48 protein-coding genes and 1 tRNA gene (1 of these 49 cut by a window edge) are annotated in these 57671 nt (G+C 44.8%); 19 read left to right on the top strand and 30 right to left on the bottom strand.

Annotated elements, in window-relative coordinates; genetic code table 11:
* Nucleotides 1-215 precede the first annotated feature (215 nt).
* Nucleotides 216-1211 carry a porin gene (locus R7D93_RS10975; protein ID WP_017635534.1) on the top strand — a complete coding sequence of 332 codons (996 nt, stop codon included), beginning with the start codon at nt 216-218 and terminating at the stop codon, nt 1209-1211.
* Nucleotides 1212-1429: 218 nt separating this feature from the next.
* On the opposite strand, the gene R7D93_RS10970 is transcribed toward R7D93_RS10975, so the two are convergent.
* The 4 genes from R7D93_RS10970 to speA form a co-directional block, all read right to left on the bottom strand.
* Nucleotides 1430-3595: a S9 family peptidase gene (locus R7D93_RS10970; RefSeq protein ID WP_225496540.1), complete on the bottom strand. Its 2166-nt coding sequence runs from the start codon at nt 3593-3595 to the stop codon at nt 1430-1432.
* 311 nt (nt 3596-3906) lie between these two features.
* On the bottom strand, nt 3907-5112 hold the full coding sequence (gene emrD, locus R7D93_RS10965) for a multidrug efflux MFS transporter EmrD (RefSeq protein ID WP_213867529.1): 1206 nt from the start codon (nt 5110-5112) through the stop codon (nt 3907-3909).
* Between the two features lie 409 nt (nt 5113-5521).
* Nucleotides 5522-6442 (bottom strand): agmatinase, encoded by a 921-nt coding sequence (gene speB, locus R7D93_RS10960; RefSeq protein ID WP_005374233.1) that lies wholly within the window; start codon nt 6440-6442, stop codon nt 5522-5524.
* Between the two features lies 1 nt (nt 6443).
* Nucleotides 6444-8354 (bottom strand): arginine decarboxylase, encoded by a 1911-nt coding sequence (gene speA / locus R7D93_RS10955; protein ID WP_033906546.1) that lies wholly within the window; start codon nt 8352-8354, stop codon nt 6444-6446.
* 323 nt (nt 8355-8677) lie between these two features.
* On the opposite strand from speA, the gene R7D93_RS10950 reads away from it, so the two are divergent.
* The gene (locus R7D93_RS10950; RefSeq protein WP_053304689.1) at nt 8678-9403 is read left to right on the top strand and encodes an MBL fold metallo-hydrolase; all 726 of its coding nucleotides are present in this window, start codon (nt 8678-8680) and stop codon (nt 9401-9403) included.
* Nucleotides 9404-9469: 66 nt separating this feature from the next.
* On the opposite strand, the gene R7D93_RS10945 is transcribed toward R7D93_RS10950, so the two are convergent.
* From R7D93_RS10945 to R7D93_RS10935, 3 genes are all read right to left on the bottom strand, one after another.
* Nucleotides 9470-9898, bottom strand: a complete 429-nt coding sequence (locus R7D93_RS10945; protein WP_005384193.1) for an ATP-dependent zinc protease — start codon at nt 9896-9898, stop codon at nt 9470-9472.
* A gap of 65 nt (nt 9899-9963) precedes the next feature.
* Nucleotides 9964-10869, bottom strand: a complete 906-nt coding sequence (rimK, locus tag R7D93_RS10940) for a 30S ribosomal protein S6--L-glutamate ligase (RefSeq protein ID WP_005374224.1) — start codon at nt 10867-10869, stop codon at nt 9964-9966.
* 329 nt (nt 10870-11198) lie between these two features.
* A complete protein-coding gene (locus tag R7D93_RS10935; protein ID WP_025768062.1) occupies nt 11199-11813 on the bottom strand; it encodes a TetR/AcrR family transcriptional regulator in 615 nt (204 codons plus the stop codon).
* Nucleotides 11814-11968: 155 nt separating this feature from the next.
* On the opposite strand from R7D93_RS10935, the gene R7D93_RS10930 reads away from it, so the two are divergent.
* Both R7D93_RS10930 and R7D93_RS10925 read left to right on the top strand, forming a co-directional pair.
* A complete protein-coding gene (locus R7D93_RS10930; RefSeq protein ID WP_213906714.1) occupies nt 11969-12982 on the top strand; it encodes an MBL fold metallo-hydrolase in 1014 nt (337 codons plus the stop codon).
* An 82-nt stretch (nt 12983-13064) separates the two neighbouring features.
* The gene (locus R7D93_RS10925; RefSeq protein WP_005374212.1) at nt 13065-13409 is read left to right on the top strand and encodes a DUF5329 family protein; all 345 of its coding nucleotides are present in this window, start codon (nt 13065-13067) and stop codon (nt 13407-13409) included.
* Here the strand turns inward: R7D93_RS10925 and R7D93_RS10920 are convergent.
* Entirely contained in the window at nt 13377-14276 is a 900-nt protein-coding gene (locus R7D93_RS10920) for a LysR family transcriptional regulator (protein WP_017635526.1), read from the bottom strand. The genes R7D93_RS10925 and R7D93_RS10920 overlap by 33 nt on opposite strands.
* 1332 nt (nt 14277-15608) lie before the next feature.
* Complete coding sequence (locus tag R7D93_RS10915; protein WP_005374208.1) at nt 15609-15947, bottom strand: YggL family protein; 339 nt, start codon at nt 15945-15947, stop codon at nt 15609-15611.
* Between the two features lie 266 nt (nt 15948-16213).
* Here R7D93_RS10915 and R7D93_RS10910 point away from each other — a divergent pair, with 266 nt between their 5' ends.
* The gene (locus R7D93_RS10910) at nt 16214-18250 is read left to right on the top strand and encodes a PhoX family protein (RefSeq protein WP_085344217.1); all 2037 of its coding nucleotides are present in this window, start codon (nt 16214-16216) and stop codon (nt 18248-18250) included.
* Between the two features lie 99 nt (nt 18251-18349).
* Here R7D93_RS10910 and R7D93_RS10905 read toward each other — a convergent pair whose 3' ends face one another.
* The 3 genes from R7D93_RS10905 to R7D93_RS10895 form a co-directional block, all read right to left on the bottom strand.
* Entirely contained in the window at nt 18350-19741 is a 1392-nt protein-coding gene (locus tag R7D93_RS10905; protein ID WP_225496538.1) for a glycoside hydrolase family 1 protein, read from the bottom strand.
* 191 nt (nt 19742-19932) lie between these two features.
* On the bottom strand, nt 19933-21060 hold the full coding sequence (locus R7D93_RS10900) for a conjugal transfer protein TraF (protein WP_213867530.1): 1128 nt from the start codon (nt 21058-21060) through the stop codon (nt 19933-19935).
* Between the two features lie 213 nt (nt 21061-21273).
* Nucleotides 21274-23346, bottom strand: coding sequence for a sensor histidine kinase (locus tag R7D93_RS10895; protein ID WP_225496536.1), 2073 nt, complete (start codon nt 23344-23346; stop codon nt 21274-21276).
* 178 nt (nt 23347-23524) lie between these two features.
* On the opposite strand from R7D93_RS10895, the gene R7D93_RS10890 reads away from it, so the two are divergent.
* The gene (locus tag R7D93_RS10890) at nt 23525-24874 is read left to right on the top strand and encodes a sigma-54-dependent transcriptional regulator (RefSeq protein WP_005384179.1); all 1350 of its coding nucleotides are present in this window, start codon (nt 23525-23527) and stop codon (nt 24872-24874) included.
* A gap of 43 nt (nt 24875-24917) precedes the next feature.
* On the opposite strand, the gene R7D93_RS10885 is transcribed toward R7D93_RS10890, so the two are convergent.
* Together R7D93_RS10885 and brnQ are read right to left on the bottom strand one after the other, a co-directional pair.
* Complete coding sequence (locus tag R7D93_RS10885) at nt 24918-26126, bottom strand: GGDEF domain-containing protein (RefSeq protein WP_154204156.1); 1209 nt, start codon at nt 26124-26126, stop codon at nt 24918-24920.
* Between the two features lie 103 nt (nt 26127-26229).
* The gene (brnQ, locus tag R7D93_RS10880; RefSeq protein ID WP_213867532.1) at nt 26230-27540 is read right to left on the bottom strand and encodes a branched-chain amino acid transport system II carrier protein; all 1311 of its coding nucleotides are present in this window, start codon (nt 27538-27540) and stop codon (nt 26230-26232) included.
* Between the two features lie 834 nt (nt 27541-28374).
* Here brnQ and R7D93_RS10875 point away from each other — a divergent pair.
* From R7D93_RS10875 to lhgO, 3 genes are all read left to right on the top strand, one after another.
* The gene (locus tag R7D93_RS10875; RefSeq protein WP_005374185.1) at nt 28375-29385 is read left to right on the top strand and encodes a TAXI family TRAP transporter solute-binding subunit; all 1011 of its coding nucleotides are present in this window, start codon (nt 28375-28377) and stop codon (nt 29383-29385) included.
* Nucleotides 29386-29473: 88 nt separating this feature from the next.
* On the top strand, nt 29474-31597 hold the full coding sequence (locus R7D93_RS10870) for a TRAP transporter permease (protein WP_009705104.1): 2124 nt from the start codon (nt 29474-29476) through the stop codon (nt 31595-31597).
* An 8-nt stretch (nt 31598-31605) separates the two neighbouring features.
* Entirely contained in the window at nt 31606-32832 is a 1227-nt protein-coding gene (gene lhgO / locus R7D93_RS10865) for an L-2-hydroxyglutarate oxidase (protein ID WP_054576188.1), read from the top strand.
* A 47-nt stretch (nt 32833-32879) separates the two neighbouring features.
* On the opposite strand, the gene R7D93_RS10860 is transcribed toward lhgO, so the two are convergent.
* From R7D93_RS10860 to R7D93_RS10850, 3 genes are all read right to left on the bottom strand, one after another.
* Nucleotides 32880-33284 carry a hypothetical protein gene (locus R7D93_RS10860; protein WP_047102827.1) on the bottom strand — a complete coding sequence of 135 codons (405 nt, stop codon included), beginning with the start codon at nt 33282-33284 and terminating at the stop codon, nt 32880-32882.
* A 174-nt stretch (nt 33285-33458) separates the two neighbouring features.
* A complete protein-coding gene (gene cydB, locus R7D93_RS10855; protein ID WP_053349384.1) occupies nt 33459-34457 on the bottom strand; it encodes a cytochrome d ubiquinol oxidase subunit II in 999 nt (332 codons plus the stop codon).
* A 10-nt stretch (nt 34458-34467) separates the two neighbouring features.
* On the bottom strand, nt 34468-35856 hold the full coding sequence (locus tag R7D93_RS10850; protein ID WP_225496534.1) for a cytochrome ubiquinol oxidase subunit I: 1389 nt from the start codon (nt 35854-35856) through the stop codon (nt 34468-34470).
* A gap of 159 nt (nt 35857-36015) precedes the next feature.
* Here R7D93_RS10850 and R7D93_RS10845 point away from each other — a divergent pair, with 159 nt between their 5' ends.
* Both R7D93_RS10845 and R7D93_RS10840 read left to right on the top strand, forming a co-directional pair.
* A complete protein-coding gene (locus R7D93_RS10845; RefSeq protein ID WP_225496532.1) occupies nt 36016-37260 on the top strand; it encodes an NADH:ubiquinone reductase (Na(+)-transporting) subunit B in 1245 nt (414 codons plus the stop codon).
* Between the two features lie 298 nt (nt 37261-37558).
* Nucleotides 37559-38959 (top strand): tryptophanase, encoded by a 1401-nt coding sequence (locus tag R7D93_RS10840; RefSeq protein WP_005384172.1) that lies wholly within the window; start codon nt 37559-37561, stop codon nt 38957-38959.
* Between the two features lie 78 nt (nt 38960-39037).
* Here the strand turns inward: R7D93_RS10840 and R7D93_RS10835 are convergent, their stop codons facing one another.
* The 3 genes from R7D93_RS10835 to R7D93_RS10825 form a co-directional block, all read right to left on the bottom strand.
* Complete coding sequence (locus R7D93_RS10835; protein ID WP_005384170.1) at nt 39038-39649, bottom strand: DUF2913 family protein; 612 nt, start codon at nt 39647-39649, stop codon at nt 39038-39040.
* 32 nt (nt 39650-39681) lie between these two features.
* Nucleotides 39682-39765 (bottom strand) — tRNA-Leu (locus R7D93_RS10830).
* The gene (locus tag R7D93_RS10825; RefSeq protein ID WP_021035910.1) at nt 39730-39912 is read right to left on the bottom strand and encodes a hypothetical protein; all 183 of its coding nucleotides are present in this window, start codon (nt 39910-39912) and stop codon (nt 39730-39732) included. The genes R7D93_RS10830 and R7D93_RS10825 overlap by 36 nt, the downstream gene beginning before the upstream one ends.
* Before the next feature lie 412 nt (nt 39913-40324).
* Between R7D93_RS10825 and R7D93_RS10820 the strand changes: the two genes are divergently transcribed.
* Nucleotides 40325-41533, top strand: coding sequence for a NupC/NupG family nucleoside CNT transporter (locus R7D93_RS10820; protein ID WP_225496530.1), 1209 nt, complete (start codon nt 40325-40327; stop codon nt 41531-41533).
* A 54-nt stretch (nt 41534-41587) separates the two neighbouring features.
* On the opposite strand, the gene R7D93_RS10815 is transcribed toward R7D93_RS10820, so the two are convergent.
* Together R7D93_RS10815 and R7D93_RS10810 are read right to left on the bottom strand one after the other, a co-directional pair.
* Nucleotides 41588-42676 carry a DUF3541 domain-containing protein gene (locus R7D93_RS10815; RefSeq protein WP_005384167.1) on the bottom strand — a complete coding sequence of 363 codons (1089 nt, stop codon included), beginning with the start codon at nt 42674-42676 and terminating at the stop codon, nt 41588-41590.
* Between the two features lie 69 nt (nt 42677-42745).
* Nucleotides 42746-43351: an alpha-ketoglutarate-dependent dioxygenase AlkB family protein gene (locus R7D93_RS10810; RefSeq protein WP_005374161.1), complete on the bottom strand. Its 606-nt coding sequence runs from the start codon at nt 43349-43351 to the stop codon at nt 42746-42748.
* 132 nt (nt 43352-43483) lie between these two features.
* Between R7D93_RS10810 and R7D93_RS10805 the strand changes: the two genes are divergently transcribed.
* Nucleotides 43484-44839, top strand: a complete 1356-nt coding sequence (locus R7D93_RS10805) for a diguanylate cyclase (protein WP_225496528.1) — start codon at nt 43484-43486, stop codon at nt 44837-44839.
* Between the two features lie 387 nt (nt 44840-45226).
* Here the strand turns inward: R7D93_RS10805 and R7D93_RS10800 are convergent, their stop codons facing one another.
* Entirely contained in the window at nt 45227-46783 is a 1557-nt protein-coding gene (locus R7D93_RS10800) for a DUF3612 domain-containing protein (protein ID WP_080773721.1), read from the bottom strand.
* 175 nt (nt 46784-46958) lie between these two features.
* Here R7D93_RS10800 and R7D93_RS10795 point away from each other — a divergent pair, with 175 nt between their 5' ends.
* The gene (locus R7D93_RS10795) at nt 46959-47537 is read left to right on the top strand and encodes a hypothetical protein (protein ID WP_170890228.1); all 579 of its coding nucleotides are present in this window, start codon (nt 46959-46961) and stop codon (nt 47535-47537) included.
* A 90-nt stretch (nt 47538-47627) separates the two neighbouring features.
* Here R7D93_RS10795 and R7D93_RS10790 read toward each other — a convergent pair whose 3' ends face one another.
* Nucleotides 47628-48641, bottom strand: coding sequence for a GGDEF domain-containing protein (locus R7D93_RS10790; RefSeq protein ID WP_005374150.1), 1014 nt, complete (start codon nt 48639-48641; stop codon nt 47628-47630).
* 349 nt (nt 48642-48990) lie between these two features.
* Here R7D93_RS10790 and R7D93_RS10785 point away from each other — a divergent pair, with 349 nt between their 5' ends.
* Genes R7D93_RS10785 through R7D93_RS10775 form a run of 3 tightly spaced genes read left to right on the top strand, consistent with a single transcriptional unit; the run spans nt 48991 to nt 52594 of the window.
* On the top strand, nt 48991-50343 hold the full coding sequence (locus tag R7D93_RS10785) for a DASH family cryptochrome (protein ID WP_225496526.1): 1353 nt from the start codon (nt 48991-48993) through the stop codon (nt 50341-50343).
* Nucleotides 50343-51887, top strand: coding sequence for a cryptochrome/photolyase family protein (locus R7D93_RS10780; RefSeq protein WP_225496524.1), 1545 nt, complete (start codon nt 50343-50345; stop codon nt 51885-51887). Before R7D93_RS10785 ends, R7D93_RS10780 begins: the two co-directional genes overlap by 1 nt.
* Nucleotides 51887-52594 (top strand): SDR family oxidoreductase, encoded by a 708-nt coding sequence (locus R7D93_RS10775; protein ID WP_225496522.1) that lies wholly within the window; start codon nt 51887-51889, stop codon nt 52592-52594. Before R7D93_RS10780 ends, R7D93_RS10775 begins: the two co-directional genes overlap by 1 nt.
* Nucleotides 52595-52655: 61 nt before the next feature.
* Here R7D93_RS10775 and R7D93_RS10770 read toward each other — a convergent pair whose 3' ends face one another.
* Together R7D93_RS10770 and msrB are read right to left on the bottom strand one after the other, a co-directional pair.
* A complete protein-coding gene (locus R7D93_RS10770; RefSeq protein WP_005374142.1) occupies nt 52656-52802 on the bottom strand; it encodes a DUF2256 domain-containing protein in 147 nt (48 codons plus the stop codon).
* Between the two features lie 33 nt (nt 52803-52835).
* Complete coding sequence (msrB, locus tag R7D93_RS10765; RefSeq protein WP_005374134.1) at nt 52836-53978, bottom strand: peptide-methionine (R)-S-oxide reductase MsrB; 1143 nt, start codon at nt 53976-53978, stop codon at nt 52836-52838.
* A 202-nt stretch (nt 53979-54180) separates the two neighbouring features.
* Between msrB and R7D93_RS10760 the strand changes: the two genes are divergently transcribed.
* Both R7D93_RS10760 and R7D93_RS10755 read left to right on the top strand, forming a co-directional pair.
* Entirely contained in the window at nt 54181-54579 is a 399-nt protein-coding gene (locus R7D93_RS10760) for an OsmC family protein (protein WP_206954838.1), read from the top strand.
* A gap of 129 nt (nt 54580-54708) precedes the next feature.
* Nucleotides 54709-55263 carry a sugar O-acetyltransferase gene (locus R7D93_RS10755; RefSeq protein WP_206954839.1) on the top strand — a complete coding sequence of 185 codons (555 nt, stop codon included), beginning with the start codon at nt 54709-54711 and terminating at the stop codon, nt 55261-55263.
* 87 nt (nt 55264-55350) lie between these two features.
* Here the strand turns inward: R7D93_RS10755 and R7D93_RS10750 are convergent, their stop codons facing one another.
* The 4 genes from R7D93_RS10750 to R7D93_RS10735 form a co-directional block, all read right to left on the bottom strand.
* On the bottom strand, nt 55351-55731 hold the full coding sequence (locus R7D93_RS10750; RefSeq protein WP_005374128.1) for a hypothetical protein: 381 nt from the start codon (nt 55729-55731) through the stop codon (nt 55351-55353).
* A complete protein-coding gene (locus R7D93_RS10745; RefSeq protein WP_225496520.1) occupies nt 55719-56780 on the bottom strand; it encodes a glycine zipper family protein in 1062 nt (353 codons plus the stop codon). Before R7D93_RS10745 ends, R7D93_RS10750 begins: the two co-directional genes overlap by 13 nt.
* A gap of 514 nt (nt 56781-57294) precedes the next feature.
* Nucleotides 57295-57477 (bottom strand): hypothetical protein, encoded by a 183-nt coding sequence (locus R7D93_RS10740; protein ID WP_021035913.1) that lies wholly within the window; start codon nt 57475-57477, stop codon nt 57295-57297.
* A gap of 164 nt (nt 57478-57641) precedes the next feature.
* On the bottom strand, nt 57642-57671 hold the 3' end of the coding sequence (locus R7D93_RS10735; RefSeq protein ID WP_005497912.1) for a helix-turn-helix transcriptional regulator. The gene runs 657 nt beyond the window's last position; only the last 30 of its 687 coding nucleotides appear in the window; its start codon lies off the right edge, out of view; the stop codon is at nt 57642-57644.

Here is a 57671-nt window from a genome sequence, read left to right as displayed (position 1 = left end):
CACGTAAAAAGCCACAGATTTTATGATGGGGAATGAAAAGTTCCCTATTTTTTTGTGATCCAGTTCAAAATGTGAACATTAATACCACTGGTTGCATAAGAAAGTGTTTGTTTCATTTCTATTTCATTACTACTTTGTTATGTGTTCGTTGCGATTGATTCGGATTTAATCTGTTTCTAAGCGAACCGGTACAAACAACTATACGGATGTTAACAATGAAAATGAAAACTCTAGCCGTTGCAGTGGCGGCACTAGCATGTGGTTCACAGGCCTTCGCAGCAGAAGTTTACAACAGCGATGGTACATCTTTATCGATCGGCGGTCACGTTTCAGTTGGCGTGGGTGAGTATTTCGAAGAAGATGTAAAAGTTCACCAAGTGTCTCCACGTATTAACGTTGCGGGTAAGAAAGACATTGGCAACGGTATTACTATCGACGCTAAAGGTGAATGGGCGCTTAACTACCTAAATGGTGGTGAGCAATCGTTCAAAACTCGTCTAGGTTACATCGGTGCTACTCATGAGCAGTTTGGCCGTTTAGTAGCAGGTACTCAATGGTCACCTTACTACGATGTCGCTGGCGTTGCGGATCTACCAATCGCGTTTGCGAACGACTTTTTGTACGACAACCACGGCAACCTAGGCTCAGCTCGTGCTGATAAAATGCTTAGCTACCGTAAAGGTTTTGAATTTGGTGAAGGTTTTGCTTTCAACCTAGGTCTAGGTTGGCAAGGTGAGCAAACTTCAGATGCAACAACATACGAGCAACGTGGTCAAGTTGCATTGAGCGGTTCTGTAGCTGGCTTTGGTCTAGGCTACGTATACAGCGGTGGTGATGTTAAAAACGCGACTCTAGGTACTAAGAACGCTGAATCACACCTATTCTCTGTAAACTACGGTCAGTACGGTTCAGGTCTATACGCAGCAGTAGTATACGGTATGAACGAGTACTTCTACCAAATGCGTAAAGACACTTCTCAACTTGAAGCTCTTTTGGCATACGGCGTAAACGATTGGACATTCAGCGTTAACTACGAAGGCGTAGAAGACGAAGAAGACAATAAGACAGTTTCAAGCGAAACTGCGCTACAAGCAGAGTACGCTGTAACTCCTGCTTTCGTAACGTTTGCAGCTTACCAGTTTGATCTAGGTAACGACTACAACAATGAAGAGAACGACTACTGGACTCTAGGTGCTCGTTACTACTTCTAATAAATAGGCCAGTTTCTACTGCCTAAACACATTTATTGTGTTAACGCCTACTCGTTGTGAGTAGGCGTTTTTCTTTCTGCTATCCTTTGGCTATAAGAGACGCTAGTCATTCTGTGCTTAGGTAACCCCACTCTTTGTTTAGAGAGTGCGTCTATAAAAAATGCCCGCAACTTGCGGGCATTTTTGTTGTTAGAAGAGATGCAGTTCTATTAATACGCTTATTTTTTATCGAGTAAATCGAGGAAGAAGGCATACTCTAGCGCATCTTCTTTTAAGCGTTTAAATCGACCAGATGCGCCGCCGTGTCCGGCTTCCATATCGGTTTTGAACAACAAGACGTTATCGTCTGTCTTCATTTCACGAAGTTTGGCGACCCACTTCATTGGTTCAAAGTACTGTACTTGAGAGTCGTGCAAGCCAGTCGTTACCAACATGTTCGGGTAGTTTTGCGCCTTGATGTTGTCGTAAGGCGAGTAACTCAACATATAGTCATAGTATGTTTTGTTATTTGGGTTACCCCATTCATCATACTCATTGGTGGTCAATGGAATCGATTCATCGAGCATGGTGGTTACCACGTCCACAAACGGAACATGTGCACCGATACCGCGGTACAGTTCTGGTGCTTGGTTGATGATAGCCCCCATTAAGAGACCTCCTGCAGAGCCACCAACAGCGAAGACTTTATCTTTCGCGCCGTAGCCTTGTTCAACAAAACCTTTAGTCACATCAATAAAGTCGTTGAATGTGTTTTGCTTGGTTAGTTTTTTACCGTCTTCATACCAAGGGCGGCCAAGCATTTCAGATCCACGAATATGAGCAATGGCGTAAACAAAGCCGCGATCCAATAGACTCAAACGTGTCGAGCGGAAAGTTGGCTCAATGGTTGCGCCATAAGATCCATAACCATATTGGTAGAGTGGATTCGTACCATCTTTCTTAAATAAGTCTTTACGATACACCAAAGAAACGGGTACTTCTTTACCGTCACGGGCTGTGACCATGATGCGTTCTGATTGGTAATTGTCAGGATTAAAATCACCAAGTACAGGTGTTTGCTTCATGATTTCTGACCCGCCCGTTTTTAGATCGAAATCGTAGTAGGTTCCTGGAGTGGTTAAACTGCTGTAATAAATACGAACTTTCTCGTTATCCAGCTCTAGGTTACCTGTCAAATAGGCAGCAAACGCATCGTCATTAAATGTGAGGGGGAGTTCTTTTCCTGTTGAAAGCTGACGTACAGTGACGCTTGCTAGGCCGTTAGAGCGCTGCTCATAGACGATGTGATCATCGAATAACTCGAAGTCGACAAGTTGAGTGTTGTCGTCTGCGGCAATCACATCTTGCCATTTAGAGCGGTCATGCATGTCATTTTGATGAACTTTCATCAAACGGAAGTTGACGGCTTGATAGTTAGTATAAATGTAGTACCAATCGCCTAGCTTAGAAATACTGTATTCAATGCCATCTTCACGAGGATAGAACGGTTTCGCCTTTGCTTTAGGGTTGTTCGCATCAATAATAGAGACCCCACTGGTTTCTGTACTCGAATGCCAGATATAAATATCTTCGCCATCTTTGCTTTTGCTTAGTGAGGTGTAATAGGCGCTGTCGGTTTCCTCAAAAATCAGCTCATCGCTGCTTTGTGGTGTGCCCAATACATGACGATAAACTTGGTAGCCCAATAAGGTCTGTGGATCTTTTTTGATGTAGTAAAAGGCGTTGTTATCGTTCTGCCATGCGACAGCGCTTGAGGCCCCTTCGATTTCATCTTGTAGGTAATTGCCTGTTGTCAGGTCTTTGATCTTAAGGGTGTACACGCGGCGGCTTAATGTATCTTCGCCATACGCCAATAAGTTTTCATTCGGACTAACGTATAGGCCGCCGATACTGAAAAATTCATGTTCTTTTGCTAGTTCATTGACATCTAAAATGATTTGTTTGTCTTTGCCTGCAAAGTCTTTAGCTCGCAAATGGACTTCGTACTCGTTATCTCCGGTCACTTCACTTGAGTAGAAGTAGTTTCCTTTACGAACAGGTACTGAGTTGTCGTCTTTTGCGATACGCCCTTTAATTTCTTCAAATAGCGTATCTTGAAATGTTTCAGTGTGCTTTAGAACGGTTTCTGCGTACAGATTTTCTTTCTCTAGGTGCTGTAAAATTTCAGGGTCTTTACGTTCGTCGTCACGCATCCAGTAGTAGTTATCAACGCGGGTATCGCCATGAATAGTCATCGCGTGAGGGACTTTTTTCGCAACCGGAGCTTGAGTTTGTTGAGCAACGATCTGTGCTTGGGAGTATTGAGTCATGCTGGGGATTCCTTGATTGCTGCATCCGGCGACAAGCGCGACCGAGACGGCCAACGTAGTTAAAGTGAAACGCATCTGATTTTATCCTTATTGTACACCCAAGTGGCCTCATCCTGAGGGCTGGGCTTTCATTTTGTTAGTGGTTTTCAGTTGTCCATTCTTTGTTATGGGGTATACCGAAAAAGTGAGAATCCTCAATATTTCCGAGTTGGATACTCAATTTGAAGGAAGCTGAAAACACATTGTGTAAGCAGCTGTTATTTTTAACAAATATCAATTCGAAAGTTAAATCATTCTCATCGGGAAATCGATATAGTGTGATATGAAAAAAGGGACACACTTGTTGAGTGTGTCCCTTTTGGATTTTGAAAGTAAGCTGATAATGATCAGATAACTTGCGGTACTTCGTTTGAGTGATTGTGTGCTCGATTCACCCACATTAACCCAAGCATTGCAATTACCGACATTACCATCATCAAAATGCCCAAAGGCATCTGGTTATGCGCTGGAAATAGTGACGCGAGCAAAGTTGCGACACCTGCCCCCAAGTTTTGCATGCCACCCAATGTCGCGCCTGCTGTTCCTGCATGGTATGGGAATGGCGCAATCGCTCCAGTTGTTGCTGCTGGGAAGAGAATACCCGCACCCAAAAAATACACGGTTGCGCCTCCAACCAGCGTTAATGCCGTGGTTAAACCAAACAAGCCTGGGATGAGCACAATAGCAGAGCCTACAAAAATAGAGACCAAGCCTACATTTAGAGCACGACGCTCAGAGCGATGTCTTGCGATGTAGCTAGATAAGCCTGCACCCACCAAGTAACCTGGGATCGGCAATATAAACAGCAAACTTACCGTTGTTGCTGGTAATTCTAATACCCCACCTAACAACACCCCAGCCGCCGCTTCGAATACACCCACACCAGCGAATGTTGCAACCAGGCAAATCAAAAAGCCTTGAAAGCGACGGTCAGACAAAACGTGTTTGTAGCTTTTGGCTACTGGTTCGAATTTGCGTTTCTCTTTTGGTAGCGTCTCCATCATGCTTGTCATCATGGTGATCACAACCGCGATAGCAAATAGCGCTAAGAACAAGTAGCTCGACCGCCATCCGAAAGCTTCTGTTAGGTAACCGCCTAATACTGGTGCCATTAATGGTGAGAAAATCACACACATGCTAATTAAGCTGTTTGCTCTGTGTAGATCAGAGCCTTCAAAGCAATCGCGAGTCAGAGTGCGTGACATCGCACCGCCGCAGCCAATACCTAAGCCTTGGATAAAGCTACCAATCAAGAACCATTCAAATTGATGTGCAAATAATGCTACCAGTGTACCCGCGATGTAGATAAGCAGCCCGACGATGATGATCGGTTTGCGTCCCAAGCGGTCCGATAGTGTGCCATACGCAAATTGCGACAAGCCATATGGGATTAGGTAACAAGCCATCACAGCTTGAAGTGATGACGCAGATACCAAAAACTCGCCCGCCATATGACCGATTGAAGGCACGTACATTGTCTGGGTCATTTGACCCACGGCAGTCAATATAGCGATTAAAAAGGTAAGTTTCGCTAATGGAAACGAAGCAGACATTTGCGTATCTCTCCAAAAAATTTAAGACGTAAAAACCCTTAGCGCTCTTTTACAGAGTGCCAACTGAATTCTTGTGTTGCGGGGGTATTTGCGCGAGATAATAGTGCTTGCTTGTATAATTAGCAATCGAAAAGTGTGAAGTTGAGCAAGATAAAAATCTATGATTTCAATTAGAAAAACTAATCCGATTTTGTTTTCAAAAAGCGGTGCATTTCTTTGTCTAATTACGTTAAATTTTTTACTTTTCGTGAATAGAATGAGCCTTATAGGTAACTGGTTTTAATGGTTAAAGTGCAAAAATAAAGCGTCTGCTCGGTTGAGCTGAGTTCACGATGAAACGAGTGAATAAAAGGTAGAGGAAAGCATCAGAAAGAAAAGGGAGCCGAAGCTCCCTTAGAAATGATTATGTCTATTCGCGCTCAGATGCATATGCGTAAAGCATTTCTAGTGCGATGGTTGCTCCCGCTAGTGCGGTAACATCACTGTGATCGTATGGAGGCGATACTTCGACAACATCCATACCCACGATATTCATGCCGGCTAAACCACGAATAATTTTCAGCGCTTTGTCTGAGTTCAAGCCACCACAAACTGGTGTACCAGTTCCCGGTGCGAAGGCCGGGTCTAAGCAGTCGATGTCAAAAGTGACATATACTGGCTTGTCTGCGACGGTGCGACGAATTTCTTCTAGGATCTCGTTCACCGACATGTCATTCGCTTGCATCGCATTAATCACATTGAAGCCGTGATCTTGCTGTTTGTACTCCGTACGAATGCCGATTTGTATTGAGTTCTTTGCTGAGATCAAACCTTCTTTCGGCGCATGGTAGAACATCGTACCGTGGTCGTATGAACTGCCATTTGCATAGGTGTCCGTATGAGCATCAAAGTGAATCAACGCCATTTGGCCATGATGCTTCGCATAGGCACGCAGGATAGGTAGCGTAATGAAGTGGTCACCGCCCAATCCCAACATGGTTTTACCACTTTTTAGAATTTCACTGGTTGCCGCTTCAAGGCGGTAAGTAAAATCTTCCGCATCACCGCAATCGAACACGAGATCACCTGCGTCGATCACTTTCAGTTTATCCAATACGTTGAAGCTCCACGGGAACTTCTTACCTTCCCATGCCAAGTTGACTGAGGCACGGCGAATTGCATCTGGACCCATACGCGCACCTGGACGACCAGATGTTGCCATGTCCAGAGGGACTCCCAACACCACAACGTCTGCGTCTGCCGATACCGGGTTACGAATGTACGGCAGACGTAAAAACGACATAGAGTTGGAGTAAAGCGAATAATCAGTTTTAGTAAACAAATCATTCATATCAGAAGTCCTCTAAATAGGTATATCCTGCTAGACCTTGTTCTAGTTCTGCTAGGATTTGTGCTTGTTCATTGGCTTCAACTCGCTGTGAAACCAATTGTTTATAATTGTCACGAATCGCATCCACGTCGATATGAACGTAGCGCATCATGTCTTCTACACTATCACCTTCGTTGATGTAACTGATCTCAAATTGACCATGTTCATCAACATTGACTACAGCACTGTGGGTATCACCAAATAGGTTGTGCATGTCACCAAGGATTTCTTGGTATGCGCCTACTAGGAAAAAGCCCATTAGGTACGGTTTGTCTTTGCTCCAAGCTGGTACAGGTAGCGTGCTCTCGATGCCTTGACCATCAACGTAGTGATCGATCGCGCCATCAGAGTCACATGTGATGTCCAACATCACTGCACGACGTTCTTCCGCCTCGCCAAGACCAGAAAGTGGCAGAACAGGGAACACCTGATCAATACCCCAAGCATCTGGTAGAGATTGGAAGAGAGAGAAGTTCACGAAGAACTTATCTGCAAGACGTTCGCTCAACTCGTCCAGAATCGGACGGTGGAAGCGATTCTTAGTGCTCATCTTTCGGCTTAATTCGAAGTAAATGCGTAGTGACAATTGTTCTGCCCACGCACGTTGTTCCAAGTTAAGCACGCCTGTAGCAAATTGAGAGTGCACTTCTGCCAAATCACTTTGGGTATCATTGTAAATCTCAATTAACGCACGAGCGTCTGTACCATCTTGTAAGTTTTCCCAGTTTCGCCACATGTTTTGTAGCAAAAGCGGAGCGTCATCATCAAGCTCATGTACTTCTTCCGGTAGGTACGACTCGGTACCAATTACGTTAGAAATCAATACAGCGTGGTGCGCTGTTAGCGAGCGACCCGATTCCGAAATGATCACTGGCATTGGTTGTTCGTATTGCAGACACACATCGCCCACTGTGTTCACGATATTACGTGCGTATTCTGCAAGGCCGTAGTTCATCGAATTCGATGATTGGCTGCGTGTGCCGTCATAATCCACTGCCAAGCCGCCGCCCACATCGAAGTACTCGATGTTTGCACCGAGTGCGCGTAGTTCGCAGTAGAAACGTGCAGACTCGTTCACACCATTGCGTACATCACGGATGTTTGCCATCTGTGAACCAAGGTGGAAGTGAACCAGTTGCATCGCGTCTAGGTTGCCTTCGCGTTTAAGACGTTCAATAACGCTAAGCACTTGCGATGCTGATAAACCAAACTTCGATTTTTCACCGCCACTTGCTTGCCATTTCCCTGCGCCTTGAGAGGCGAGGCGAATGCGTAAACCAAGGCGCGGTTTTACGCCCAAACTTTTCGCTTCTTCTAGTACCAGATCCAGCTCAGAAAGCTTCTCTAGTACGATGAATACCTTGTGACCCAGCTTTTCACCGATCAGTGCAAGACGCACATACTCACGGTCTTTGTAGCCATTACACACGATCACGGAGCTACCTTGTTGAGCCAATGCAAGTACCGCCAACAATTCTGGCTTACTACCCGCTTCAAGACCAAGCTGCTTGGTTTCTAGTTGAGCTTGGCTCGCTAGAATTTCATCCACCACTTCACGTTGTTGGTTTACTTTAATTGGGTACACCAACAAGTATTTGTTTGGATATTGGTATTCTTCAATTGCTTGGTTGAATGCGTGGCAAATACCATGCACACGTTGGTGCACGATTTGCGGGAAGCGTACTAATACAGGCAGATTTAACTGCTTCGCTTCTAGCTCATTTACAATAGCGCTGAAAGGGATTTGATGTGCACGATCACTACGTGGTGATACATATACTTCGCCTTGGTCATCAATGCCGTAGAAACCTTGGCTCCAGTAGTGAACGTTGTAGTCCGCGCGGATGCGGTCTAATTTAGTTGCTTTTTCCAACTCGATTCTCACAAAAATGTACTTAACTCCTTAATTAATTAGAAGGAAAAGTACAAAAAAGCAAATCATGAGGTATTTACCTCATACCCTGACACGAACTCCGTGTGCGCGCATTAACGGATAAAAGGGCCCTTGAGTCTAATGATTAAAATCTATCATCTCGATTATGATTTGTTGTCGTCGCTACGTGTGAATATTTGTTTACCGAAGCGTCCATTCTGCTGTTATAGTTGGTCTGACCAGTAAGGATTCGGTCATGAAGCATCTCACTAAAATAAGGACATATTTTGCAGCTGCACAGAATTCAGGGGTACATTCAGACCATGTATCTCGCCGAATATCCCGATAAATTATTGTTGCTTGATGGTGCCAGTCGAGCAGACATCCCTCATCTTAAAGACTTTATTGAACATCAACTCCATCGTCCTTTTTCTGACCTAAAGTTGGTTGTTGTGACCCACATGCATCCAGACCATGCTGGTGGTGCGCACAAACTACGTGATTTAACAGGATGCAAGCTATTGGCCGCAAAGCGAGAGAACCAGTGGTATAGCGGTGTAGACGGTTGGCTAATGCATTTGACCGATTTGATGTTAGCACGCTGGATGGCGAATCGGATGCGTAAACCAAAGCAAAACCTGTGGTATTCCCGCAAGCTAAAGCCAGATATTGAACTTATTGATGGAGAGTTTATTCCTGGATTTGATGATTGGCAGGTGCTAGAAACGCTTGGGCATACCGACCGAGATCTGTCGGTTTATCATTCTGAACAAGATGTGCTGTATGTGGCGGATTTAATGGTGCAGGTGAAAAAGCATCTGATTGCGCCGTTTCCCATATTTCATCCGAATCAATATCGGCAATCATTAAAGCGTGTGTTTGAGATGAATCCGCAATGTTTGCTTTTGGCACATGGGGGAGAGGTAACTTTGGATGAAAAAGCGTATCAGCACATTTTGAATACAGCGCCGACTAAGCCAATGACGCACTGGCGAGTGACAAAAGTTAAAGCGAAGGGATTGTTGTTTGCGTTATTTCGTAGGAAGTAGGCGAAGATAAAGTCAGACGAGTGATGCTCAACAAAAACGTTCGATCACTCATCTGAAGCTACGGGGTTAAGATGCCAATAAGTGAGATTGGCTAGGATCAACGAGCACTTTGTCTGCCATGCCCTGACGACCTAACAACATCATGTAAGTCATTTTTTCACGGTTAGTCAACGTAATGTCGATTGGCCATTGTTGGTCGCCCATACGCAGCATCGTTGTGATCACGCAGCGGTGCTCAAAAGTACCGTTAGAAGATTTAACCTTACGGTTTGCTTTTAGTTTCGCTGTGCAGCGAACCACTTGTTCTAAATGGTATACATCTGGGTGCAAATCGAATGCAACATAAGACTGACCATCTTTTTCAAAGCAATCAATATTGTCTACATGTAATGAAGAGGTTTGAGCGCCTGTATCAATACGCGCTTCAAGGTGAGTAATCCCTAACTCTGGCAAGCAAATAGCTTCGGCATTCCCAATGATCATTTTCTGATTCATAGTGTCATCCTAGCGACGAGTAACAAGAGAGCCGGTTTTTGGCTCTCTTGTGCGTTAAACAAAAATCAACCTTTACCGCGAGTACGGTTTGAATTTGGCTTAGCGTTTTTCTCGATAAAATCGAAGATCATACCTGCAATGTTTTTACCCGTTGCTAGTTCGATGCCTTCTAGACCAGGGGAAGAGTTCACTTCCATTACCACTGGGCCATTTTTAGATTGAAGGATATCCACACCACAAAGGTTCAAGCCCATCACTTTCGCTGCATTTACAGCGGTCGCACGCTCTTCTTTGCTCAAACGCACGAGTTGTGCAGAGCCACCACGGTGAAGGTTAGAACGGAATTCGCCTTCTTTTGCTTGGCGCTTCATTGCGGCAATCACCTTATTTCCGACAACAAAACAACGGATGTCCGCGCCTTTTGCTTCTTCGATAAATTCTTGCACCATGATGTTAGCTTTCAAACCCATGAAAGCTTCAATCACGCTTTCTGCCGCTTTATTTGTTTCAGCAAGTACAACACCAATGCCTTGAGTGCCTTCTAGCAATTTAATCACTAGAGGTGCGCCACCAACGTTTTTGATCACGTCCTGAATGTTGTCAGGATGGTGAGCAAAGCCAGTGCGTGGCAAACCGATGCCTTTACGTGATAGCAGTTGTAATGAGCGCAATTTGTCACGAGAGCGGCTGATCGCGACAGATTCGTTGACACAAAATGTACCCATCATTTCAAACTGACGTACAACAGCAGTGCCGTAAAACGTAATAGATGCCCCAATACGCGGAATAACAGCATCGTATTGCGGTAATTCTTCACCCTTGTAGCGGATCTTAGGGTTGTTGCTCGTAATGTCCATATAACAGTGAAGCGTGTCGATCACATCGATTTGATGCCCACGTTCTTCACCCGCCTGTTTTAGGCGCATGGTTGAATATAAATTCTCATTACGAGAGAGAATAGCAATACGCATGGCAATTCCTTAGTAAGTCAGTACCAAATTAAAATATAAGTATAGAGCATAGAATGCAGTAGGCAGGTGATCATGTTATGACATAACCTACTTACTTCAACGATTTAGAATTGTGGTTGAACAACCACGTCGTCAGAGGTGCGCACCTTAGGGCGTTTTTTTGTGAGATGAAAACGAAAAAGCATCGTCGACACGACAAAAATATTTTATCGAACGCTCACGCCTTGCGGTATGAGACTGTCAAGGGTGAGATAAATAAAATTGAGCAAAAATTTCATCGCTTTGTCACGAATTATCGCTTAAAAAAGCGGCCAATTTGACCGCTGTTTTTAGCTGTTTTGATAGTGACTTAAAAAAAGTTCCGCCGTTTGGGTAGCTAACAGCCTAGATTCTTCATTCGACAAAGAGGGGCGAATTCCCATTAACTGCGGCCAGAATGCACTGCCTTTAAGTAAGTTGTGCAATTGAGTGCTTGCTATATGTACATCATCAATTTGCAAAGCGCCACTGTTCGATTTCTCAGTAAGCCAGCGGTACAGGGCGGTTTCCTGTTTCGACATTTGTTCTGCTTGTTCTTTGAGATCTTCCGGCTTAAATAAGAAGTGCCCAAATGCCACTTTTGCCAGCTCAATATAGTTTGGTTCCGTCACCACAATGATCTCGCTGTAGAGTAATTCAATCAATTGATCTTTGAGTGGCAGAGTGGCCAAGCGTTTAATATCGCTTTCCATCATTGACGAACGCCAAAGCTCAGTCAGCAACTCCGTCACGATCGCTTCCTTAGAAGGGAAGTGATTATAGACCGTGCGCTTAGAGACTTGTGCGATTGCAGAGAGCTTATCCATGCTGGTGTTTTGCACCCCAAACTCTTGGAACGCTTGCCTTGCCGCGCACAAGATGGCTTCTCTTTTGGTTTCGCTACGACTTTTTCTTTTTACATTCATAAGCTTGCTAAGTTAAGAAGATCATTTCTTGATCTATTTTACACTAAGTAGTTTACTTTTGATAATTAGAATGTAAACTGCACCGTGTAGTTTACTTTTGTTCGGGTTAACTTTTTATGAAAAAAACTTTGCTAGCCACAGTAGGAGCGTTCGCGATGGGTACATCAATGATTTCTTGTTCTAATGTTGATACTGAAAAAGCGCCAACATACCCGGACAAATTTGCAAATACAGAGTTGGAATACAAAAGCGGTTTGGGCGACATGTTCGAAATCATGAAAGCGTATTTTACGACTGAGCGCCTTAACCCAACACCAACGATTGAAATTCCAGTGCATGCGATCACAGCGCAGCAGCTGTTAGAAGAGCAAGATGACGTCATCTATCGTCTGGGTCACTCAAGCGTATTAATGAAGCTCGATGGAAAACTGGTGATGACCGACCCTGTATTCAGTGATCGCGCGTCTCCTGTACAATGGGCAGGGCCAAAACGCTTTCACCAAACCCCCATCACGATAGAAGATTTGCCAACTATCGATGTGGTGGTGATCAGTCATGACCATTACGATCACCTAGATAAAGCTTCTATTAAAGTGCTAGGCGACAAGGTGGGCACTTTCTTGGTGCCGTTAAAAGTTGGCCAATTACTGGTGAATTGGGGTGTGCCGAAGGAGAAAGTGATCGAGCTAGATTGGTGGGAGTCACATTCTGTCGACGGCATTGAATATACATTGACTCCGACTCAGCATTTCTCCGGTCGAGGTTTGACAGACCGCGATACGACACTGTGGGGCAGTTGGGTTATTAATGCACAACAACACAAAGTGTTCTTCAGTGGTGACTCTGGTTACTTCAATGGCTTTAAAGAGATTGGTGAAAAGTACGGTCCGTTTGACTTCACTATGATCGAAACCGGCGCATACAATGAACTTTGGTCAGACATTCACATGTTCCCAGAGCAAAGCGTTCAAGCACACATTGATGTGCAGGGCAAAGTGATGATGCCAATTCACAACAGTACGTTTGATTTATCGATGCATGATTGGAATGAGCCGATGCAACGTGCGTTAGACATCAGTGAAGAGCGCGGTGTAACGTTAGTGAGCCCTGAGATTGGTCAACGCTTGGCGATTGCGGAGCCTCAGCCTGCGAAGGCATGGTGGCAATAATTGCTGAGCTAAGCAGCCAAACATCAGAATAGTTAAGTCACTTATTAGTAGTTACTTGGTCAGGGATAAGGATAAAGGTGCGATGAAAGCAAAGTGGACGTTGTTACTTACATTAAGCATTCTGCCTACCTTTGCACTAGCAGGAGTAGAGCAAGATATCTCGACGTTGATAACACGAGTTGAGCAATCCTCTTGCACCTTTATCCGCAACGGCAAGTCGTACACTAATCAAGAAGCAGCAGAACATATGCGCAATAAATGGGATTACGCCAAAGATGACGTTGATTCCGTGGATGTGTTTATAAAAGAAGTTGCGTCGAAAAGTTGGTTATCTGGCAAACCATATTGGGTGGATTGCCAAGAGGAACGCATTACCAGCGAAGAGTGGCTAACATCATTGATGCGCACCACCGATCACATCCAATAACACTTCTTTGATGGTCTGATAGCGCAGAGGTAGAGCACGACTGCGCTTACGAACCAGAAATAGCTCTTCACATACAGTGTTTTTCAGTTGAGCAATGTATAACGTGTCTTTTAGTGGAAAATTGTCGACCGCACTTTGAGGCAGCACGGTGAAGCCAAGTCCTTTGCTGACAGGCAGCAAAATTTGGCTCAATTGATTTACGTAGCCGGATAATGGTAAATCGCTCATCTTAATTTCTTGGAGCTGTGGTTCTTCACATTGGTCAAAAAACAGCGTCATGTAATGCTCGGCATCAGGGTGGCTAATGACACCACAGTCATGCAAGAGTTGTGGCGTTATCTGCTTATTTTGATAATGCTTTGGCAGAACCAAGCACAACCTCTCTTTACCAATTCGCTCACTGTGAAACAGACCTTTGTTGGGAACATCAGTCACGATACCAATATCGATGTGCCCTTGCGTTATGGCGTTGAGAATAGATTGATTTGGCGCGGCTTCTAAATGTAACGATAAGCTCGGGTGCTGTTTTTGCTTCTCCAAAATGGGCCCATACAACATTAACGCCATTGCACCAGAACAAGCCAGTTTACAGTGGCCTGAAAACGCATCATCAAAACTGAGCTCTTCGAGCAGCTTCTTCTCTCTATCTTCTAACTCGAGCGCATATGCGTAGACAATCCTGCCTTGCTCGGTTAATTCGAAGCTTTTGTTTTCGCGCTTGATCAAGGCATGCTGACAGCTTTGCTCTAGTTTTTTGATGTGTTGGCTGACGCCAGGCTGAGTCATAAAAAGTTTTTCTGCCGTTTGCGTAAAATGACCGACTTCAATCAATGTCTTAAATGTATGTAACCAAACAGGATTAAGCATAGTGTGTGATTTTCTGAGAGCTTTGTTGGGAGACGTAAAGAAAATGATAGCACGGTGTTTTATGAAAACAGAGAAGACTTAAACGATAAAAGATGAATCGTTATCAATACATTACAGACAAAATAAAACCCCGCCTGGTTTCCCAGACGGGGCTTATTCTTTTTCGCAGCAATCCAGCTACTAATAGGTGCTCCCTGCATCTATCCTTGATTGTGGCTAAGTCCTTTAACCGAGTTCCTTGTTCATCGCCTTCCTAGCGGTGTCCATTCTTGCCTATCATCCTGACGGGCGAACTCTATCCTAGAGCTTAACTACATCCTTGCTGACAACTCATCCTAAGTTATCAAATCTTCATCCTGAAGATACCCAATCCTTTAGGCTTTTTTCCTGTTCCCGCCAACATCCTGTCGACAAATTGAGTATTGATGTTTTGCTGATTTGACTCAATTAACTTTTCTAAATTATTTTTACTTATTATTTTAAGTGAATTTAAATATTACTTTTAAATCATATATTTAATGTTTTTTCTGGCATTGCTCTTAGAGGTGATTAATCTATTTGCTTACAACTCTTGTAAGAGATCTCGCACAAGTTTGGTGGTGAATGTATTAATGTGCGCTTTTTGTTCCGAGTTCTGTGGATTGAACTGGATCACAATGCGTTAAAAGGGAGACGATAAAGATGAAAGTGAATTGATCTTGAGTAGAGATTTGTTTGAAAAGAAATAAAAATTCTTGCGGTTTTTATAAACAGTATGGTAAATCTGAAATGCCCACCTTGTTAATCCTTATTAAGATTCAATGACAGTATAAGTAGGGAACTTGATTGCCATTTTTCTGTCATATCTGGTGAGTAAGTTAACCGTGTCAGATAGATAATATGCCGTTTGCCAGTAAAAACAGGCTGCAAGAAACCGGTAATTATCATTATGTTGTGAAATTGGTCACGGTTAAATGATTGATTCCCTTATAGATTGAAGGGGATACGACCTTAGACAATAAGCTCCATGAGGAGCGTTACTTATATAAGATGAGGGACTTTACTATGAAAAAGACTAGAAGAGCTCAGCTACATCGTGTGCGTATTCAATACTGGAAAGACACGAAAGACGCCCCAGCTAAAAAATCATAGTTAATTATACCTAAAGGCACGAGCTGGCTGTGGAACGCAGTTTCCCGTTGATTGCCAGCTCAAAAACGCCACAATCACTCCGCGCAACTTCCCAAGCTCCCTATTTTTAATATCGCATTCTTCCAAAAATAAAAAAGCCAGTCTTAAGACCAGCTTTCTCTACCATTTACTGAGCTCTGCGTATTACAGGTTGCCCTTTAGTTACAGGTAGTTGGCGTCAACTAGTTCGCCCGCTTGCGCGCTTTTCACTTCTGGGCGTGCTTCTAACCATTTGATAACTTGCGCTTTCTGTTCTTCAGTCGCACTGCCGTAACGGTCAGTAGAACATAGGAAGCCTTCAAACAGTTCTAGACCACCGCCACCGAAGCAAAGACCAAGCTCGTCAATGTAGTCGATAAAGTCATCAACGAATGCATCGTAACGGTCGAAGTCGTTAATGTCTGTTTCACAGCTGATCTCGAAACCTAGGATTGCGAACTCACCTAAGAACAGCTTTTTACGGATACGACGGCTCTTGTTATCGATCTTGTCTAATTTCATGATTATCTCTCGTAGATGATTTGATTTCGTACACCTTATACCTTCTATCACACTTTAGCCCAAGTAAAATCAGAATGAAGCGATACAGTTGGTGATTATGTGACCAGAATTTAATTGCTTCGTTAGCTGTGCTGGTTGGTTTGCAGTATTGTTGAAACACAAGTTTCATATGTTTTAAGCACTTTTGTCATTTTTCTTATCCAAACTTCTTGCCGTTCAACTAATCACTTATTTATTAATTAAACTATAAGATCGGGAAAGTAAAAATGAGCAAGGAAACCTTTGACGCGACGCGTTATAACCAAAGTGAAAACAAACCATTTGAAGAAGTATTAGAAGCGAGCCTATCTCGACGCAGCATTCTGAAAGGTGGTTTAGGTATCAGTGCGATGACAGCGTTTGGTGCTTTCGGATTGGCTGGTTGTAACTCGTCTGACTCAGGGAGTACAGTAAGCAGTGGTTCGGGCGCATCTAAAGCCGTTCTTAACTTTGAATCTATCCCTGGCTCACTCACTGACGCAGTTTCAATTCCACAAGGCTACACCGCACAAGTACTAGTACCTTGGGGAACACCACTTAATGCACAAGGCAGCGCATGGCAAAATGATGGTACCAACACCAGTACCGATCAGTTAAATGCGCTAGGCATGCACCATGACGGCATGCATTTTTTCCCATTGAACGATAGCACTACAGATGGCTTGCTATGTATTAACCACGAGTACATCGACACATCAGCACTGCATCCAAACGGTCCGACGGTTGAAAATGGCGTACGTACCATTGTAGATGAAGTGCGTAAAGAGATTAACGCGCACGGTGTGTCAGTGGTTCGCATTCAACTGGAAGACAACATGTGGAAGTTGGTTGATACCGATCCACTAAACCGTCGTTATACTGGTGCGACAGTCATGGATTTGTCTGGCCCGGTGGCCCACACATCTTTAACTGTCACTCGTTTCTCACCAGATGGCAGCCAAGCGCGTGGTACGTTAAACAACTGTGGCAACGGCTACACGCCGTGGGGCACGTACTTAACGTGTGAAGAGAACTGGCCAGGTTACTTTGTTAATGCCGGGACTCGTACAGAAGAGCAAGATCGCATTGGTGTCGATGATCAAAGTACACGCTACTTGTGGGAGACATTAGCAGGAAATGCAGAAGAGCGTCTTGATGAGTTCTCTCGCTTTAATGTGGCTCCAACAGGAGCAAGTGCGATGGATGATTACCGTAATGAAGCCAATGGTCACGGTTACATTGTCGAGATTGACCCTTACACGCAAAACTCACGTGCGAAGAAACGTACTGCGCTAGGTCGTTTCCGTCACGAGGGCTGTACTTTCGGTAAGCTTGAAGAAGGCAAACCAGTGGTATTTTATTCTGGTCACGATTCTCGCTTTGAATACCTATACAAATTTGAATCTGCGGCAGCGTGGGATCCAGCAGATGCTAACCCTGATAATCGCTTGGCGATGGGTGACAAGTACATGGACGAAGGCACACTGTATGTGGCGCGCTTCAATGAAGACAGCACAGGTACTTGGTTACCATTAACGCTTGATAGCGTAACAACCGCTGGTGGTACGTTAGCGGAGCACTTTAACTCACTGGCTGAAATTATCATCAATACTGCTGGCGCGGCGGATTTAGTTGGGGCAACACCAATGGATCGACCAGAGTGGTGTACGGTTGATCCATTCACGGGTTCAGTATATTTAACATTGACGAACAATACGCGCCGTACAGATGAAACCAATCCTGCGAATCCACGTTTGAATAACAAGTTTGGTCATGTTATTCGTTGGGATGAAGGTGCTTCAGCAACTGACTTTACTTGGGATATCTTTGTCTTCGGTTCGCCAGCAAATGGTGATGCAGATACCAACCGTTCTGGCTTGAATGAGCTAAACCAGTTTGCGAGCCCAGACGGATTAGCGTTTGATGGCCGTGGTATTTTGTGGATTCAGACTGATAACGGCGCAGATGAAGTCACGTCTTACACCAATGATCAAATGTTGGCTGTTGTTCCATCTAAGCTAACAGATGAGAATGGTGATCAAGCTGTGATTGGTGCGGATAATCAAGCTGAATTGAAACGCTTCTTTGTCGGACCAAATGGTTGTGAAGTAACAGGCTTTACCATCAGCCCTGATTACAAATCATTGTTTGTGAATATTCAGCACCCAGGTAACTGGCCATACAGTGAAGATGCAGCCGAAGAAACGCCTGCTGGTGTTTCTGTGCGCCCACGAGCGGCGACAGTGGTTATTCGCCGTGAAGACGGTGGAGAGATTGCAGTTTAATCTCTAAATGAATAAACACCTTAAAATTCAAGCCCTGCAATTGCAGGGCTTGATGGTTTAGGCGAATGCCTAGTTGCACTTTGTACCTAGACAACAGGCTTAGCTTTTCAATGAACCGCCTGAAGTACGAATCACGTCTTGATACCAGAAAAAGCTTTTCTTACGTTTACGTTCTAGCGTTCCTTGCCCATCATCATGACGATCGACATAGATAAAGCCGTAACGTTTGCTCATCTCAGCGGTTGAATTCGCGACCAAATCGATTGGCCCCCAGCTGGTAAAGCCCATCAACTCAACGCCATCCAGAATCGCTTCGTGTGCTTGCACAAGGTGGTCGTTCAAGTAAGCGATGCGGTAATCATCTTGAATCTCACCGTTTTCATCGATTTCATCACGTGCACCTAAGCCGTTTTCTACGACAAACAGTGGTTTTTGGTAGCGATCGTGAAGGAAGTTCAGCAGAATGCGCAGGCCTTTTGGATCGATCAACCAACCCCACTGGCTCTTTTCAAGGTATGGGTTTGGTACGCTATCGACAATGTTACCCACTTCCTTCTGTTTCGGATCCGCACTTGCACAGCCACTTGCGTAGTAGCTGAATGAGATGAAATCGACACTTGCCGATGCAATTTCTTCTAAGTCGCCTGCTTCCATCTGAATTTCGATGCCGTTTTCACGGAAGTAACGCTTCATGTAGCCAGGGTACTGACCACGTGTTTGCACATCACCGAAGAACAACCACTTGTTGTTTTCATGCATGGCAGCAAGCACGTCATCAGGGTTACAGGTGTATGGGTAGTTGATTGCGCCAAGCAGCATGTTACCAATCTTGCCGTTTGGTACGATTTTCTGACACAGTTTTACCGCTTTTGCGTTTGCGACTAGCTGGTGGTGAATCGCTTGGTAAATCTCTTGTTCATTGGCGTCTTCTTGCAAACCAACACCAGTAAATGGTGCGTGTAGAGACATGTTGATTTCGTTGAACGTTAACCACAGCTTCACTTTGTCTTTGTAGCGTTCCAGCACTGTGCGAGCATAACGTTCGAAGAATTCGATGACGCGACGATCGCCCCAACCGCCATAGTTTTCAACCAGTGCGTAAGGCATTTCGTAGTGAGATAAGGTCACGAAAGGTTGGATGTTGTGCTCGGCAAGTTCGTCAAAAATTTTATCGTAGAACGCCAAACCTTCTTCGTTCGGTTCTAACTCGTCCCCGTTCGGGAAGATGCGGCTCCAAGCTAAAGATAGGCGCAGACAGTTAAAGCCCATCTCTTTGAACAGCGCGATGTCTTCTGGGTAGCGATTGTAGAAGTCGATCGCCACGTCTTTGATACCCGGTGTACGCTCTTCACGGGTTTGATGCGGACTCAAAATACCGTTTGGCAGCATGTCTGATGTCGATAACCCTTTACCCCCAAGGTTGTACGCCCCTTCTACTTGGTTTGCAGCAATGGCACCACCCCAAAGAAAATGTTCAGGAAACTTAATCATGTTTCTCACTCTTTATATTTAGGAAATGTTTGTGGATTTATTGCTTGAGAATAGTGTAGGAGACACCTCGATACTTGTATCGAGATCGTATTTTTATCAGTTCATCACCAAACGTCAGTAATGATAAACATTGATATATAGGATGGTTGTTAACAATGCCAACCTAAGTGAATTTAGATTGGCATTCATATTCAAAACGTAAATGCTAAATTCGCCGCCGCGCCAAACTGGTTATCGCCAGCGTAAGAGCCAGCGAGGTCTAAACTGATCACATCAAAAGGACTGATGCCAATGCCACCTGTCACTGAGTTATCGAGATTATTTTCTAGGTCAATTTCATAACCAGCGCGAAGTTGTGCCCACCCCCAAGCATTCCCCTCGATACCGACACGAATAAACTGAGTGTCATCGTCGAGCTCTTTAAAGCGCTTTTGTTTGGTGAGATCGGCGTCTAAGCTCAGAGCTACATAGTTCCCGACATAACCGATGCCAACTGTCGCTTGTGGTGTGAGTTCGTAGGTATAGTTGCCCAGTTTTGTTTCAATATCTTGCTCGAAGACGTCTTTTAATGAAAGGCCTGCTCTAAATGCGTTGTGATACCAAGCGACCCCAAGATCCATATTGAAAGTATTCTTTGATACTTCACTTTTGTCGTAATCCTCGATATCAAAGTCGTCTAGTGTTGTACGTTGTGTGTAGGTTTTAAGTTGTTGGTATTTTGGTGTAATACCAAATGCGAATTGTTGTTCGCCTATAGTGTAAGCACGAGATAGAGCAATACCATATTCCACATTACCGAAAGCAGTTAGGTTAACGGCAGAATTGAGGTATCGATCTGCGGTGTTTGTTGAATCTGAGATATCGGGTGCAGCAAGTATCTCCACATAACCAGTGCTAAACAGGTTTACAGACATGTAGCGCGTCGGAATAGCAATTGCGAGGCTTAGCCCTCCGTTAATGACAACTGGGACGCTCTTATCCAACTGATCGAGGAGGCGATTAAGCTCGGCCTCGTTCGCTGGAGTAGGAATGCCCTGAATACTATCATAAAGGTCTTGGGCGTCATCTACGGCTGACAACGCTTCATCCTCGTCGTGGATATTGACCCCGACAGCCGGAATGAGCAGACCGATATCATCATTTTCTCGATATAGGGCACCCAAGGCTGGGTTATGTAGGGGCGCGGTCAAATAGTCAGCAGAAACGACGCCTGTATTTCCCATACCATGACTTCGAGCGTCGGCAGCGTAAGGTGCAGAAAAAGCGTGAGGTGATAATATAAAAAGCGCTCCTGTTGCAGCTAAAGTTATTTTTCTCATAACGCATCCATTCTTACTTTTAAATAATTACTTATCATTAAATTAGACGGTGGGAGCTAAAACTGGTGTCAACCACCAAAAATTGTTCTGATGAATGGTATGTGGCGATTCATCAAGTTAAGCGTAGGTTAGGCAACTCGCTTTATAAAGTTGAACAGGATTTATATTGCTCTCTTATTGAGAGAAAAGGATTGAGAGATGGGAGAAGTTGGGTCAGCTTCGGTGAGGAGCGAGTTTAAATACTAAGATGAAGGACATTCCTTCAGTAGTGTTGAGCTGTGCGCTGACTTTCCCTTGCATATCACGCATATTGTTGGCCGTAATCGCTAAACCCAGCCCCAATCCTTCACCAATTTTCTTTGAGGTTTGGAAGGGTTCGAACATGGACTCAAGCATCTCATCTGACACGCCGCAGCCATTGTCACTGACGATCAGTTCGACCTGATTAACAGTTGGATTGACGATCAAGTTGAGCTGCGGGTTGGTGGTGTTGTTCATTGCGTCTAGCGCATTCGAGACAAGATTACCGAGCACCTGAAGCAGTCGTTGTTCTTCACCCATGATGTTAGGTAAGTCATGAGGAACCCGAACACGCACATCCACCTTATCTAATTGGGATTGATAGACGCGCAAGGTCTCTTCGAGTGCGGAGGTAAGAGAAATCGCTTGTAGGCTTTCTGGTTTGTTATAGGCGAACGTCTTTAACTGGCTGGTCATGCTTGCCATGCGATCAATCAGTTTCTGCACCAATACGTTGTTGGCTTTCATCATCTCGGTTTCGCCACGTTCTGCTAACAGTTCGTTTGTTGTGAGCAAGGTACGTAAGCCCGTCAGTGGCTGATTGAGCTCATGAGTAATCGCGCTCGACATGCGACCCAAGGCGGCCATTTTGCTCGATTCAATTAATTGGTTTTGCGCTTCTTTTAGCGCTTGAGTACGCTCTTCTACCCGTTGCGCCAGTTCTTGGTTGACCTGTTGCAGCGATTGCTCGGCTTTTTTCCGCTTACTGATGTCTATGATCGTCGCAAGGAAATACTGCTCGCCATGCCAAGGGAAACTGGTTAGCGAGAACAGGACAGGGAAGACGCTTCCGTCACTGCGTCTGGCAATGGTTTCGACCGTGCTGATCTCTGCGAGCTCTTTATGTTTAGGTAAGTCCTTGAGCAACTTAAGTGTGGTGGAATTAGGATTGCCTGCATCGAATAACTCCCAAGCAAAAGCGTGTCGATTGACGCTTTCTGGTAAACAGAACAAACGCTTCGCCATTGGGTTGAGATCGAACAGTTGTCCTTGTTCATCAATCAATAGCAAACCAACGTGGGTTTTATTGATCATCTGTTTCAAGCGGCGTTGAGACTCTTCCAACAGGGCTTGAATTCGCTGTTGATTGATGTGCTTTTGGCGACGTTGTAGACCAATGATGACGAGTAATATAACCAATAAGAGTAGCGCTGCTACGCTCCAACCAATTACGTTGATGGTTTGCTGAATCGGCTTAGAAGGGGTGAGGTAGCTTACGTACCAATTCAAATCATCCAATTTTACGGTGTGCGCAAAATAGCGTTGCTGATTGAGCGTCCACACACTGATATTGGTGTTGTCGTATAAGCGCTGCGTTTCTAACTGAACGGTGTTGCTCGGTTCGTTAAACCAGTCAGCGTTATAGAGCGAGCTGCTCGATAGGAAAAAGCGTTGCTGGCGATTTTGCAACGTAATGATGTCTTGGCTAGTAATAGTCTGTTCGGTCAATAAGCTGAGGTTGATTTGCACCACTACAATGCCTGCGATATCCAGACCGTCGTAGATAGGGGCTGCAAGATAATACAACGGGCTCGAACCTTTGGTTTTGTTCACCAAGGAAACACCGCCTCCTTGATTGTGAATTTGTTCCACAATGGCTTTTCGGTCAGACAGGCTAAAGCGCTTTTCGATCAAACTCGATACCAATACTTCGCCAGAGTTAGACAGGATTAGCCAACCTTCCGTATTGGCGGCTTTATCTAGCTGAGTCAGTTGGGTTTGCAATGGCTCGTAATAAGTCCGGTTTCCTTTCACAAACGCGATGGTTTCTGGGTTATTGGTGACGAGGTAAGGTAAGTGGTAGAAGCGTTTGAGTGCACGGCGAACTTCACCAATATAGTCGAGTAGTTTTTGTTGAGCTTCGGTTTGAGTTTGTACACTCAACCACTGACGGGCAACCTCTCTGCTGGCGCTATAGCAAGACAACATCAGCACTGCCGCAATTGCGACCACAAGCCATGTTTTGCCATTCCTTTTGCGCTGCATACCGACTCCATTCAGCTAGTGCGTTCTCACCAACAGTCATTAAAGAGTGCGCCTAACTGGTTGGATGTTAAAGACTTGTAAGCAAGAAGTGAGATCTAGCTCCTTTTCTCCTCAGTGGTTTTTGCTACCGTTAATAAAGATCGATTTCTTTCCCACCCCATAAAGCAGGCAGTAACTCATGGCTTTTGACGACATCCCTAAAATTGCACTTATCGAAGACGATGACATTGTTCGTCAGGCTACCAGTCAGTGGCTGCAACTCGCGGGGTTCGACGTGACCGCGTTTAGTTTGGGGGAGGAGGGCAAAGCCGCCATTCTTAGCCAAGAATTTGATGCGATTGTCAGTGATGTTCGCCTGCCGGACACCGACGGCTTGTCGATCCTAGAAAGCCTGATTGCCAATCACATTCCAACGCCGGTTATCTTGATCACCGGACATGGTGATGTCGATATGGCAGTTGGGGCGTTGCAAAACGGTGCGTTTGATTTTATCGAGAAACCTTTCCAACCTGAGCGCCTATCCCAGCGAGTGACCGATGCGGTCGAGAGTTATCGCGCACAAACGTCTACTCAAGATCGCCAAGAGTATCTATCTAGCGTTAGCGGCTTAGAAGAAATGCTGATTGGCCGAAGCCGAGTGATGCAACAGCTTAGAGAACAAGTAGCCAAGTTAGCACGCATTGATACTAACGTGATCATTTACGGCGAAACAGGTTGTGGTAAAGAGCTGGTGGCGACCAGTTTGCATAATGAAAGCCAACGCAGATCCTATCATTTTGTGCCAATCAACTGTGGCGCTATTCCTGAGAACCTGTTTGAAAGTGAGCTGTTTGGGCATGAAGCAGGGGCATTTACCGGAGCGGGTAAAAAGCGCATTGGTAAGTTGGAATACGCGGATAAAGGCACTTTATTCTTTGATGAAATCGAGAGTATGCCGCTGTCTATGCAGGTGAAAGTGTTGCGTTCATTGCAGGAACATACGGTTGAGCGTGTTGGGGGTAATCAGCAGATCTCGGTTGATTTGAGAGTGATCGCCGCCGCGAAAGAAGATCTCAATGATCATGACGAGTTTCGTCAGGATTTGTACTATCGTCTTAATGTGGCGCAGATCTATTTGCCACCGCTACGTGAGCGAGAAGAAGACGCGTTGATCTTGTTCGAACACTTTGCTCTGAAAAGTAACCCTGAGAGTCGTCCACTGAGTGAAGCTGATAGAAAAGCCATTCTTGCTTACGCTTGGCCCGGTAACGTGCGTGAGCTAAGGAATGTCGCGATGCGTTTTGCATTGGATGAAACCGTCTCCGTGATGGAAATTCTCTCCAGTCGACCATCCTCAACAACTGAAGAGACGCATGCGGGCGTGCCGTTGGCGATTCAGCTACATAACTTTGAACGTAAGGTGCTACATGATTCTTTAGTCAGGCATCATGGACGCATCAATGAGGTGATGCAGGAGTTGGATTTACCACGTCGAACCCTTAACCAAAAGATGCAGAAGTTTGGTTTGAATCGCTCCGACTATACTTAGTGCGATTTCTAGCTAATTCGAAATTACTGGCATAACAAACACGTTATGCGCTTTTGGCTGGAGCTGGGACAAACTTATAATTTAGGTCTTTCCCTTCTCCAAACAAGGTAACGAGGTTCCTTCCAGTATGTTTAGAGCTATATAGCGCTTCGTCTGCTTCAGCAAGCGCCTCTTGAAGTGATTGCCCCTCAGATAACTGACTGATACCAAAGCTCATGGTCACTTCAGTTTTAAATGATTGCAAAGCGGTTTCAGTTTCGACCGCAAGGCGAATTTGCTCTGCGAAAATTTTGGCTTGCTGTGCTTTTTCGAGCAAAACAATCATGAACTCGTCACCACCAAATCGCACAATGCAGGCTGACTCAGGAAGATGCTTTTTAAAAATAGTGGAGATCGTTGCCATGACGGAGTCGCCAACCGTGTGACCATAGTGATCATTAATCGCTTTGAACTTGTCGACATCAGTCATAATAATGCTGATTGCTTGGCTTTTTTTATGTGCTTTACTAACCAAGTTTGGAACGATTTCTTCCATGGCTCGACGATTATATAGCCCTGTGAGTGCATCTAAATGAGAGAGATCATTAATGGATTGCACCAAGCGTCCGTTAATTAACCACAGCATACTAAAGCTCAAAGCAACGATCAGGCAGATGCTAAATAAGAAAGTCAGCTGATGGATAAGGCCTGCGACCATAAAGCTTGGTAACTCACCTGAAAAAGTACTCCAAAGCGCCCTAAATCCCATAAAAAAACTAAATCCAAAGAAAGAGTAAGCCATTGCTTTAACAGGGAGCTTTAAGTCCTTTTGGGTACCTTTAAGCATAGCGACACCACTAAAGAAGGTGACGATACAAATATACATGCTCAGATAAATAATGCGGCTTTTGATAGAAGGATCATGGAAGGTGAAATAGTAAAATGAACCACTGAAAACAGGTGTTAACAAGGTGAGACAGTGAGCCAATTTTAAAGGGTATTGACGAAAAATGCTTACGCTATATAGCGTAAGCAAGAAGCCGACTAATATGAGAGTGTTGGCTATGACGATGGTCAGCCAGTCTGGCGCAGAGCCCCTAAAGCCAAGTAAAAAAGGGCCTAAACCAATGAACAGTAGTGATATCGAGAAGGTTTTTAAGCCTTTGACTCTACCCTGAGTGTATTGATAACAAAGCAGACTAATAGAGTAAATGCAAGAGAACAGAATAACGATAAAGTTCAGTGTTCTGATGTCTAGATACTGATTATCCATAGGCGACCCATATCAATCTTTCATTCAGGCAACTCCTTTGCCTGATATCAATAAGCGAGCTACATAGTAACGCACTTATTGAGCGATGTCTTATGTTAAACGGCTATTCATTCACCAGCTCGAATTGTTCGGTTTGGTTGGTTTTCGTCGTAAACAGCAGACCAACAATCATCATAAATACGCTAGGCACAATCCAGCTAGCAAAGTCATTGTACAGAGGCATGTAATTACCCATCCACTCATCAGTGGAACTTGGCATGTAACCTAGGATGTGCAGCGCATCAACACAACCAAACATTAGAGCAGTGAACGCGGTTGCGACGACCATGATTTGCGACATCTTGTTACGCACTGGTGCCATGATCATCAACGCAATCGCTACTGGGTGAAGCGCCACAACCGCTGGTAATGTGATAGCCAATAGTTGCTCTAGACCTACGTTGGCGATCAAACCAGCCAATACCATGGTCGTGATAACGCAGCCTTTGTAGTTCACTTTGCTGAAAGTGTTGTCGTAGAACTCACTGCCTGCGGTGGTTACGCCGATAGCAGTAGTCAAACACGCCAATACCATCACGGCACCTAGTAATAGTGAACCAAATGCGCCGAAGTGGCTGAAGGTGAATGCCGTTAAAATGTCGCCACCATTGCTGAACTCAGAACCCAAGTATGAGCTTGTCGAGCCAATATAAGCCAATGAGATGTAAACAAATGCCATGGCAACCGCGTACATTAAAGCAGCAATTAGTGTGTATTTTGCAGTGGCTTTCGGACAATCCACACCCATACTGCGAATCGCGCGAAAGATGATCCAACCAAAACCGATAGAACCTAGCGCATCCATGGTCATGTAGCCTTGGGTTAAGCCTTCAGCAAATGCACCAGATACGTATGGTCCTGTTGCGGTAGTTAGCTCACCTGCAGGAGAAATCAAAGCAGTCACAGACATTATGATCAAGATACCCATCAAGGCAGGCGTTAAGATCTTACCTAGGTTGTCGACCAACTTACCCGGATATAGCGCAAACAAAATGGTGATAGCACAGAAGGCAATAGTGAAAGGAACCAAAGCTGCATCACCAAACATTGGCGCAAAGCTGAATTGGTAAGCCACGGTAATCGCACGTGGGATTACGAACGCAGGGCCAATCACAATAAATACCATCACCCAAAAACTGGTCGCCAAAGGTTTAGGTAGGGCGGCGGTTAATTTGTCTGAACCGTTTACGATAGCCACCATCACCAGTGCCATCGCAGGCAGACCTACACCCGTCAAGAGGAAGCCAGACATCCCGCTCAGAAAGTTTTCACCTGCTTGGTAACCCAAAAATGGAGGGAAGATCAGGTTACCCGCGCCTAAGTACATGGCGAAAGTCATGAAGCCCAAAGCGGCGATATTGCGTGCGCTTAACATTGTTATTCCTCTTATGTTTCGCTTGGAAGAAACTGAAAGGAATGGGGGAGTATGTGGTGTTCCCGTCAGCTTCTTCTCAAGCTGACAGAAAGTTTAGATATAGCCTGTCAGCTCTGAATCAGTTCCAGAGAGAGCAGGAGGATCGCAGCAGCAACGCCAGATGGGCGTTTTAAAGCGAATTGTAATTGCGCAGTTGCTGACATGGGTGATCCTTAAAGACGAAAAATACCAAGGAATACGTTTGCCTTGGCGTGTTGTTACCCTAACGAACATAGGGCCATTGGCACAACCCCGAAGTAGAAAATAAGTTGATACGGTCAATGTTTATTTCTGAACTGGTAGATCGAGCTGCTTTTTAAATTAAAAATTAGAATAAATGACTTTTCATTTTTGTAACATGGCTTTCTTTGCTGTATTTTTGTGCTATTTGTAGTCGTTTAGGCTATAAACCTCAGCTGATAAATTGAGCAGTTTAGAATGATGCGCTTTTTCTTCTTATTGTTAAGATTCTCATTAGTTGCAATTCAATCCAAAATTGCATCGGCAAAATATTGCTTATTAGTGAATCGTGCATTTATTTTGTCTTGATCACATTTTATTAACCTTTTGCGATCTAGGCGTGCAACCTTCTCCTCTTCAATGAGCAAGATCTTGCTCATTACTTTGCTATCAAATCAGCATGATTTTGCTCATTTTTGATGTCTTTCAGTACTTAGTTCAATAAATACAAAGGGTTAAAAGTTGGCATTTCAATTGCTCTAGGGAATGTGTTGTTAATAAAGGTTTAACATGGTGTAAATCCCCAATCGTGAAACGACTACACGGAGAGTAATAATGAAAATGAATAAGCTGGTAAAAGCTTTGGCTGTCGCTGTGACTTCTTTTGGTATTGCTGCTAACGCTGCGGCAGAAGATCGTAGCTACATTCTTGCAACGGCATCGACAGGTGGTACTTACTACCCTGTGGGCGTAGCGTTGGCGACGTTAAGCAAAGTGAAGTTGGCACCAAAGCACCACTTCTCCCTTTCTGCAATCAGCTCTGCGGGCTCTGGTGAAAACGTCAAACTGCTGAACGAAAACGAAGCACAGTTCGCGATTCTACAAGGTCTTTACGGTGCATGGGCTTGGTCTGGCGAAGGTCCTTATGAGAAAAGCGGTCGCCAAGAGCAGCTGCGTTCAGTCTCTATGCTGTGGCAAAACGTTGAGCACTTTATTGTTCGCTCTGACTTAGCAAAAACTGGCACGGTGACTGACCTGAACAACCTAGATGGTAAGAAGTTCTCTATCGGTAAGAAGAACTCTGGTACTGAGAACTCGGGTCGCCAAATCATGAAAGGTCTGAAGGTCGACCCTGATAAATTCAATCTTGCTTACATGGGTTACGGCGGCAGTGCGAGCGCACTTCAAAACGGCACCATTGACGGCATGAACACGCCTGCGGGTGTACCTGTTGGTGCGGTCACTCAAGCTTTTGCTGCGTTGGGTAAAGACATTTCGATCCTTTCGTTTACTGACGAGCAAATCAAAGAGGCGAACGGCAACTACAACCTATGGACGAAGTACGAAATTCCTGCGAACACGTATCCAGGTCTAGATAAGCCGATCACTACCATTGCACAGCCAAACTTCTTGGCAGTTCGTGAAGATATCTCGGAAGAAGACGTTTACCAGCTAACCAAAGCAATTTACGAGAACCTGCCTTTCCTACAAGGCATCCACAAAGCAACAAAAGCAATGGCGATTGAGAAAGCGATTGCTGGCTTGCCAGTGCCTCTTCACCCAGGTGCGGCGCGTTACTACAAAGAAATGGGCATCGAAATCCCATCAGACTTAATGGCGAAATAACGCCAACTTCGCCCCGAGTTTTGGCTCGGGGCATTTTATCCCTACCGATTTCTAAGATGGAAAAAGCCGCCAGAGCTTGGAGTATGAGATGAGCGACTCAATAGAAAAGGAATTGCAGAAGTTTGAGCTGCCCACGCGCACTGATTTTCCGTGGGTAACCACCACAATTACAGTGTTTGGCGTGGTGTTGTCTGCTTTGCACATTTGGTTTAATACCTTATCGACGTTACCAGAGTTATGGATTTCCGCGACCCACTTTGCTGGCTTTGCGGTGATTTGTGCGCTTTGGTATCCGGCTCATATCTCTCTTAAGCAGAGTAAGATTGCACTCGGCATCGATGTGTTAATTGCTATGGGCGCGGTCGCGTGTTTGCTCTACATTCCCTATGCCGAAGATGCGCTGTATGAACGCGGTGTGAAGTTCGTGACCAGCGATTGGGTCTTCGCCATCATGGCAATCCTGATTGTGATTGAGCTGATCCGACGCACCATGGGTTGGTTTATTCCAGTGCTGATTGTGGTGTGTTTAAGCTACGTTGTGCTTTGGGGTAAGTGGGCGACAGGTATTTTCCACTTCCCGGGTTTGAGCATGGAAACCTTGCTCTACCGTAGCTTCTATTCTTCTGAGGGCATGTTTGGCTCTATTTCGCGCATCAGTTGGACTTTCGTATTCATGTTCATTCTGTTTGGTGCGTTTCTTGTGCGCTCTGGTGTCGGTGATTACATCATCAATGTGGCACGTGCTGCGGCTGGCAAAATCATTGGTGGTCCCGGTTTTATCGCAGTGATTGGCTCGGGATTGATGGGCTCAGTATCTGGATCTAGTGTGGCAAATACGGTTTCAACTGGTGTTATCAGTATTCCTTTAATGCAAAAAGCAGGTTTTCCTTCGCGCTTTGCGGCGGGGGTTGAAGCTGCAGCGTCGACAGGTGGTCAGTTGATGCCACCAGTGATGGGGGCGGGTGCTTTCATCATGGCGTCTTACACGCAAATTCCTTATGTCGATATCATCGCAGTTTCTTTCATTCCTGCTCTTATTTATTTCTTATCTGTTGCGTTCTTTGTGCGTATCGAAGCCAAACGCAGCGGCGTTCAAAAAATCACGACCAGCGATGAATCTCTATTGAAAGTGCTGATCAGCGGTTGGCACAACCTTATCCCGCTGGCGGTGTTGGTTACTTTGTTGGTTCAAGGCTTTACGCCAACTTACGCTGCTGGCTTGTCGATCATTTCTGTGGTGGTGGCTTCTTGGTTCTCAAAAGATCACAAGATGGGACCAAAAGCGATCATCGAGGCACTTTCACAAGGTGCGAAAAACATGGCGACAACCGCCGTATTGCTGGTGGGTATTGGTTTGGTGATCAACGTGATCAGCACAACGGGTATCGGCAACACGTTCTCATTGATGATCGATGGTTGGGCGAATGGTGACTTGTTCATCATGATCGTTCTGATTGCACTCGCTTCTCTTGTTTTGGGTATGGGTTTACCTGTGACAGCGGCGTATATTGTATTGGGTACACTGTCTGCCCCTGCGCTTTACAAGTTGATTGCGGAAAACCAATTGCTTGAATTGATGGTGTCGGGTCAATTGCCAGAACAAGCAAAAGCCATCTTTATGTTGGCGGCGCCAGAAAAGCTGGAACTGCTTAATGCGCCAATGGCGTTGGAAACCGCGAAAGAAATGGTGGCGCTAGTACCTGCGGACTTTATGGAAACTCTACTGGAGCAAAGCCTGGGTATGGAAGCGGTAGGCTTGGCATTGCTGGCTGCTCACCTCATCATTTTCTGGTTATCGCAAGACAGTAACGTTACGCCTCCAGTGTGTTTGACCGCATTCGCTGCGGCAACTATCGCGAAAACACCCCCAATGCGCACTGGTTTGATGGCGTGGAAAATCGCCAAAGGTTTGTATCTTGTACCGCTGTTGATTGCTTACACAGGCTTAGTAAGTTGGGATGTAACGTCAGTGATTACTGTAGGCTTCTTTGCCATCATCGGTACCTATGCATTGATTGGTGCGATTGAAGGTTACTTGGAAGGTCCTCTAAACATTCTAACGCGTCTCTTGTTGGTAGTGGTGGGTACATTGCTGGTTTGGCACGACATCCCAATGTTGGTTCGTGTGGCAAGCTGCGCGGTATTTGTCGCGGTGTTCATTTACAGTGGTCGCAAGTTCAAATTGCAACAATCTCAACTATCGGTTTTATAAGAGGTCGTATGAAATCAGTCTATGACTACATTATTGTCGGTGGCGGTATCGTCGGCGTATCGACAGCATGGCAACTGCAACAACGTCACCCAGACAAATCCATTTTATTGGTTGAGAAAGAGTCCGGTTTTGCCAAGCACCAAACCGGACACAATAGCGGTGTGATTCATGCTGGGGTGTACTATGCTCCGGGCAGCTTAAAAGCCGACTTTTGTAAGCGTGGGGTAGAGCGAACCATTTCGTTCTGTGCTGAGCACGATATTCCGGTGGAGAACTGTGGCAAGTTGTTGGTTGCGACTAATGAGCAAGAAGTCGAACGCATGAATGCCCTCTATGAGCGCTGCCATGTCAACGGCATCGACGTAAAGCTACTCGATGAAGTTCAACTCAAACTGGCTGAACCAAACATCACAGGCTTGGGCGCGATTTATGTCAAAACCACCAGTATTGTGGACTATCGTTTGGTCACTGAGCAGATGGCGGAAGAGTTCAAAAAGCTCGGAGGTCAAATCAGCCTGAGAACCAAAGTGGTGGCTGCCGAAGAGAAAGACGAAGAAGTTCAATTGACCTGCATTTCAGACGGGCAAACCATGCAGCTCAATGCCAAATTCTTGGTCACTTGCAGCGGCTTGATGGCGGATCGTATGACTAAGATGATGGGTATTCCAACCGATTTCCAAATTATCCCTTATCGTGGTGAATACTACCGCTTAGATAGCAAACACGACCAAGTGGTGAATCATCTTATTTACCCAATTCCCGACCCTGATTTGCCATTCTTAGGTGTCCACCTGACTCGCATGATTGATGGCAGTGTGACCGTTGGTCCAAACGCGGTGCAAGGCTGGAAGCGAGAAGGGTATGACAAGGTTAACTTCAGCTTGCAAGATACCATGCAAATGCTCAGTTTCTCCGGCTTTTGGAAGGTGACACAAAAGCATCTAAAAACCGGATTGGCTGAGTTTAAGAACTCGTGGTGGAAGCCGGGCTATCTCAAGTTGGTCAACAAATATTGCCCAAGCATCAAGGTAGAAGATCTCAAACCATATCCTGCGGGTATTCGTGCGCAAGCAGTGTTATCCGACGGAACCTTGGTTCATGACTTCTTGTTTGCCGAGAGCGCAAGAAGCTTACACGTTTGCAACGCCCCCTCTCCTGCAGCGACATCTGCAATGCCTATTGGAGAGTACATTTGCGATAAAGTGAATGAGAAGATAGAAGCGAAAACGGTATAAAACAAAGGCGACGTAACTGTCGCCTTTGTTTTATTTGAATCTGGGGATTAGGAGTCGCCATCTTTAGGGCAGAGTTCCCCTTTCTTTGCGTGTCTTTCTATCATGTAATCGCCTCGGGCACTGTGCAATACAATTGCATTCCAGACTTGACCATCTTGCAACTCGAACTCAAACGCATAATGGGTGCCGCCGACCATTTTGGTTCTCACCTCATGAATTGCTTTCAATTTATCATCGGCATTCATTTGATAAAGCACCATGTTGAGTGAGCGTCTTGCGTCAGGAGTTGCTTCAGCAAGTTGCCAATGACCCTGCTCGTCTGTTGCGGAGCAAATAGACCGCATTTTACTTTTCATGGCGGATGACATCTGCTTGTCTACGGCCAATGCATTTGGTGAAAACAGTGGAACCGTCAAAGGAATCAAAGTTACCAGAAACCGCTTTAAGGTCATAAAAACACTCCGTTGTTTTACTCTTGTTTGAGTATAGACCTCAATGGCTTCAGATGTGGTGCAGTAGACTCTGGGCCTACAATATCGCAGTTCGTATCAACGAACTGATGATAAACAAGGCGACCACGCTTACCAGCCAAATGCCAATGAACCACAAAATGGGTTTTAGTTTCATCAGTGATATCCTTCTCCACGTTTCATCTTGCCGCGGAAAACCCAGTACGAATAAGCCGTGTAGGCTATGATCAGAGGAAGTAATACCATCGCACCGGCAAGTAAAAATGCCAAACTTTTGTCTGGCGCGGCGACGTCTTGATAAGTGAGTGCGAATGGGACCAAGTAAGGGAATGTACTGACACCGAAACCCATCGCGGACACAAGAAACAGGCCGATCGCAAGAACGTAGGCTCGGACGGCTTTGTGGTCGAGCAATGCTTTGAATAGCTGCCAAATAAGTGCCGCAGCAATAATTGGTAAAATGAAAAACAGTAGCGAGTTTGGTAATGAGAACCAACGTTCAAATACGATATTTTGGCTCAATGGCAGCCACAAACTGGCGATGAATATACAGGCTACCATCGCTAGTCCCCATCGTCGCGCGACCACGTAATAGCGCCCCATCAGCTCTTCTGGAAGCTTGATTAATAACCAGCATGAACCGAGCAGAATATAAGCACAAACAAGCGCCAGGCCACAAAATACGCTAAATGGTGAAAGCCAATCAAACCATCCACCTGCGTATGCTCGTTCACTAACCTCTATACCTTGGAGCAGGGTTCCGAGCATAATGCCTTGCATCAATGCCGCGGTGAGTGAACCAATGAAAAAAGCGCTATCCCATAAAAACTTTCCGCGTTGTGTTCGGAAGCGATACTCAAAAGAAACCCCGCGCAGAATTAACCCGAGCAGCATTAAAATCAGGGGAGCATAGAGTGCTGGCATAATGACCGCGTAGGCGAGGGGGAACACGGCAAAAAGCCCACCACCGCCAAGAACTAGCCAAGTTTCATTCCCATCCCAAACAGGAGCGATGCTGTTCATCATCATGTCGCGCTCTTCATCGTCATTAGCGCTGAGAAATAGGATACCAATACCGAGATCAAAGCCATCTAACACGACATAAATCAGAACGGCGAGCCCAATCAAAGCGTACCAAATTAATGCGTAATCCATGAGTTAGCTCCTAGGTTAGATGGTTAGAATGTGTGATGGCATCGGTTTTCGTGCCATCAGGAAGTCGGCTATCTAGACCTTCTTCATATCGAGTTGGAGACTTGCGCATCAAACGTAGGAGATAGAAGAAGCCAGCTCCAAAAACCACAAAGTAAACCACGATGAACGCCGTCAGGGAGACGCTCACCGCGGCGGCATCAATAGGCGATGCCGAATTGGCTGTGGTTAAAAGACCGTATACGGTGTAAGGCTGTCGACCGACTTCGGTAGTTATCCAGCCTGCTAAAACTGCAATGAACCCCGCTGGGGCAAACAGCACACAAATACGTTGAAGTGCCCTCGAATCAAAAAGTTTGCGACGTTTTCTTAGCCAAAGGCTCCACAAACCAATAACAAGCATGCCAAAACCAAGCGCGACCATTACTCGGAAAGACCAGAAAACGATAGATACAGGAGGGTGTTCCTCCTCTGGAAAAGCATCTAATCCCTTCACTTCACCGTTGAGGTCATGAGTTAAAATCAAACTACCGAGTTTGGGGATTTCCAGTGCGTATTCCATGCGTTTTTCTTCATCGTTAGGGATACCGAAGAGGATCAATGGCGCGCCTTGGTGAGACTCATAGTGCCCTTCCATCGCGGCGACTTTGGCGGGTTGATGTTCAAGGGTGTTTAATCCATGCATGTCTCCAGCAACGATTTGAATTGGTGTCACGATGGCAGCCATCCACATTGCCATCGAGAACATAATTCTGGCTAGAGGGTTATGGTTTGCTTTTAGTAAGTGATAAGCGGCAACGCCAGCTACAACAAAGGCAGTAGTAAGGTAAGCGGCGAGCAACATATGAACGAGCCGGTAAGGAAAAGAAGGGTTGAAGACAATCGCCCACCAGTCTTCTGGGACAAACTGTCCGGATTCGTTGATACTATAGCCCGCTGGTGTTTGCATCCAACTATTAACCGAAAGTATCCAAAACGCAGACAAAAACGTCCCGAATGCAACAATACAAGTCGCGGTGAAGTGAAGCTTCTTACCCACCTTATCCATACCGAAAAGCATCACGCCTAAAAACCCCGCTTCGAGGAAAAACGCAGTAAAAACTTCATAACCCATTAGCGGGCCTAGGATCGGGCCTGTTTTGTCGGCAAACACGCTCCAGTTAGTACCGAATTGATAGCTCAACACGATGCCACTCACCACACCCATACCAAAACTGATGGCAAAGATTTTGAGCCAGTACTTATAGATTTGCATGTACTGTTTGTTGCCCGTTTTTAAGTACAAGCCCTCTAATACAGCGAGATAACTTGCCAAACCAATCGTAAAAGCTGGAAAAATAATGTGGAAAGAGACAGTAAAGGCAAATTGGAATCTAGCTAGGTCAATGGCGAGTGTGTCCATGAGCGGTCCCTTTTTCGTTGGATAAACTGTTCGCCAGATTTAAAGAGGAGACAGAAGAGTGGCGAACAAGGTGAAATACGAAGAAGGAAGACGAAGAGATTAAAAAACGATCGCTTTTTACACATGTGCGTACCATCTTTTAGATAAAGGAGGAGCGTTATGAGCCTTAAACATTACTTCGAGAAAGCGACACCTAAGTTTGGTCCAGGTGGGAAGTATCACAAGTTCTACCCACTTTTCGAAGCTGTCGAAACCATTTTTTACACGCCTGGTAAGGTAAACCAGAGCATGACTCACGTTCGAGATAGCATCGATTTAAAACGTATTATGATCATGGTGTGGCTGGCGGTCTTCCCTGCCATGTTCTGGGGTATGTACAACATAGGCCAGCAAGCGAGTGATGCCTTGTTGTATGGAATGGATCAAGCCTCAGCTCAGCAAGCGCTTGTTTCTTCATGGCAACTGAGTTGGGTATGGGGCTCGTTAGATGCGGTTTCACAAGCGGGGTGGGGAAGTAAAATGTGGCTTGGTGCTACTTACTTTCTCCCGGTTTATGCGACGGTGTTTATCGTTGGTGGTTTCTGGGAAGTTCTGTTTGCTATTGTGCGAAAGCATGAGGTAAATGAAGGTTTTTTTGTCAGCTCTATACTCTTTGCGCTGATCCTTCCCCCGACAATTCCACTATGGCAAGCGGCTTTAGGTATCACTTTCGGTATTGTTGTGGCGAAGGAGATTTTCGGTGGTACTGGACGAAACTTCCTAAATCCAGCTTTAGCAGGGCGAGCGTTCTTATACTTTGCCTATCCTGCCAACATGTCCGGTGGTGCTGTGTGGGTCGCGGCTGATGGTTACTCTGGCGCTACTCCACTTAGTCAATGGTATGAAGGCGGGCAAAGTGCTTTGATAAATAATATGACAGGACAAACAATTTCATGGGGAGATGCTTTTGTTGGTAATTTACCAGGCTCGATGGGTGAAGTCTCCACGTTGTTGATCGCACTAACAGGCTTGGTTCTCATCTTTATGAAGATTGCATCGTGGAGAATTGTTGCGGGCGTGTTGGTCGGTTTAATCGGAGCTTCATTACTATTGAATGCGATCGGTTCAGACTCTAACCCCATGTTCTCCATGCCGTTCTACTGGCACTTCGTGATTGGTGGGGTTGCGTTTGGTACCTTCTTTATGGCGACAGACCCTGTCTCGGCAGCTTTTACCAATAACGGGAAATGGGCATACGGACTATTAATCGGCGTGATGACGATTTTTATCCGAGTGCTGAACCCGGCTTATCCAGAAGGCATCATGTTAGCGATTCTATTTGCTAACTTATTCGCGCCACTTTTCGATTACCTAGTCAAAGAAAGTAATATCAAACGCAGAATGAAAAGGGCGAGACCTTCTTAAAATGAGGGTGACCTCACTGAAAATTGATTGAAAACTGCACTATATTGAAAAGGTCAGAGACATGGGGTTTCTGACTTTTTATTTTTATCAGGAGGACGAAGACGATGAGAATAAAGGATATTCTCGATAGCCGTTTGGTGCTGTCGTTCTGGTATAACCTAGACTACTGCTTGTCTCTTCTTAGTAAAATCTCTTCTCGTTGATTTCCTCAATGCAATCGCATTGAAAAGCATTCTATCTATTTGTTTTTTAGTCTTACGTGAAACTGCGTAGGGCAATGCGTATAAGGAAATTAACAATGAAACGTATTCCAGAACCTTTCCGTATCAAAATGGTTGAGCCAATCAAAATGACGACTTTGGCAGACCGTGAAGTCGCGTTAAAAGAAGCGGGCTATAATCCATTTCTTCTTCGTAGTGATGATGTTTATATCGATTTGCTGACTGACTCAGGAACTGGTGCCATGAGTGATAATCAGTGGGCTGGCATCATGATGGGGGATGAATCCTATGCGGGGAGTCGAAATTACTACAACCTGTGTGATGCAGTGGAGCACTTCTTCGGTTATAAGCTCACCGTGCCTGCACACCAAGGGCGTGGTGCCGAGCAAATTTTGTTCCCCGCTTTGATTGAGCGTATGCGTCAGGTGCGTGGTGGCGAAACGCCAGTATTTATCTCGAACTACCATTTTGATACCACAGCGGGTCACATTGAACTCAATGGCGGTAAAGCGATTAACGTGGTAACGGAAGAAGCATTCGACACCACTACGCCTTATGATTGGAAGGGCAATTTTGATATCGATAAGCTGGTGGCAACAATTGAAGCGCACGGTTCGCATAACATCTGTGCAATTATCACCACGATTACTTGTAATAGCTCCGGTGGTCAGCCTGTGTCGATGGAAAACATGCGCAGTGTGTACGAGATTGCAACCAAGTACGATATTCCAGTGGTGATTGACTCGGCTCGTTACTGTGAGAACGCTTACTTTATCAAGCAGCGTGAAGCGGGTTACGAGAATAAATCGATTCTGGAAATCATCCGTGAGATGTACCAGTACGGTGATATGCTCACCATGTCAGCTAAGAAAGACCCGATGGTAAACATTGGTGGCATGTGTTGTATTCGTGATCATAAGGAGTTGTTCCAGGCGGTGCAGACGCGCTGCGTACCCATGGAAGGATTTGTGACATACGGCGGCATGGCTGGGCGTGATATGGAAGCGCTCGCTCGCGGTTTGTATGAAGCCGCGGATGAGGATTTTCTTCACTATAGAATTAGCCAAGTTCAATACTTAGGTGAGCGCTTACGTGAAGGCGGTATTCCGATTCAATACCCAACGGGTGGTCATGCGGTGTTTGTGGATGCCGCTAAGATTTTGCCACATATTCCAGCGGATCAGTTTCCTGCGCAGGTATTGTGTAATGCTTTGTACTTGGAAGCGGGTATTCGAGCAGTAGAGATAGGATCGTTGCTGCTTGGTCGAGATCCGGAAACGGGTAAACAAAAAGCGTCAGAGCTTGAGTTGATGCGTTTGACCATTCCACGTCGTGTCTACACAAACGATCATATGGATTACATTGCGGATGCGATTATCGAACTGAAAAATCGTGCACATGAGTTAAAAGGGCTCACTTTCGAGTACGAGCCACCAGTGCTGCGCCACTTTACTGCTCGATTTAAAGAGATCGATTAACTCAAGTTTAAATCTAGATAAGCAAAAGGCCGCGAGTTTCACGGCCTTTTTCGATTCGTTTATTTCTTAGCGTTACAGTTACGCTAACTCTAATGTGATGCGAACGAACTGGTCGTCTTGATACTGCACTTCATAATTGAAGGTACCACTGGCGTAAATGCTGCCAAGGAAAAGTGAGCGTTGACTCATTGGTCCGCGGAACAGCATCGAAATAGGAGCGATTAGGGCGTTATTATCATCGAAGTGCTGATTTAAGTTCTCAGAAAGCACACACAGCAAACAGCCGTGTTGGTCGTGAGATAAGTCGACGTCTTCCGGTCGCGATAATAACACGGTAGTCCCCAGTTTCTTCTCAATCTCGTTGATCAGCAGCAAGTAGCTATCTAGATCGGGTTGAGGATTTCTGGGTTTGTCTGCACCGACGCAGCGCTCGAGTAATTCTTCCAGATTTCCGTTCTCACCTTTTGCCTGCTGAGTCAAAGATTTTAACGGCTTTTTAATCAGCTTATAGCGATTACTCTTCAGTTTTGGTTTCAGCCATTTCTGAAGTAAGTCATTACGTTCTTTAAGGGAGAGGCCATGCGAGGACGCGTGAATTTTAAAGTGCAGGTGTAATAAAGCGTGAACCGCAAGCTCACTCAGAAGTTGGTTAGCATCTGTAGACTGTCTTGCCTGCTTAGAACTTTGCATTACACTCGAACAAAATTAGGGAAGAAGGATAATGGTGCCGAGAGAGGGACTCGAACCCTCACACCAAAGGCACTAGCACCTCATGCTAGCGTGTCTACCAATTTCACCATCTCGGCATCATGATGCTCTGAATACTCAGAGGCCTCGAAAGAAGCAACGCGAATTATAACCAAAATCCACCTGTTGGCGAGAGCAAAATGACGAATTTTGGCTCTTTCGAGTTTGATTGCATATTTATTGGTCACTTTTATGTTTTTTACCATCAACGCCTATCCTTATGCCCTTACTTTTATTAATGGTATGACGACAAAAGAGTACTTTTGCCTAAATTTTGAACGCTTGAACGTTTGCGTAAATAAATGTGATGAATATCTCTTTTTGTTGGCTATACTTGCGTCCCGTTTAAGCGGGAATTAGGGTTTAGTTGTTCAGGACCCTTACCCATACAAGCCGTCACATGGAGCAGGCCAAGCAACATGCTCGCCAGCAGTGAATGACCCCACGGACCGGACCAGCTACGTTCAATTGCTTGTATAAGGTAAAAATAAGATGTCGAACTATTCGTTCTGTCTACATTCTGGATCTAAAAGTGAGTTATCACTCGCTGCGTTGTCCCTTTCTTCTGCCAATTCCTTTGGCTCTTTTTTCTTTTTCAACGTTTAGTAGGTCCAGCTCATGAGTGTTCTATTTAGTCTATTTGGTATTGTTGCACTGCTAGGTTGTGCTTTCCTACTTTCTGAGGGTCGTTCTTCCATTAATTGGAAAACTGTATCTCGCGCCTTGATGCTACAAATGGGGTTTGCTGCTTTGGTGCTCTATTTCCCGTTGGGTCAAGCGGCGCTGGCGAATTTAAGTAATGGTGTCGCGGGGCTACTCAGCTTTGCTGATGAAGGGATTAAATTCCTCTTTGGTGACCTCGCTTCTTCTGGCTTTATCTTCGCTATCCGTGTCCTTCCTATCATCATCTTCTTCAGTGCTCTTATCTCCGCCCTTTACTATTTGGGCATTATGCAAAAAGTGATTCAATTTATTGGCGGCGCTATCCAGAAGTTCTTGGGTACGAGTAAAGCAGAGTCTTTGGTTGCAACAGGGAACATTTTCTTATCTCAAGGCGAGTCACCACTTCTTATTCGTCCATTTCTTTCTAACATGACTCGCTCTGAACTGTTTGCCGTGATGGCTGGTGGTATGGCTTCAGTGGCGGGCAGTGTGCTTGGTGGTTATGCTGGTTTGGGTGTCGACCTCAAATACTTGATCGCGGCAAGCTTTATGGCAGCACCAGGTAGTTTGATGATGGCAAAAATCATCGTTCCTGAGCGTCAAACGCCAAGCGATTACAACAATATTGAGCTAGATAAATCAGAAGAAAGTAACGTTATTGATGCGCTAGCAAGCGGTGCCATGGGCGGTATGAAAGTTGCCGTTGCTGTTGGTACCATGCTTATCGCTTTCGTGAGTGTTATCGCGATGGTGAACACGGGGCTAGAAAACTTGGGCGAGATACTTGGTTTCTCTGGCGTAACGCTACAAGCGATTTTTGGTTATTTGTTTGCACCTCTCGCATGGTTGATTGGTGTGCCAAGCCACGAAATCCTAGCTGCGGGTTCATACATTGGTCAGAAAGTGGTGATGAATGAGTTTGTTGCGTTTATCGATTTTGTGCAGCACAAAGCGACACTGTCTGAGCATACTCAAATTATTATCACTTTTGCGTTGTGTGGTTTTGCGAACATTGGCTCAATTGCGATTCAGTTGGGCTCTATCGGCGTGATGGCACCTGAGCGCCGTAAAGATGTTGCAAGTCTAGGCCTAAAAGCGGTTGCTGCTGGTACACTCGCTAACCTGATGAGTGCGTGCTTAGCGGGCATTTTTATCTCTCTCTAATTTAGATTGAAGATACACACTAAAAACCCGCCTAAATGGCGGGTTTTGTTATTTCTAAGGCTTGGGCATTAAGCCGTAAGGTATCGATTTAAAAGCCTCTGGGTGCTCTTGATAAGTTGGCGCTTTATGTACCCCTTTCCAATCGAGCAGCATGATGGCTAGTACGTTACGGTGTTCGCCGTACTTGAGATCAAAGTTACCGTCGACCGACGGAATCATCCCTTTTTCTGCGTTGATTGCGTGACGAATGGCTTGGCGGGTTTTCTTTACGACCGGATCATGGTCCAAGCCTGCTAACAAAAACGAAATGCCGACTTCCGCAATCACGTCTTCTTTGGCGCGCAGTAGGATAGTGTCGATATTGTTGCGAAAGTAATCATAAATCCATTGGTGTTTCTTCTCGCTTACTCGCTCCTGATAATACTGTGAATCGGCAAAGATGATGTGCGTCATACCATAGAGTTTGTTCCAATACTGCTGAGCTGAAAGCATCTTATCTTTATCGTCGGGGTAGGTGTCACGGAAGGTTTGAGTGAATTCCTCGACCACATCTTGCTCTCCTAACTGACGAAGCCAGTAGACTTGGTTTGCAAGCTGAGCTGCCCATGCTTCTATCATCTCTTTGTCCGTAACGTAACGCGAGAAATCGTAGCGCCTAATAATTTTTCTCAGCGTTTTGTCTTGTTTATGCTTTAGGCCGTATTCGTTTGCTCTTGCCATTGCGCCAAGCAAATCCACACCAAGATAAAGGTACTCAGGATGGTGTTTAGTCACGGTATAGCGTCGCTGCCCTCGTTCGGTTTCTTTCTCTTGATACGTGGTCAGCCTTTGAGATGAATAGAGAATGATGTCTTCTGGTTCAACAACTTCATTAGCAAATTGGTTTAACCGGCTGGCTACTTGTGCCATGTCGGTCCAAATGGCAGCGTGATATTTCTCATCTAATGTTTGGCGGTACATGCGTAAGCCAAAATGGCCCTCTTTAAACGCCGGGAAAGTGAACAGTTCCTGTTCGTAGGTACTACGAATCAACTGCGCTGATTGAGTATTATCGAGAAGCGGTACCTCTTCCTGTGATGCCTGAGCAGCAAAGGTAAGTGAGCAAGAGAGTAAGACCGCTAAGCTAAGAGGTTTAATACGCATAAATCCATTCCCTATGAAGTCCTGAGCCTAAACCTACCATCAATATTAATTGAGAATGTAAAAGCTGAGTCAATAGTTAAAAATTTGCCTAAAAGTCAGGTTGATACGTTCATCTTTGGTTTTCGCGGTTTTTGGTACGCAGTGCTTCCAGTGATGCTGTAGCTCGCCAGCCATAATCAGTAAGGAGCCGTGAGAAAGCTCATATTCAATCTCAGTTTTACAATGTAAATTTCTAAGCAAAAATCGACGTGTTTCACCTAAGTTCAAAGATGCGATAACAGGGTTTCTACCTAACTCTGGTTCATTATCTTGGTGCCAGCCCATTGAGTCTTGACCGTGTCGATATAAGTTAGCGAGAACAGAATTAAAAGTGACATCAGCAACTGATTCACAACGCACTTTCAGCTGAGTTAACTCAGGAGTCCAAGGGTGAGGCTGCATGGTTAAGCCTGAGTAAGTATATGCTGCATCACCGTGCCACGCTTGTAAGCGAGGTTGAAGTACTGACTTGCCGAACATAGTAATGTGTTCTTGGTGCCATGGCAGTGTCTTTCGAAGTTGGTCAAAGTAATTATCCGCCTCAAGATGGCTAAGAAAATGAGGATCATAATAAAGTTTTCCTCTTTCTACTTCTTGCCATAGATCGCCGCCAAATAAATCGCCTTGTTGATGCATCATCTCACACCTAAAACATAAAAGTTGTCAATCACTGTTACCTTTCTGATTATGATTGGTTATTCTTGTGATAATAAGAATTTTAACAATAAATAAAAAATCTCGTAGTTGTATACGAGTTGTGGGGAGAAAATGCGTTATTTACCCAGAAAGCGATGCTATTTTGCATTGTTCTTCCTCACCTTTTTCGCTTTGTGTATTGGGGTTATCGAGCTGTTAAATCGAAACCAGCAAGAGCTTCACAAAGAGCGAGTTCAAGTTGAGGCCAAAGAACAACTTTCCATTCTCCGTTCCAATTTGGAAGCGGTACTTATGGCGGATATCTACAAAGCCAGTACTTTAGCGACACTCATTACGTTACTTCCTAAAAATCAAGAAGAAGAATTGAGTATCGCCGCTCACCGAATCCTAAATAAAAGTAAACATATTACAATCATCGGTATCGCGAAAAATGATGTAATTAGTCATGTATTTCCACGCCAAGGTAATGAGCGCCTAATCGGCCTTGATTACCGCGCAGTGCCACAGCAGTGGGTACAGGTGCAAAAAGCCAAGGATGTACAAGAAATTTTCATCGCAGGGCCCGTTACATTGATCCAAGGTGGCCGAGGTTTGATCGTGCGTGTGCCTGTTTTTCTTGATCCTCCAATGAATCAGGACTACTGGGGAGTGATCAGTGCGGTGATTGATTTCGATGCTCTGATGAGAGAAACCGGCGTAATTGATTTCTCGTATCGTTACCCTTTAATGATCCGTGGTTACGATAGCGGTGGCTCATTTGGTGATGCTTTCTTTGGCGCGCAAAGTGTAAATAGCATGGTATATGCAAAAGAGATGGTTCATTTTCCTTATGGTGGGTGGAGTATGGTGGTTTTCTCTGGAGGCAAAGCTGATCGCCAAATCTCTTGGCATCAGTTGCATTTAGCTAGAGTAATCGGCTATCCCATTATATTCGCACTTAGCCTCGCGCTGTTCGCCATTTATCGACTGTATACCATTGCAGATGACAGAGCTTTACACGATGAACTCACGCGTTTACCAAACCGTCGCTATTTTATGAAGTTTTACAAGCAGCAGTTTGAAATAGCGAAACGTTATAAAAAGCGTTATAGCTTCGCCTTAATTAATATTGACCTAGATAGGTTTAAACACATTAACGACACCTATGGTCACGACGCAGGTGACAAAGTTTTAATCGCTACGGCTGAAAGGGTAAAAAGCTCTCTGCGTAAATCAGACATCGTGGCCAGAATGGGCGGTGATGAGTTCTTAGTTGTAGTTCATCACCCAGGAACGGAAGAAAATGTTCAGTCTCTTCTACAAAAACTTCGATTAGCGCTATGCTCTACGCCCGTCATTTACGATGAAACGCTTATCTATTTGAAAGCCAGTATTGGGTACGCGATATTTGACCCGCAAATGTCATCTCCTGAGCAAATGATGAAAATAGCCGATGAGAGAATGTATCAACAAAAGCATGGCGGATGAGCCTGAACCCAGTTTCAATAAGGGGTTAGAGGAATGGTAAAGTTGGGAGCCCGAAATCTCATCATCATTGAGGTGCAAGAATATGTGACTTCATATGTTCACAGACACTTTGCTGAGAGAGTCGTTATTAGCAGTGCATTCAGTGGCATATTTGCATGATGTTGCATTTTGCAAATGCAGTTTGCGAAATTAATGGTTAATAAAGCAACGATATGCATCTGGATCTACTAAAAAACGGCTTTTTTAAAGTTGGCACGCATCGTGCATTGCTTAGAGTGACCCTTATTAAGCCGAGGGTCACCTAGCCAACTGACGTTGTTAGTGAATACAAATTGTTCACAAGTATATACCGCCAATCACGTTTATTGTGATTGGCGTTTTTTCTTTCTAAAGCCCGATGATATTCACGTCGCTGCCCGTCTCATCAGCTTCTCCGCACTTGCTGTAACAACTAGGTTGTCTTGGACAAACCGCCCCTCTGGAGCAGATCAACCTTGCTTGGGTTTGAATCCCGCGCTCTATCCAGTTGATGTTTAATATCTTAGCGATAGTCGTTAAGTCTTTTTTGATGTGGGGAGGAATAACACTACTTCCGCCGGAAGCGACACAAAGGGACTTAAGTTCTTCCGCTATGGAAACGGCATCGCCACCTTGTGCAGAAATAGCAGGGTTAAGATCAATACCGGCACATAGCACGCGATTATTTCCCGCAGGATCAAATACGTTGACCGATTCGCAGCAGTAGATACGTGGCTCGTCACCAACATTTAAAATCGAAATTTGCGCTGAACTTGTATCCAAAGGCTGGGAAAGGCGTCGGAATACGGCCCAGTGCTGGCAAGGGTCGTTCACTTTGCGCATGTTGCCCCAAGGCAATGGAATACCATTTCCGCGATACACGGCTTTTAACTTGCCAGGGCCATAGGCATCAAAATAGTGCCAATGAGGGTAAGGCGAGACCACCGTCATGCGACGCATTGCAACGGAAGGAGAAACGCCGGCCTTTTTGTGAACATCAATCTCGTAACCAGAACGGTCAAGCAACTGACGAAAGGGTACTTTGGGGCAGAGTAGGGCACCGGCAAAGAAGCTGGACTCAAAATCACGCCAAGCTTGCAGGATATCTTGCGAATTGAGCTCAGAGTTCGACACAGGGCTGTCCATTTGCTCCCAATTGTTTTGATGCCCGATAGATAAAACGTTATTCATTGCATCGCTGCTATGGAGCACTCGATGACCAATATATACCGCCAAGTCATACTTCAATCGGGTTGGATAGTCACGCATTCGTTTATTGAGATAAATAGTCCCAGGTGGCTCCATGAAAGACGTAATCAACTGTTTGGCGCTGACGCCCAGTTCATCAATCACATCTTGTGGCGCTCGATCTACCCAGCGGATATCCAATCCCATACTCTTTGCAATGTCTACGAGATCTTCTACAGATAGATTCAGCCGCTTTAAGCCCACTTCTTCCGCTGCCCGTTCTAAGTCTGGGAAATGGTTTTGGTGGTTTTCTTGGTGTGCGCGGATCAGTAAGTGGGCGAATTGACGCCCCGTGATACCTGTTTGGGAGAGCATTTCTGGTATCGCGATTTGAAGAATATCATTGGAAAACAGGAAGCTCGGTTCCAACGCCATGCCACTAATCCCGCCACGATTTCCTTTGTTGGGTGTGATGGCTTCTAATTCGGGTTCATCATCTAAAAACCACGCCGGATCTTTTTGAAAAACTTCCGCGATCACTTCGAGCATATCGATACTCGGTACGCGTTTTCCGCGCTCAATCATCGAAAGGTAAGAAACCGACGGAGCGTACTCTGGATTAATTCTTACACAACGGGCAGATAAATCTTCCATCGTTAAATGGTTGTTTTTTCTTAGGTTACGAATTTTCGTACCAAGAAAATGAGACTGACGAATAAGGCTTTTTGACACAGACATTTTGTAAAATTCACATTGTAAAATTTTTGTTGTGAAATTGTAGTCAATATTTCGCTAGTCTACATAATGAGCAGGCAAGGAAATTAACCATCCACTTCACAGAATTGCCTGAAACTTAAATAAAGGATTTAAGTTTTTACTCTAGGACGAGTTTTTTAAGTGCGAGGATATGACGATGAATATGCTGAACTTCGATAAAAAAGAGATGCAACAACAACAACGCCCATTTATCGCTGAAGCCGTATTTGCCGTCGAAGCGGTAAGTGCTGAGCAGCAGAGTGAGAAACAAGTAAAAGCGAAGCAACTACTAGACCGCATGTTCTCATTGGAGAACGGGTCGCACCAAGATGTATCAAGTTACGTGATTGATTACCGCCATGTTTTGGCTTATTTCAAAGACGGTACACACAGCGGCCTGAAAAGCCCAAAACACTTCGTGGCGTACACTGGTGAAAAGGAAGATCCAAAGTCGATTTTGTTTAAAGATGATTCGGGCAATCATGTAGAAGTGCTGTTTGGCTGTCATAAAGGCACTGGTTGCGTGGAATTAGTGGACATTGACGATATTCAATTGGAAACTCGCACGACGTTTCATCCTGAACTAACTGGCAATGCACCAACCGCGATGCGCCATTGGATAAGTCTAATCAAAGGCGACAAAAAAGGTAAGCCGATGGCATGCAGTGAAGATAAAGAATATACCGCAAAAAATGGTGACGACTACATTCTAAGTTACTGCTACAGCGTCGATTAAGATACTCATGATTGGATATAAAAACCCCGCACTTTACGTCGCGGGGTTTTCTTTTTCATCGTAAAAGTCGTTTTCGCTTAGTCAGTTTATTTAAATTGGCATCACGCGGTTACGACCGAGTTGTTTTGCTTCATAAAGCTGTTTATCGGCTTTATTGATTAAGGCTTCAGGCGTATCACCCGGCTCAAATTCTGCTACCCCAAAAGAAGCGGTAATGCTGTGAACTTGTGTGCCTGAGCGCTTATCTCTGATACGCAGTTTTTCTATCATCCGGCGTAGTGTGTCTGCATATTGGCGAGCAATTCGCAGAGATTTGTTAGGTACAATTAACGCGAATTCTTCACCACCAAAACGGTACGCACATATTCCATCTCGACAGCTTTGTTGTAGCCGGCGGGCAATGGCTTTTAACACTGTATCGCCAAAAAGGTGCCCGTAATTGTCGTTAAATGATTTGAAATGATCGATATCAAGCATGATCAAGGTCATTGCCTGATTTGATGCGATAAGTGAAGAGAGATCTTTGTCAAATGCTCGGCGGTTGTATAGGTTTGACAAACCATCGAACAACGCATCTTGCTGTACTTCAGCCAGTTGATTTTTGAGGCGAGAAATTTCTTCACTCGCGTTAGTCAATTGGCTATTCAAAAACTTTGTTGAGTGACGAATTTCGTGTGACTCTGCGACAAGTTGACGAATCACCACCATCACTTCTTCAATGCTTAGGCTATTGTCCTCAACTTTTTCCAGTTTATTAAAGCTTTTGTCTACCATCTCAGAAAAGGAGGAAGTATCTGAAATCGTATCGCTCATTGAACTGGATACTTCATGTAGCAGAACTTCTACATTGGTTCTAAGATCTTCAAGGCTGGTTTCTGCTTTGCTGGCCACATAGTTGTTGTAAAGCTGTTTATTGGTTGCTGGCGGGCAAATACCGTAGTTTTCTAACACCGTGTCTAACTCAAAGTTGAGTTCTGGAATGGTCTTGTCAACGTAGGTATACCAAAGCGCGTAGTTGGCTGGCGTGGCAGCAACATGGTTTTTGATCATCAGTGGGACCGCTTTTTTTAAATTAGCGGTTGATTTCTTAAACTCGTCGGTCATTTCTGCGATGGTACTAGCAAAATGGGATTGGGCTTAGATTAACGGATATTAACTAATGTCGCTTTAATTTTTATCACTTTTGCATGGTTTATATAGAAAATGAGTGATTAAGATCGTGATCAATACCGTTGGATTCGAATTTTATAAAATATCAGTATGAAACATGTACAGGCATTTGGTGGTATTGCGTGTTTTGAGATATCCAGCAAATGGATTCTGTGTAAACGTTAGTAACCTAATGATCGTCAAACTCTCGTTTTCGTATAAAAGCAAGTAAATCAAAAGGCTTAACGTCAGGGTCTCCGTGAAAAGAACTCGTAGACGAAGAATTAACATCTGAGGGTGCGAATTGAAAAAGAAAATAGGACTTTATTGGTTCACGAACGACTTGCGATTGCACGACAACCCACTGTTGAAAAGCGCCAGTGTAGAAATGGACGAGTTAATTTGCTTGTATTGCTACCCTTCAATGACGCCTTACTTGCATCACTTTGCGCAGGAAGCCTCTTTCGGGCGCGCGAAATTGCAGTTTCTCGACTCATCGCTTAGTGAACTCAATCAATCTTTGAATCACCTTGGTCAGCGATTATGGGCGGTTGAACTAACGCCCGATCAAGCAATCAAGTATGCTGTTAATCGCTTCGGCGTCACACATATATATGCTGACGCCTTTCCCGGTTCGGATGAGCAACAAGCGTTAGATCACGTAGCTGAAGGCGCTTCTCATGTAAAAATAAAACAGCAAGCAATCCGGACCCTGTTAAGGGAAGAACAACTGCCATTTGACTTGAGCAATCTGCCTACCACTTTCACGCAGTTTAGAAAGCAAGTTGAAGGTTTAGACATCTCTCGGCCCCACGAGAGTATCCGTTCGTTACCTCCAATTCCTTTAGGTGTGAATCTTCCTTCCGTTACTGCATATTACTTTGACGCAAAAGCTGCGTTTCATGGTGGAGAAAGCCGCGGGCTTGAACATTGTCGCCAGTATTTTGCTTCCACACTAGCCAGTGAATACAAACAAACACGCAACGGTTTAGATGGCATGGATTACTCCACCAAGTTCTCTCCTTGGTTAGCTCATGGGTGCGTTTCTCCGAAAACTATTTATGCCATGTTGAAACGTTATGAAGCGGAGAATGGTGCAAATGATTCAACCTACTGGATTTACTTCGAACTGCTTTGGCGTGAATACTTTTATTGGTATGCCCGTCGACACAAGCGACAGCTCTTCCGATTCGGTGGCATCCAAAATCGAGCACCACTCACCAGCTTTTACGCGCACCGTTTTCAACAATGGAAGAAAGGTGAAACGCCATTTCCTATCGTCAATGCGTGTATGCACCAACTTAATGAAACGGGTTATATGTCGAATCGTGGCAGACAGTTAGTTGCCAGTTGTTTGGTGCATGAGCTTGGCCTCGATTGGCGTTATGGCGCGGCGTACTTTGAGTCACAACTGGTCGATTACGATGTGGCATCAAACTGGGGAAATTGGCAATACTTAGCAGGCGTTGGTGCTGATCCGCGTGGTTCACGACAATTCAACCTCGAAAAGCAAACCGAAATGTACGACCCGCACATGGAGTTCATCGATAGGTGGCAAGGTCGTTGTCCTGGCGCGCATTTGGATAGTGTAGACATGGTCGATTGGCCGATTGTGATGGGCAGCAGTGACAAAGCTTCGTCATCGGAGAAACCGTAATGCAATTTGAAACCGTACGATTGATCTTGGGCGATCAACTTAACAGTGAGCACTCTTGGTTTCAGCAACCGGATGAGCAAGTGCTGTACCTGATTGCGGAGCTCAAGCAAGAGAATACTTACGTCACGCATCATATTCAGAAAGTGTGTGCGTTCTTTTCCGCAATGGAACAGTTTGCGAAAGAGCGTCAGAGTGAAGGTCACCAAGTTCTGCACCTCACGTTGGATGACACACAATCCTTCGACGATCTTGAGCAAGTCTTGCAACACTACGCGAGTGAAGTTGGTGCAAGTAAGTTTGAATATCAACGCCCGGATGAATACCGTCTTCTGGAGCAGTTAGCCAAACTAAAGCTTGATGGGGTCGTGACGCGTTGTGTCGACTCGGAACATTTTTTGTTGCCGTTTGAGGAAATAGAATCGCAGTTTCCTCAAGGCAAACACATCATGATGGAGCACTTTTACCGCCGTATGCGCAAGCGCTTCGACATCTTGATGCAAGACGGAAAGCCCGTCGGCGGAAAATGGAATTACGATGCCAATAATCGTAACAAGCTCAAAGCCAAAGACATTGAACAACTTCCACAACCTTTGATGTTCAGTACCGACGTAAGCGACATTATTGAGCGATTGGCAAAACATGACATCAAAACTATCGGAAATCTCGAAGGAGACTTGTTGTGGCCGATCAATCGCGCGCAAAGCCTCTCTTTACTCGCGCATTTCTGCCAAGTCTGTTTGCCGTTATTCGGACGTTTTCAAGATGCCATGACAGGTCAGCACGATGCTAAGTGGAGCCTGTATCACAGCCGAATTTCATTCTCGCTCAACAGCAAATTGCTGCACCCGAGAGAAGTCATTGATGCTTCACTCAAGGCATTTCACTCCAACGCAGATATCGACATTTCTCAAGTTGAAGGGTTTATTCGCCAAATATTAGGATGGCGAGAGTACATTCGAGGCGTCTATTGGGCGAACATGCCTCATTACCCGAAAAAGAACGAGCTGGGCGCAGAAAGAAAGCTGCCAAACTTCTTTTGGAGTGGCGAAACCAAAATGGCCTGTATGCGCAATGCGATTGAGCAGTCCCTCGATTATGCCTACGCACACCACATCCAACGTTTGATGGTCACTGGTAACTTTTGCTTGCTAACCGAGATCGACCCAGATCAAGTGGATGAGTGGTATCTCGGTATCTATGTTGATGCGATTGAATGGGTCGAAATGCCGAACACACGTGGCATGGCATTGTTTGCGGATGGCGGCATTGTTGGCACCAAACCTTACGCGGCGAGTGGTTCTTACATCAACAAAATGAGCGACTACTGTAAAGGTTGCCATTACGACAATAAGGCGAGGAGCGGAGAAGGCTCGTGTCCGTTTAACAGCCTTTATTGGCGCTTTATGAACAAGCACGACAAGCGCCTCGCAGCCAATCCACGAATCGGGATGATTTTCCGCTCTTGGGACAACATGGAAGAACAGCAACGCCAAGCGATTCTTGATACCGCAGAGCACTACATAGAAAACGTGGAGAACTTGTGATGGAAATACTCATCGTCGGTGGCAATGGTGGAATTGGTTTGGCAGTGGTGAGAGAAGCCGCAGCTCGGTTCCCTCAAGCGCGCGTGCATGCCACTTATCGTAAGCAGCAACCAGATTGGCAACACCCAAATGTCGTTTGGCATCAAGTGGATGTATCGCAAGACGAGCAGATAAAAGCGTTCAGTGAGCAGATTGAACACGTCGATTGGTTGGTGAACTGTGTTGGTATGTTGCACACCCAAGAGAAAGGCCCTGAAAAGAATCTTAATTCGCTCGACGCAGACTTCTTTCAGCAAACCATCACGGTTAATACTTTGCCAAGTTTGCTGTTGGCGAAATACTTCACGCCCAAGCTAAAGCGCAGTACTGCACCCAAGTTTGCGACCATTTCGGCCAAAGTTGGCAGCATTAGCGATAATCAGTTAGGTGGTTGGTACAGCTATCGAGCATCGAAAGCCGCATTAAACATGTCCCTAAAAACCATGTCGATCGAATGGCAAAGAGTGGTCAAACATGGCACGGTGCTTTCACTTCACCCTGGCACCACAGATACCGCTTTGTCGGCACCTTTTCAAACCAATGTCCCAGAGGGAAAGTTGTTTACGCCAGAGCGAGTTGCTAAGGATTTATTAGGCTTGATAGAAAAAGCAACCCCGCAAGATAGCGGGGCGTTTTGGGCTTATGATGGGACGTTATTACCTTGGTAAGAGAACGCGTACAAACGTTAATACAAATGAAATAACATACTCCAGAGAGGGTCGGAGTGACCTACGTTTTCGTTGATTTATTTCTTCGGCAACGCTCAGAACAATAAACGATTTCCTCCCAATTTCGCGCCCACTTCTTTCTCCAAGAAAATGGGCGCTGACAGACCGGACAGACTTTCATGGGAAGGTTGGATTTAAAACCTTTCATCGCTCTGAATGTTCACTCCTAATTTGGTTAAAACTACTTATCAAATAGGTACAGGTAGTCGCCGTAGCCTAAACTCGCCATCTTGTTCACAGGTACAAATTTCATCGCAGCAGAGTTCATGCAATAGCGTAATCCCGTCGGCTTCGGACCATCTTTAAACACATGACCTAGGTGTGAATCACCAAACTTACTGCGGATCTCCGTTCTAGGGTAGAGTAGTTTATAATCGGTTTTCTCCACGATGTAGCCCGGGTTAATTGGTCGAGTAAAGCTTGGCCAACCTGTGCCAGATTTGTATTTATCAGTAGAAGAAAATAGCGGTTCACCGGTCACAATATCAACATAAATTCCCGCTTCTTTGTTGTCCCAGTATTCATTATCAAACGGACGCTCCGTGCCTTCTTCTTGCGTCACGTAATACTGTAGCTCTGTTAAGTTTGATTTGATTTCAGACTGAGCAGGTTTACTGTACGCTTTCACTTTCGAAAGCAGCTTTTTTTCTTCAATCAACTGTCGAAGTGTTTTAGGGCTTTCTTTTCGATCTTCACCAAACACTTCGTCGAGGTATTTATCGCGACCTGATGCGTAGCGGTAGTATTTGTACTTTAGGCTACTCTTCTTGTAGTAATCCTGATGGTACGACTCCGCAGGGTAAAACTTTTCAAACTCGATCAACTCTGTTTTCAACGGCTTTGGATAGATCATCGCCTTGTCGATTTCCATCATAAACTGCTTAGCAATCTGTTTTTGCTCCGCATTATGGTAGAAGATCGCTGGACGGTATTGAGGACCACGGTCAACAAATGAACCTTTATCGTCGGTAGGGTCGATATGACGGAAGAAGTAGTCCAGCACTTGCTCGTAGTTCACGACAGCAGGATCGTACTTCACCTCAATCACTTCAATATGACCAGATTTACCAGAAGAGACTTGGCGGTAAGTCGGGTTTTCAATATGACCACCTGAATAACCTGATACAACATCGATTACGCCGGGCAGTTGCTCTAAATCCGATTCTGTACACCAGAAACAACCGCCAGCTAGCGTTGCGATTCTTGTATTCTCTGAAGCCTTCAGCTTATCCATCGTATCGGCGGTACCTGTTTTACTCAATAGTAGAAACAAGACTGGAAGTGCGAAGGAGAAACCGGCCAATAACTTAGACATATTCTTCATAGCTACCTCATCGTTATTTTTGTAGAAAGTGTTACTTAAATAAAAAGTGTTACGTATAGAGAAAGGTAACCGAGCGAAAAAATTACAGTAATGTTGAAAATTCCGTTGCCCTTTTATGCGATAGAGCTAAAGTATCGACAAGAAACACACCGCTAGTAAGGGCAACGATGCCTTGAATAAGCGATGCTAAATGAGGTAAATCATGCAAGCTGAAGTTAAATGGATAGAAGATTTTAAATTCCTTGGGCAATCTCAGTCGGGCCACTCCGTAGTGATGGATGGCAATGGTGGTGCAACCGCACCAAGCCCAATGGAAATGGTACTAATGGCTGCTGGTGGCTGTAGCTCTGTCGATGTTGTTGATGGTTTGAAAACAGCAAGCCAAAAGGTTTCGTCAGTTAGTGCCAAGCTAACCACAGAGCGTCGTGAAACCGCACCGCGTATCTTTACGCAAGTGAATATCCACTTTGAAGTGTCAGGTGACGAGCTTGACCCAGAAGTCGTAGCAAAAGTGGCGGCTGACTCGCTAGAAAAATACTGCTCGGTTTGCTTAATGCTAGGCGAAGGTGTTGAGATGACCCACAGTTGGGAAATTGTGTAAGTTGACAGACTCCACAAAATATAAAAACAGGAAAGAGAAAAGTCCGGGCTTTTCTCTTTTTTTATTTCGCAGTTCACGTACCTTGTGAAGAATCTGAAAGCAGTAATTGCAGGTTGTAGGAGTCTTCCAGTGACAGAACTAGAAAAAATGATGTCTGGCCAGGTCTTTGATGGCATGAACAAAGAAATTGACGCCATTAGAAGCCATGCTCTTCAAGCACTTAGAGCACTTAATAATAACACCGACGAAAGTCAGCGCGACGAATTGCAAAAGCAGCTATTTGGCAAGGTAGGCCGTTGTATTGTCCAGTCCCCTTTTCATTGTGAATTTGGTAAGACCATCGAAATAGGTGAAGAAACCTTTATCAACATGAACGTGGTCATGCTCGATGGTGCCAAAATTACCATCGGGAACCACGTGCTCATTGGACCGAGCGTGCAATTCTATACCGCTTCTCATTCTGTGGATTACCGAAGTCGCCGACGTTGGGAAACGTTTTGTAAACCTATCACGATTGAAGATGATGTGTGGATTGGCGGAAATTCCGTCATCAACCAAGGTGTAACAGTTGGCGCTCGCTCGGTGATTGCGGCGAACTCGGTCGTTAACCATGATGTGCCGCCAGATTGTCTATACGGAGGCACGCCAGCTAAGTTGATTCGCCGTCTCAACGAAGAAGAGTAGAGGTTAGTATGCAATAACTCTAGCGATTAGAGAGTTCAGACTGAGCTCTCTTCGTCGAGTACATCGTTATATTTTAATGTTAATTCCTCACTCAATTGCTAAAAGAACGGCACCAATTGATAAAGTCAGGGCAACGACAACAGAGTTAACAATGATAATACCCAGTAATAGAATCGACAAATAACGATACCATTTTGGTACTTCTCTAGAAATATTAGGTAATTTTCGCTTTTCACCTGAGCTAGGTTGAACGATTAAACGAACAAACATCAATGTTCGGAAAAATGCGTAAGGCCACCCTGTGAATAAAGAAAGCTCAAATTCATTAAAATATGGTTTTTTAAAATAGTTCCCAACAATCTCCTTCGGCATCAGAAAGTGCATGACACCGATAAAAATGGTTTGTAAGAAAATAATAATCACACCAGTCATTAAAGTGTAAAAAAGAAATGTGATTACTTGCTGCATATAGACTCTATTCCAGTACTAGCGACTAAGTTTGGCTTGCTTTCAATTGAATTATAAAAGCTTTTTGCCACTTTACCGGATGCATAACCTACAGCCGTTGAACCGGCAGCGAGTACAATGGCAGTCCCCCAGCCAATAGGGTTTGATACTAAAAATAGACCGACTAACGCGCTGGTACCCATTCCTACAGCTGTGCTAGTTATTGACTCAACAAAAATTTCATTCTTCTCATGTTGGTCTTGTGTATTCGCAATCTGAATGCAGGAAGCCGTCAGACCAACACCGACTAAAACATGTCCGCCCACTTTAGATGCTTGAGCTATTTTATTCAGTTTTTCGGCTTGTTTAACTATATGAGCATTCGCAGGTAACCCTCCACTTCGAGCTATGCGAATAGACTGGTGAGTCGTTTTGTTGCCAAATAACAGTTTTTCCATAGGGCCAACATTTTTCTTTAGTAGGTCTAAATGTTTTTTACGTCGACCATCATATTGTCCTTTACTTATTACTCCGTTTTTATAGTTTGCGTAAAGGTCGTTGATGTTCTCAATGAGCTTAATATTTCCTTTACTCATCAAGTTCCCTGTAGCACCCATCAAGGTACCTCCTGGAATAGTAATCATATTGGCGTTGTTTTCTAACCATGCCAACGCCCAAAACATGTCAGCATGTTGCGGTGGAACTTGATTTGAGATTGATTTTGGAGGTTGATTGTAGCTGAGAAGATTGGGAGGCAAAACTTTATAGGGAGGAGAGCTGGGCATTTGAGGTTTAGACGCTGGGTAGGTCCCTAGCTTCGCGATACTTTTAGGAGGTAACGCATTGTTACTTTGAGTTTTAAGTTGAGAGCTTGATTTGGGTAGAGCTGATAACCAAATGATATCGCCAGCTCTAATGCGGTTAGGATCTGAAATATGCTTGTTTAATGTCATTATATGAGTCAGTACCATCTGATAGTCCTTGCTACCATATGGAGCACCATACATGTTTAATATAATTGATGATAAGTTATCATGAGTTTTTATTTTATACTCAAATAATCCCGACACAGAGCACCTCTAGCTAATAATTTGTTTGTGCAGATACTAACAAAAAACTATATTTAAAAAGGTTTATTTTTTGCATTCTAGACTTTCATTTTAAAAAGTTACAAATTAGCTGATGTATTTATTATTTGCATGAAATTGTTAATGTGATTTTTTACATTTAAAGTGTGATATTAAACTTGGTTGGATAAGTGAAGGTCATAGATGATTTGCTAGTGATAAAAAACCTGCGATAAAAAATACAAGTGCTAACATTGTAGAGTTTATGATAATTACCCATATTATTATGAAGGATAATAGGCGGTACCACCTAGGCCCCTCTTGGGATACATCAGGTAACTTTCGCTTTTCACCTGAGCTAGGTTGAACGATTAAACGAACAAACATCAATGTTCGGAAAAATGCTTAAGGCCAACCTCCAAATATAGTTGGTCGTGTATAAAATGGATAACGTGTAATGGCGAGATGTAAGCCTTGCACAACTAACAAAGGTTGGTTAAACAAGGCTAATAGTCGGTTATGGATGAATAACGATTTGTTGCTCCTCTGTCATCACAAGTGTCGCTTTGCTTTGTTCGATAAGTTGGGCAGCATAAGAAGGGGTAACTGCCTGCATATCACCTTTAGATCGAAGAGTTAAAGACTCCCACGCTTGATCTCGATATTTCCCTGCTTGGGTGTATTGAATCAGTACTTTCATAGCTTCACGCTCCGGTGTGGTTGACGTGCTACTTAAGTTAACGATCTTAGGTTGGTTGCGCATCTGTTAAAAATGAAACATTAGTTTAACTAAATGTGCCTTTCCAAATATCTCGCATTGAGCAGAGCAATTTAGAATCCTTGTGATGGAAGGATGAAGAACACTCAATCTTTCGATTCATACTGCGCAATATA

The sequence above is a fragment of the Vibrio sp. YT-15 genome (genome assembly GCF_033337445.1).
GTDB lineage: Bacteria > Pseudomonadota > Gammaproteobacteria > Enterobacterales > Vibrionaceae > Vibrio > Vibrio alginolyticus.
The sequence above is the reverse complement of the archived record's forward strand: the minus strand, read 5'-3'. Positions and strand labels throughout refer to the sequence as shown.

Coding starts and splice junctions, on each gene's coding strand:
- R7D93_RS10915 (WP_005374208.1), bottom strand. CDS start 15,947: ATGAAATTAGACAAGATCGATAACAAGAGCCGTCGTATCCGTAAAAAG.
- R7D93_RS10845 (WP_225496532.1), top strand. CDS start 36,016: ATGAGCCTTAAACATTACTTCGAGAAAGCGACACCTAAGTTTGGTCCA.
- R7D93_RS10870 (WP_009705104.1), top strand. CDS start 29,474: ATGAGCGACTCAATAGAAAAGGAATTGCAGAAGTTTGAGCTGCCCACG.
- R7D93_RS10860 (WP_047102827.1), bottom strand. CDS start 33,284: ATGACCTTAAAGCGGTTTCTGGTAACTTTGATTCCTTTGACGGTTCCA.
- R7D93_RS10885 (WP_154204156.1), bottom strand. CDS start 26,126: ATGGATAATCAGTATCTAGACATCAGAACACTGAACTTTATCGTTATT.
- R7D93_RS10920 (WP_017635526.1), bottom strand. CDS start 14,276: ATGCTTAATCCTGTTTGGTTACATACATTTAAGACATTGATTGAAGTC.
- R7D93_RS10780 (WP_225496524.1), top strand. CDS start 50,343: ATGCAATTTGAAACCGTACGATTGATCTTGGGCGATCAACTTAACAGT.
- brnQ (WP_213867532.1), bottom strand. CDS start 27,540: ATGTTAAGCGCACGCAATATCGCCGCTTTGGGCTTCATGACTTTCGCC.
- R7D93_RS10790 (WP_005374150.1), bottom strand. CDS start 48,641: ATGACCGACGAGTTTAAGAAATCAACCGCTAATTTAAAAAAAGCGGTC.
- cydB (WP_053349384.1), bottom strand. CDS start 34,457: ATGGATTACGCATTAATTTGGTACGCTTTGATTGGGCTCGCCGTTCTG.
- R7D93_RS10760 (WP_206954838.1), top strand. CDS start 54,181: ATGCAAGCTGAAGTTAAATGGATAGAAGATTTTAAATTCCTTGGGCAA.
- R7D93_RS10740 (WP_021035913.1), bottom strand. CDS start 57,477: ATGAAAGTACTGATTCAATACACCCAAGCAGGGAAATATCGAGATCAA.
- R7D93_RS10795 (WP_170890228.1), top strand. CDS start 46,959: ATGAATATGCTGAACTTCGATAAAAAAGAGATGCAACAACAACAACGC.
- R7D93_RS10875 (WP_005374185.1), top strand. CDS start 28,375: ATGAAAATGAATAAGCTGGTAAAAGCTTTGGCTGTCGCTGTGACTTCT.
- R7D93_RS10775 (WP_225496522.1), top strand. CDS start 51,887: ATGGAAATACTCATCGTCGGTGGCAATGGTGGAATTGGTTTGGCAGTG.
- R7D93_RS10970 (WP_225496540.1), bottom strand. CDS start 3,595: ATGCGTTTCACTTTAACTACGTTGGCCGTCTCGGTCGCGCTTGTCGCC.
- R7D93_RS10890 (WP_005384179.1), top strand. CDS start 23,525: ATGGCTTTTGACGACATCCCTAAAATTGCACTTATCGAAGACGATGAC.
- R7D93_RS10840 (WP_005384172.1), top strand. CDS start 37,559: ATGAAACGTATTCCAGAACCTTTCCGTATCAAAATGGTTGAGCCAATC.
- R7D93_RS10905 (WP_225496538.1), bottom strand. CDS start 19,741: ATGATTAAGTTTCCTGAACATTTTCTTTGGGGTGGTGCCATTGCTGCA.
- speB (WP_005374233.1), bottom strand. CDS start 6,442: ATGAATGATTTGTTTACTAAAACTGATTATTCGCTTTACTCCAACTCT.
- R7D93_RS10825 (WP_021035910.1), bottom strand. CDS start 39,912: ATGGTAAAAAACATAAAAGTGACCAATAAATATGCAATCAAACTCGAA.
- msrB (WP_005374134.1), bottom strand. CDS start 53,978: ATGAAGAATATGTCTAAGTTATTGGCCGGTTTCTCCTTCGCACTTCCA.
- R7D93_RS10975 (WP_017635534.1), top strand. CDS start 216: ATGAAAATGAAAACTCTAGCCGTTGCAGTGGCGGCACTAGCATGTGGT.
- lhgO (WP_054576188.1), top strand. CDS start 31,606: ATGAAATCAGTCTATGACTACATTATTGTCGGTGGCGGTATCGTCGGC.
- R7D93_RS10935 (WP_025768062.1), bottom strand. CDS start 11,813: ATGAATGTAAAAAGAAAAAGTCGTAGCGAAACCAAAAGAGAAGCCATC.
- R7D93_RS10810 (WP_005374161.1), bottom strand. CDS start 43,351: ATGCATCAACAAGGCGATTTATTTGGCGGCGATCTATGGCAAGAAGTA.
- R7D93_RS10750 (WP_005374128.1), bottom strand. CDS start 55,731: ATGCAGCAAGTAATCACATTTCTTTTTTACACTTTAATGACTGGTGTG.
- R7D93_RS10835 (WP_005384170.1), bottom strand. CDS start 39,649: ATGCAAAGTTCTAAGCAGGCAAGACAGTCTACAGATGCTAACCAACTT.
- R7D93_RS10895 (WP_225496536.1), bottom strand. CDS start 23,346: ATGCAGCGCAAAAGGAATGGCAAAACATGGCTTGTGGTCGCAATTGCG.
- R7D93_RS10805 (WP_225496528.1), top strand. CDS start 43,484: ATGCGTTATTTACCCAGAAAGCGATGCTATTTTGCATTGTTCTTCCTC.
- R7D93_RS10820 (WP_225496530.1), top strand. CDS start 40,325: ATGAGTGTTCTATTTAGTCTATTTGGTATTGTTGCACTGCTAGGTTGT.
- R7D93_RS10950 (WP_053304689.1), top strand. CDS start 8,678: ATGTATCTCGCCGAATATCCCGATAAATTATTGTTGCTTGATGGTGCC.
- R7D93_RS10850 (WP_225496534.1), bottom strand. CDS start 35,856: ATGGACACACTCGCCATTGACCTAGCTAGATTCCAATTTGCCTTTACT.
- R7D93_RS10800 (WP_080773721.1), bottom strand. CDS start 46,783: ATGTCTGTGTCAAAAAGCCTTATTCGTCAGTCTCATTTTCTTGGTACG.
- R7D93_RS10910 (WP_085344217.1), top strand. CDS start 16,214: ATGAGCAAGGAAACCTTTGACGCGACGCGTTATAACCAAAGTGAAAAC.
- R7D93_RS10930 (WP_213906714.1), top strand. CDS start 11,969: ATGGGTACATCAATGATTTCTTGTTCTAATGTTGATACTGAAAAAGCG.
- R7D93_RS10900 (WP_213867530.1), bottom strand. CDS start 21,060: ATGAGAAAAATAACTTTAGCTGCAACAGGAGCGCTTTTTATATTATCA.
- R7D93_RS10925 (WP_005374212.1), top strand. CDS start 13,065: ATGAAAGCAAAGTGGACGTTGTTACTTACATTAAGCATTCTGCCTACC.
- emrD (WP_213867529.1), bottom strand. CDS start 5,112: ATGTCTGCTTCGTTTCCATTAGCGAAACTTACCTTTTTAATCGCTATA.
- R7D93_RS10770 (WP_005374142.1), bottom strand. CDS start 52,802: ATGAAAGGTTTTAAATCCAACCTTCCCATGAAAGTCTGTCCGGTCTGT.
- rimK (WP_005374224.1), bottom strand. CDS start 10,869: ATGCGTATTGCTATTCTCTCTCGTAATGAGAATTTATATTCAACCATG.
- R7D93_RS10815 (WP_005384167.1), bottom strand. CDS start 42,676: ATGCGTATTAAACCTCTTAGCTTAGCGGTCTTACTCTCTTGCTCACTT.
- R7D93_RS10945 (WP_005384193.1), bottom strand. CDS start 9,898: ATGAATCAGAAAATGATCATTGGGAATGCCGAAGCTATTTGCTTGCCA.